At 67.5% G+C, this 51,809-nt stretch carries 48 protein-coding genes, 2 tRNA genes, 1 other RNA gene and 1 pseudogene; 37 read left to right on the plus strand and 15 right to left on the minus strand.

The window, feature by feature from the left end; genetic code table 11:
• From ABTW65_RS28455 to ABTW65_RS28495, 9 genes are all read left to right on the plus strand, one after another.
• Positions 1-4,337 (plus strand): type VII secretion EssC family protein (locus ABTW65_RS28455; RefSeq protein ID WP_350666470.1); only part of this gene is annotated, 4,337 nt, incomplete at its 5' end.
• Between the two features lie 116 nt (positions 4,338-4,453).
• Entirely contained in the window at positions 4,454-4,741 is a 288-nt protein-coding gene (locus ABTW65_RS28460) for a WXG100 family type VII secretion target (protein ID WP_008356172.1), read from the plus strand.
• A gap of 258 nt (positions 4,742-4,999) precedes the next feature.
• Entirely contained in the window at positions 5,000-5,287 is a 288-nt protein-coding gene (locus tag ABTW65_RS28465) for a WXG100 family type VII secretion target (protein WP_008356172.1), read from the plus strand.
• Positions 5,288-5,395: 108 nt separating this feature from the next.
• On the plus strand, positions 5,396-5,695 hold the full coding sequence (locus ABTW65_RS28470) for a flagellar protein FlgN (protein ID WP_350666472.1): 300 nt from the start codon (positions 5,396-5,398) through the stop codon (positions 5,693-5,695).
• A 9-nt stretch (positions 5,696-5,704) separates the two neighbouring features.
• Positions 5,705-6,844 (plus strand): hypothetical protein, encoded by a 1,140-nt coding sequence (locus tag ABTW65_RS28475; RefSeq protein ID WP_350666474.1) that lies wholly within the window; start codon positions 5,705-5,707, stop codon positions 6,842-6,844.
• A gap of 34 nt (positions 6,845-6,878) precedes the next feature.
• Positions 6,879-7,517, plus strand: coding sequence for a hypothetical protein (locus tag ABTW65_RS28480; protein ID WP_350666476.1), 639 nt, complete (start codon positions 6,879-6,881; stop codon positions 7,515-7,517).
• 40 nt (positions 7,518-7,557) lie between these two features.
• Positions 7,558-8,208, plus strand: coding sequence for an ABC transporter permease (locus ABTW65_RS28485; protein ID WP_350666478.1), 651 nt, complete (start codon positions 7,558-7,560; stop codon positions 8,206-8,208).
• Positions 8,209-8,243: 35 nt separating this feature from the next.
• The gene (locus ABTW65_RS28490; protein ID WP_350666546.1) at positions 8,244-8,837 is read left to right on the plus strand and encodes a protein TPRXL; all 594 of its coding nucleotides are present in this window, start codon (positions 8,244-8,246) and stop codon (positions 8,835-8,837) included.
• Between the two features lie 100 nt (positions 8,838-8,937).
• On the plus strand, positions 8,938-9,333 hold the full coding sequence (locus tag ABTW65_RS28495) for a DUF3592 domain-containing protein (protein ID WP_350666480.1): 396 nt from the start codon (positions 8,938-8,940) through the stop codon (positions 9,331-9,333).
• 55 nt (positions 9,334-9,388) lie between these two features.
• On the opposite strand, the gene ABTW65_RS28500 is transcribed toward ABTW65_RS28495, so the two are convergent.
• The gene (locus ABTW65_RS28500) at positions 9,389-9,829 is read right to left on the minus strand and encodes a DUF3592 domain-containing protein (protein WP_350666482.1); all 441 of its coding nucleotides are present in this window, start codon (positions 9,827-9,829) and stop codon (positions 9,389-9,391) included.
• 241 nt (positions 9,830-10,070) lie between these two features.
• On the opposite strand from ABTW65_RS28500, the gene ABTW65_RS28505 reads away from it, so the two are divergent.
• The 5 genes from ABTW65_RS28505 to ABTW65_RS28525 all read left to right on the plus strand — a co-directional run bounded on the left by ABTW65_RS28505 (position 10,071) and on the right by ABTW65_RS28525 (position 18,358).
• The gene (locus tag ABTW65_RS28505; protein WP_350666484.1) at positions 10,071-11,174 is read left to right on the plus strand and encodes a hypothetical protein; all 1,104 of its coding nucleotides are present in this window, start codon (positions 10,071-10,073) and stop codon (positions 11,172-11,174) included.
• Positions 11,175-11,310: 136 nt separating this feature from the next.
• On the plus strand, positions 11,311-11,946 hold the full coding sequence (locus tag ABTW65_RS28510) for a transcriptional regulator (RefSeq protein ID WP_350666486.1): 636 nt from the start codon (positions 11,311-11,313) through the stop codon (positions 11,944-11,946).
• A 239-nt stretch (positions 11,947-12,185) separates the two neighbouring features.
• Positions 12,186-13,769 (plus strand): ABC transporter substrate-binding protein, encoded by a 1,584-nt coding sequence (locus ABTW65_RS28515; RefSeq protein ID WP_350666488.1) that lies wholly within the window; start codon positions 12,186-12,188, stop codon positions 13,767-13,769.
• Positions 13,770-13,826: 57 nt separating this feature from the next.
• Positions 13,827-16,037 (plus strand): protein kinase domain-containing protein, encoded by a 2,211-nt coding sequence (locus tag ABTW65_RS28520; RefSeq protein WP_350666490.1) that lies wholly within the window; start codon positions 13,827-13,829, stop codon positions 16,035-16,037.
• Positions 16,034-18,358 carry a protein kinase domain-containing protein gene (locus tag ABTW65_RS28525; protein WP_350666492.1) on the plus strand — a complete coding sequence of 775 codons (2,325 nt, stop codon included), beginning with the start codon at positions 16,034-16,036 and terminating at the stop codon, positions 18,356-18,358. The genes ABTW65_RS28520 and ABTW65_RS28525 overlap by 4 nt, the downstream gene beginning before the upstream one ends.
• Positions 18,359-18,430: 72 nt before the next feature.
• On the opposite strand, the gene eccCa is transcribed toward ABTW65_RS28525, so the two are convergent.
• On the minus strand, positions 18,431-22,462 hold the full coding sequence (eccCa, locus tag ABTW65_RS28530; RefSeq protein ID WP_350666494.1) for a type VII secretion protein EccCa: 4,032 nt from the start codon (positions 22,460-22,462) through the stop codon (positions 18,431-18,433).
• 174 nt (positions 22,463-22,636) lie between these two features.
• On the opposite strand from eccCa, the gene ABTW65_RS28535 reads away from it, so the two are divergent.
• The 6 genes from ABTW65_RS28535 to ABTW65_RS28560 all read left to right on the plus strand — a co-directional run bounded on the left by ABTW65_RS28535 (position 22,637) and on the right by ABTW65_RS28560 (position 28,916).
• Positions 22,637-24,010: a ubiquitin family protein gene (locus tag ABTW65_RS28535; RefSeq protein ID WP_350666496.1), complete on the plus strand. Its 1,374-nt coding sequence runs from the start codon at positions 22,637-22,639 to the stop codon at positions 24,008-24,010.
• A 154-nt stretch (positions 24,011-24,164) separates the two neighbouring features.
• Positions 24,165-24,500, plus strand: coding sequence for a WXG100 family type VII secretion target (locus tag ABTW65_RS28540; RefSeq protein WP_091043262.1), 336 nt, complete (start codon positions 24,165-24,167; stop codon positions 24,498-24,500).
• Between the two features lie 47 nt (positions 24,501-24,547).
• Positions 24,548-24,841 carry a WXG100 family type VII secretion target gene (locus ABTW65_RS28545; protein ID WP_350666498.1) on the plus strand — a complete coding sequence of 98 codons (294 nt, stop codon included), beginning with the start codon at positions 24,548-24,550 and terminating at the stop codon, positions 24,839-24,841.
• A 183-nt stretch (positions 24,842-25,024) separates the two neighbouring features.
• On the plus strand, positions 25,025-26,389 hold the full coding sequence (gene eccD, locus ABTW65_RS28550; RefSeq protein WP_350666500.1) for a type VII secretion integral membrane protein EccD: 1,365 nt from the start codon (positions 25,025-25,027) through the stop codon (positions 26,387-26,389).
• Positions 26,389-27,792: a type VII secretion protein EccB gene (locus ABTW65_RS28555; protein ID WP_350666502.1), complete on the plus strand. Its 1,404-nt coding sequence runs from the start codon at positions 26,389-26,391 to the stop codon at positions 27,790-27,792. The genes eccD and ABTW65_RS28555 overlap by 1 nt, the downstream gene beginning before the upstream one ends.
• Positions 27,774-28,916, plus strand: a complete 1,143-nt coding sequence (locus ABTW65_RS28560; protein WP_350666504.1) for a S8/S53 family peptidase — start codon at positions 27,774-27,776, stop codon at positions 28,914-28,916. Before ABTW65_RS28555 ends, ABTW65_RS28560 begins: the two co-directional genes overlap by 19 nt.
• A 4-nt stretch (positions 28,917-28,920) precedes the next feature.
• Here the strand turns inward: ABTW65_RS28560 and ABTW65_RS28565 are convergent, their stop codons facing one another.
• Positions 28,921-29,283, minus strand: coding sequence for a winged helix-turn-helix transcriptional regulator (locus ABTW65_RS28565; protein WP_350666506.1), 363 nt, complete (start codon positions 29,281-29,283; stop codon positions 28,921-28,923).
• A gap of 77 nt (positions 29,284-29,360) precedes the next feature.
• Here ABTW65_RS28565 and ABTW65_RS28570 point away from each other — a divergent pair, with 77 nt between their 5' ends.
• Complete coding sequence (locus ABTW65_RS28570) at positions 29,361-29,771, plus strand: RidA family protein (RefSeq protein WP_350666508.1); 411 nt, start codon at positions 29,361-29,363, stop codon at positions 29,769-29,771.
• Positions 29,772-29,784: 13 nt separating this feature from the next.
• On the opposite strand, the gene ABTW65_RS28575 is transcribed toward ABTW65_RS28570, so the two are convergent.
• Positions 29,785-30,423 (minus strand): TetR/AcrR family transcriptional regulator, encoded by a 639-nt coding sequence (locus ABTW65_RS28575; RefSeq protein WP_350666510.1) that lies wholly within the window; start codon positions 30,421-30,423, stop codon positions 29,785-29,787.
• A gap of 58 nt (positions 30,424-30,481) precedes the next feature.
• On the opposite strand from ABTW65_RS28575, the gene ABTW65_RS28580 reads away from it, so the two are divergent.
• Together ABTW65_RS28580 and ABTW65_RS28585 are read left to right on the plus strand one after the other, a co-directional pair.
• Entirely contained in the window at positions 30,482-30,979 is a 498-nt protein-coding gene (locus tag ABTW65_RS28580) for a VOC family protein (protein ID WP_350666512.1), read from the plus strand.
• 6 nt (positions 30,980-30,985) lie between these two features.
• Positions 30,986-31,720, plus strand: coding sequence for a hypothetical protein (locus tag ABTW65_RS28585; RefSeq protein WP_350666514.1), 735 nt, complete (start codon positions 30,986-30,988; stop codon positions 31,718-31,720).
• Between the two features lie 49 nt (positions 31,721-31,769).
• Here ABTW65_RS28585 and ABTW65_RS28590 read toward each other — a convergent pair.
• Positions 31,770-31,857, minus strand: a tRNA-Ser gene (locus tag ABTW65_RS28590).
• Positions 31,858-31,957: 100 nt separating this feature from the next.
• Here ABTW65_RS28590 and ffs point away from each other — a divergent pair.
• Positions 31,958-32,048: signal recognition particle sRNA small type (ffs, locus tag ABTW65_RS28595), an RNA gene on the plus strand.
• An 11-nt stretch (positions 32,049-32,059) separates the two neighbouring features.
• Here the strand turns inward: ffs and ABTW65_RS28600 are convergent.
• The gene (locus ABTW65_RS28600) at positions 32,060-32,743 is read right to left on the minus strand and encodes a DUF4328 domain-containing protein (RefSeq protein WP_350666516.1); all 684 of its coding nucleotides are present in this window, start codon (positions 32,741-32,743) and stop codon (positions 32,060-32,062) included.
• A gap of 192 nt (positions 32,744-32,935) precedes the next feature.
• On the opposite strand from ABTW65_RS28600, the gene ABTW65_RS28605 reads away from it, so the two are divergent.
• The 7 genes and pseudogenes from ABTW65_RS28605 to ABTW65_RS28635 all read left to right on the plus strand — a co-directional run bounded on the left by ABTW65_RS28605 (position 32,936) and on the right by ABTW65_RS28635 (position 39,686).
• Positions 32,936-35,062 (plus strand): DNA polymerase III subunit gamma and tau, encoded by a 2,127-nt coding sequence (locus tag ABTW65_RS28605; protein WP_350666518.1) that lies wholly within the window; start codon positions 32,936-32,938, stop codon positions 35,060-35,062.
• Between the two features lie 10 nt (positions 35,063-35,072).
• The gene (locus tag ABTW65_RS28610) at positions 35,073-35,462 is read left to right on the plus strand and encodes a YbaB/EbfC family nucleoid-associated protein (RefSeq protein ID WP_350666520.1); all 390 of its coding nucleotides are present in this window, start codon (positions 35,073-35,075) and stop codon (positions 35,460-35,462) included.
• Positions 35,463-35,510: 48 nt separating this feature from the next.
• Complete coding sequence (gene recR, locus ABTW65_RS28615; RefSeq protein WP_008356228.1) at positions 35,511-36,107, plus strand: recombination mediator RecR; 597 nt, start codon at positions 35,511-35,513, stop codon at positions 36,105-36,107.
• Between the two features lie 101 nt (positions 36,108-36,208).
• Positions 36,209-36,796: a DUF5063 domain-containing protein gene (locus ABTW65_RS28620; RefSeq protein ID WP_141802328.1), complete on the plus strand. Its 588-nt coding sequence runs from the start codon at positions 36,209-36,211 to the stop codon at positions 36,794-36,796.
• Positions 36,797-36,807: 11 nt separating this feature from the next.
• Positions 36,808-38,112, plus strand: a pseudogene (locus ABTW65_RS28625) (aspartate kinase); the annotation flags it as partial.
• 39 nt (positions 38,113-38,151) lie between these two features.
• A complete protein-coding gene (locus tag ABTW65_RS28630) occupies positions 38,152-38,646 on the plus strand; it encodes an ACT domain-containing protein (RefSeq protein ID WP_350666547.1) in 495 nt (164 codons plus the stop codon).
• Entirely contained in the window at positions 38,643-39,686 is a 1,044-nt protein-coding gene (locus ABTW65_RS28635) for an aspartate-semialdehyde dehydrogenase (protein ID WP_350666522.1), read from the plus strand. Before ABTW65_RS28630 ends, ABTW65_RS28635 begins: the two co-directional genes overlap by 4 nt.
• Positions 39,687-39,785: 99 nt before the next feature.
• On the opposite strand, the gene ABTW65_RS28640 is transcribed toward ABTW65_RS28635, so the two are convergent.
• On the minus strand, positions 39,786-40,514 hold the full coding sequence (locus ABTW65_RS28640) for an MFS transporter (protein ID WP_350666524.1): 729 nt from the start codon (positions 40,512-40,514) through the stop codon (positions 39,786-39,788).
• A 201-nt stretch (positions 40,515-40,715) separates the two neighbouring features.
• The gene (locus ABTW65_RS28645) at positions 40,716-41,147 is read right to left on the minus strand and encodes a winged helix-turn-helix transcriptional regulator (RefSeq protein WP_350666526.1); all 432 of its coding nucleotides are present in this window, start codon (positions 41,145-41,147) and stop codon (positions 40,716-40,718) included.
• Positions 41,148-41,263: 116 nt separating this feature from the next.
• Between ABTW65_RS28645 and ABTW65_RS28650 the strand changes: the two genes are divergently transcribed.
• Positions 41,264-41,899 (plus strand): FMN-dependent NADH-azoreductase, encoded by a 636-nt coding sequence (locus tag ABTW65_RS28650; protein ID WP_350666528.1) that lies wholly within the window; start codon positions 41,264-41,266, stop codon positions 41,897-41,899.
• A 45-nt stretch (positions 41,900-41,944) separates the two neighbouring features.
• Here the strand turns inward: ABTW65_RS28650 and ABTW65_RS28655 are convergent, their stop codons facing one another.
• The 3 genes from ABTW65_RS28655 to ABTW65_RS28665 form a co-directional block, all read right to left on the minus strand.
• The gene (locus ABTW65_RS28655) at positions 41,945-42,403 is read right to left on the minus strand and encodes a nitroreductase/quinone reductase family protein (protein WP_350666530.1); all 459 of its coding nucleotides are present in this window, start codon (positions 42,401-42,403) and stop codon (positions 41,945-41,947) included.
• A gap of 72 nt (positions 42,404-42,475) precedes the next feature.
• Positions 42,476-42,549, minus strand: a tRNA-Pro gene (locus tag ABTW65_RS28660).
• A 73-nt stretch (positions 42,550-42,622) separates the two neighbouring features.
• The gene (locus tag ABTW65_RS28665; RefSeq protein WP_350666532.1) at positions 42,623-43,555 is read right to left on the minus strand and encodes a metallophosphoesterase; all 933 of its coding nucleotides are present in this window, start codon (positions 43,553-43,555) and stop codon (positions 42,623-42,625) included.
• 26 nt (positions 43,556-43,581) lie between these two features.
• Here ABTW65_RS28665 and ABTW65_RS28670 point away from each other — a divergent pair, with 26 nt between their 5' ends.
• Complete coding sequence (locus tag ABTW65_RS28670) at positions 43,582-44,040, plus strand: GatB/YqeY domain-containing protein (protein WP_350666534.1); 459 nt, start codon at positions 43,582-43,584, stop codon at positions 44,038-44,040.
• Between the two features lie 67 nt (positions 44,041-44,107).
• On the opposite strand, the gene ABTW65_RS28675 is transcribed toward ABTW65_RS28670, so the two are convergent.
• On the minus strand, positions 44,108-46,549 hold the full coding sequence (locus tag ABTW65_RS28675) for a transglycosylase domain-containing protein (RefSeq protein WP_350666536.1): 2,442 nt from the start codon (positions 46,547-46,549) through the stop codon (positions 44,108-44,110).
• A gap of 226 nt (positions 46,550-46,775) precedes the next feature.
• Between ABTW65_RS28675 and ABTW65_RS28680 the strand changes: the two genes are divergently transcribed.
• Positions 46,776-47,051: a WhiB family transcriptional regulator gene (locus ABTW65_RS28680; protein ID WP_045548985.1), complete on the plus strand. Its 276-nt coding sequence runs from the start codon at positions 46,776-46,778 to the stop codon at positions 47,049-47,051.
• Between the two features lie 79 nt (positions 47,052-47,130).
• On the opposite strand, the gene bagB is transcribed toward ABTW65_RS28680, so the two are convergent.
• The 3 genes from bagB to ABTW65_RS28695 all read right to left on the minus strand — a co-directional run bounded on the left by bagB (position 47,131) and on the right by ABTW65_RS28695 (position 50,269).
• A complete protein-coding gene (gene bagB, locus ABTW65_RS28685) occupies positions 47,131-48,297 on the minus strand; it encodes an ArsA family ATPase (RefSeq protein ID WP_350666538.1) in 1,167 nt (388 codons plus the stop codon).
• A gap of 112 nt (positions 48,298-48,409) precedes the next feature.
• The gene (bagA, locus tag ABTW65_RS28690; protein ID WP_350666540.1) at positions 48,410-49,426 is read right to left on the minus strand and encodes an ATPase BagA; all 1,017 of its coding nucleotides are present in this window, start codon (positions 49,424-49,426) and stop codon (positions 48,410-48,412) included.
• A 27-nt stretch (positions 49,427-49,453) separates the two neighbouring features.
• On the minus strand, positions 49,454-50,269 hold the full coding sequence (locus ABTW65_RS28695) for a maleylpyruvate isomerase family mycothiol-dependent enzyme (protein ID WP_350666542.1): 816 nt from the start codon (positions 50,267-50,269) through the stop codon (positions 49,454-49,456).
• A gap of 92 nt (positions 50,270-50,361) precedes the next feature.
• On the opposite strand from ABTW65_RS28695, the gene sp36 reads away from it, so the two are divergent.
• The 3 genes from sp36 to ABTW65_RS28710 all read left to right on the plus strand — a co-directional run.
• Positions 50,362-50,517, plus strand: coding sequence for a Sp36 family protein (gene sp36, locus ABTW65_RS28700; RefSeq protein WP_141791386.1), 156 nt, complete (start codon positions 50,362-50,364; stop codon positions 50,515-50,517).
• Positions 50,514-50,972: a RidA family protein gene (locus ABTW65_RS28705; RefSeq protein ID WP_350666544.1), complete on the plus strand. Its 459-nt coding sequence runs from the start codon at positions 50,514-50,516 to the stop codon at positions 50,970-50,972. The genes sp36 and ABTW65_RS28705 overlap by 4 nt, the downstream gene beginning before the upstream one ends.
• Before the next feature lie 50 nt (positions 50,973-51,022).
• Positions 51,023-51,809, plus strand: a 787-nt coding sequence (locus tag ABTW65_RS28710; protein ID WP_350666545.1) for an NUDIX hydrolase, incomplete at its 3' end; no start/stop codon positions are given.

The following is a 51,809-nucleotide window of genomic DNA, read 5'->3' on the forward strand; positions in this document are numbered from 1 at the left end:
CGCCGACCGCCGACCGGATGGAGCCGCTCGAACCCGACGTACCCATCGGTGACGCGCCGATCGGGTCGGGCTTCGCGGCCGCGGTCGTCAACATGGGCCCGGACAACGAGACCACCGGATCCCGGCGCAAGAGCGTCGGTGTGCTGCGAGCGATCGACGGTCCGGTGCGGGGACAGGCGTTCCCGCTGACCACCGGCCACGCGTCGATCGGCCGCGGTCCCGAGAACGAGATCGTGCTCGCCGACCCGATGGTCTCCAAGCGTCACGCGCGCATCGAGGTGGACCGCTCGGTTGAGCTGGTCGACCTCAACTCGGCGAACGGCGTCGTCGTCGACGGCACCCAGGTCTCCCGCGTACGTCTGGCTCCGGACACGCCGGTCGTCATCGGCAGCACCACGCTCGTCATGCAGCTCTCGGCCGACTTCCTCTCCGCCGTCGAGGACCCGGTGCTCGAGCGCGGTGGCGGCCTGCTCTTCAACCGCAGCCCGCGGGTCGACGTGCGCTACCCCGGCACCGAGCACCCGCCGCCGTGGATGCCCACGGAGATGCAGAAGAAGCTTTTCCCGTGGTTCGTGCTGATCGCGCCGATCATCATGGCGCTCTCGATCTACGCGATGACCGGCCGCGCCCGCGCGCTGCTGCTGGTCGTGATGACCCCGATGATGGCGGTCGGCAACTACATCAACCAGCACCGCCAGGCCGGCGCGAAGCAGGACCACGAGATCGAGCTCTTCGAGCGGCAGTTCGAGAAGCTGGAAGAGGTCTTCTACCGCAGCAAGCCCGAGGAGGAGCTGGCGCGCAACGAGGAGGTCCCGGCGGTCGCCGAGGTCTTCGAGCAGGCGATGCAGCTTGGTCCGCGACTGTGGACCCGGCGCCCCGAGCACTGGAACTTCCTGGCCGTACGTCTCGGCACCACCCGCGCGCTGTCGCGCAACTCGATCGCGGAGCGTGACACCCAGAACGGCCTGCCCGAGTTCATCGAGCGGATCGACCGCCTCAAGGAGCGCTACAAGTACGTCGACGACGTACCCCTGCTGGAGTCGCTGCCCGCGGTGGGTTCCGTGGGCGTCGCCGGCCCGGCCGGCCCGGCCGCCGACGCGATGCGTGGGCTCGCGGTGCAGCTCTTCGGCCTGCACGCGCCCAACGAGGTCGTCACCGTCGCCTTCGCCGACCCGGACTGGGTCGAGGAGTTCGAGTGGCTCAAGTGGCTGCCGCACACCACCTCGGAGACCAACCGGTTCAAGGACATGCCGCTGGCCGACTCCGCGCCGACGGCCAACGCCCTGCTCAGCGCGCTGGAGGAATACATCATGCGCGCCGGCCGGACCGCGGAGCACCGCGGCCCGTTCGCCGAGAAGTGGAACCCGATGCAGTACGGCACCGACGTCGCTCGGGCCGGCGAGGAGACCAACGCGCGGGTGCAGGTCTCGATCGTCGTCTTCGTCACCAACGACGCTCCGGTGGACCGCGCCCGGTTGGTCCAGGTGCTCGAGCGCGGCGCCGATGTCGGCGTACACGCGGTCTTCATGTCTTCCACCGTCGAGGCGTTGCCGGCGGTGTGCCGCAGCTTCCTGGACGTCAGTGACGGCCTGGAGCGTGCCACCGTGGGGCTCGTCCGTAACGGCGACCTCTACGAGGGTGTCATTGTCGAGGGTGTCTCGAACGCCTACATGGACATGTTCGCCAAGCGGCTCGCGCCGGTTGTGGACGCCAGCACCGTCGTCCACGACTCCTCCGACCTGCCCAACTCGGTCGGCTTCCTGTCGCTGGTCGGCAACGAGGTCGCCGAGGATCCGCACTCCGTGGTGGAGCGCTGGCGGCAGAACAACTCGATCATCGACCGCTCCGACCGGCCGCGGCCGCGACTGAAGAAGGCGGGCAACCTGCGCGCCATCATCGGCCAGGGCGCCTCCGACGCGATGACGCTGGACCTGCGTACGCAGGGCCCGCACGCCCTCGTCGGCGGCACCACCGGTGCCGGTAAGTCCGAGTTCCTGCAGGCGTGGGTGCTCGGCATCGCCTCGGCCCATTCGCCCGACCGGGTGACGTTCCTCTTCGTCGACTACAAGGGCGGATCGGCCTTCGCCGACTGCATCGAGCTGCCGCACTGCGTCGGTCTGGTGACCGACCTGAGCCCGCACCTCGTACGCCGCGCGCTGACCAGCCTCAAGGCCGAGCTGCACCACCGCGAGCACCTCTTCAACCGGAAGAAGGCCAAGGACCTCCTCGAGCTGGAGAAGCGGCAGGACCCGGAGTGCCCGCCCGCGCTGGTGCTGGTCATCGACGAGTTCGCGGCACTGGCCGGTGAGGTGCCGGAGTTCGTCGACGGCGTCGTCGACATCGCTCAGCGAGGTCGTTCGCTCGGCATCCACCTGATCATGGCGACCCAGCGCCCGGCCGGTGTCATCAAGGACAACCTGCGGGCCAACACCAACCTCCGCGTCGCGCTGCGTATGGCCGACGAGACCGACTCCAAGGACGTCGTCGACGACCCGATCGCCGGGACCTTCCCGCCGTCCCTGCCGGGCCGCGGCATCGCGAAGACCGGACCCGGCCGCCTGACCCCGTTCCAGTCCGCGTACGCCGGTGGCTGGACGCGTGACGACGAGGTCGTCACCGCCGATGTGAGGGTGGCCGAGCTCAAGTTCGGTTCGATCACGGAGTGGGAGCCGGAGCGTCCGCCGGAGAGCGACTCGCACGACGAGGACCTCGGCCCCAACGACCAGAAGCGGATCGTGGCCAACCTGATCAAGGCCTCCGCCACCGCTGGCCTGATGACCCCGCGGCGACCGTGGCTCGACGACCTCGCGTCCGTGGTCGACATGCGCGACCTGCCGCTGGAGGGCGACGGACAGATCCTGCTGGGTCTCGCCGACATCCCGGAGCGTCAGCAGCAGAACGCGATCTACTTCGCTCCCGACCGCGACGGCTCCCTGCTCATCTTCGGGTCTTCGGGTTCGGGCAAGTCGACCCTTTTGAAGACGATCGCGACCGCCGCCGGCGCCCGTCCTGAGCTCGGCCGGGTCCAGGTCTACGGCCTCGACTTCGCCTCCGGCGCGCTGGGTGCGATCGAGCGTCTCCCGCACGTCGGCTCGATCATCGACGGCGACGACGCCGAGCGTCTGCAGCGGTTGATGCGCACCCTCGAGCGCGAGATGGACCGCCGCTCGGAGCTGTTCTCCAAGGCCGCTGCCGCGAACCTCACCGAATACCGTGAGATCGCCGACCAGTCGATGCCGCGCATCCTGCTCCTGATCGACAACTACCCCGAGTTCAAGAAGGAGTGGGAGATCGCCGCCGGTCGCGCGCCGTTCTACCAGTCCTTCATGCGGGTCCTCGGCGAGGGCCGCCCGCTCGGCATCCACGCGGTGATCACCGCCGACCGGTCTGGGTCCGTCCCCACGGCCGTCTTCGCGAACATCCCGCGCCGAGTCGTCATGCGGCTCTCCGACCCGAGCCAGTACGTCCTGGTCGGAGCACCCAAGGACGTACTCAACGAGCAGTCGGTGCCGGGTCGCGCCGTCGTCGACAAGGCCGAGGTGCAGCTCGCTGTCCTGGGCGGCACGACCAACGTCGCCGAGCAGACCAAGGCCCTCGACGAGCTGGTCTCGCAGCTGCGTGCCCTGGGTGTTCCCGAGGTCGGCGAGATCGGTGCCCTGCCGACGAAGATCTCCAGCCGGTCGCTGCCCGCGCAGGCCAACGGTCAGCCCGTCTTCGGTATCGCCGACGACACCCTGGCGCCGCGCGGCTTCGACCCGATCGGCTCGTTCATCGTCACCGGCCCGCCGCAGTCGGGCAAGACCAACGTACTCAAGGCGCTCGTCGAGTCCATGGAACGCTTCGACCCCGAGGTGAAGCTGTTCCACCTCGGCAGCCGTCGCGCCATGCTGGGCGACTTCAGGCCCTGGGTACGCAGCGCCACCCGCCCCGACGACGAGAAGACCCTCGTCACCGAGCTCGCCGAGATCGTCGCCGACGAGTCCTTCCCCGGCCGCATCATGATCGTCGCCGAGGACATGACCCACCTGGCCGACGGTCCTGCCGACCGCCCGATGCGCGCTCTGTTGCAGGCGATCAATAACTCCGACCACCTCTTCGTCGGCGACGCCGACGTCACTCGAGCCGGCGGCGGCTCGGGCGTCATGGGTGAATGGAAGGCCGCTCGCCAGGGCATCGTGCTCAAGCCGGACACCTACGACGGCGACACGCTGTTCAAGGTTCCGTTCGGCAAACTGAAGCGCACCGACTTCCCTGCAGGCCGCGGAATCTTCGTCCAGGCCGGGCGCACGGTGACCATGCAAATGCCTCTCGCGAGCGACTCCGAGAGCGCCGTATGAATGTGTGACAACGAATCGGTTTTTACCCTTCACACGGGAGAAGAGTGTGGCCTACGGTGGCCACCGGCGCCCTGACTGGCGTCTTGTCATGAGAATCGCGGGAAAGGCAATGATCGATGAGTGACTTCGGGGCAACATACGACGAGATGACCGGCACCGCCGACAAGCTCGACCAGGGTAAGGACACGATTGAGTCCGCTCTGGACGAGTGCCAGGGTTACGTCGACGAGCTCGTTCAGGACGGGTTCAAGACGGAGAAGGCGTCCGGTAAGTTCCAGGACGGCTACACGGAGATGACCACGGGTCTGAAGGACGCCATTGCTGGTGTCGAGGACATGGCTCAGGCTCTGCGTGACATGGCGACCGCCATCCAGGACCTGGACTCGCAGCTCGCCGGCGGCTGAGCCGCAGCGTTGGTCTGCGCTGCTGCGACCTCCTAACCGGGTCTAGCAGAAATTTTACTTTCGGAGATGTTTAGAACTCGACGTAGCGGGTAGGACTACCGTGACGAAGTTGATTGCCCGGATCTCGGCTCACGCCCGGGATGAGGGTGTCGGCTCGTCGGGTTCACGCTTCACGACCATGTGACGCGTGGGTGATGGTGACGAACGGCGCCGCATTGGGGGTGTCGTGTAATGGAAATCGCGGGAAAGGCGAGATCGATGAGTGACTTCGGGGCAACATACGACGAGATGACCGGCACCGCCGACAAGCTCGACCAGGGTAAGGACACGATTGAGTCCGCTCTGGACGAGTGCCAGGGTTACGTCGACGAGCTCGTTCAGGACGGGTTCAAGACGGAGAAGGCGTCCGGTAAGTTCCAGGACGGCTACACGGAGATGACCACGGGTCTGAAGGACGCCATTGCTGGTGTCGAGGACATGGCTCAGGCTCTGCGTGACATGGCGACCGCCATCCAGGACCTGGACTCGCAGCTCGCCGGCGGCTGATCGACCTTGCGGCGGTGGGCCCAACACCAGTTGGGCCACCGCCGCTCCCAAATGTCCATTTCTCGGCCGATGGGCCGGACTTGCTAGACGTCCGAAAGGTGCGGCACCGTGCCAGATGTAGCTATTACGTTCTCCGATCTCGAGGCTGCGGCCTCAAGTTTGGGGACGATCATCGATGAGTTCGAGAACGCCACCAGTAGATCTGAGGATCTCGAGGCGGATATCGGCGACCCGTTCGACAAGAGCGAGTTGCGCGATCAAGCATGCGACTTCGAGGAGCGCTGGGACGACAAGCGCGACGAGCTCAAGGAGAGTCTCGAAGGCGTGAAGAAGCACATTGATGATGTCGTGAGCGGCTTCAAAGGCGGAGACAACGATATGGCCGTGGCATTCACGGCTAAAGGGTAGGGGTAGAACATGTTCGGTGGCATGCCGGATTCCCCGCGTGGCCGTGAGATCAAGAGTGTTGAAGGCTCTCCCTCCGGGATCATTTCGCGGGGGCAGGACATCATTCGCGTCGGCACGATGATGGAGACCGCCGCTGACACGCTGCGAGGGATCAAGGAAAACACCTTGTCCAGCGGGGCGATGAGCGGCGAGGCGGTCGCCAAGCTGCAGGAGACCATCGGTGACTCCTACAAGACGTTGGACGAAGCGGCTGAACTCTACAAGCCGGTCGGTCCGGTGATCGTGAAGTACGGCGAAGTGCTCGAGACGTACAAACCGCTGATCGACAACAGCGCCACGACCTGTTCAGACCTCTGGGAGGCGTACGAAGCGCTCCCGGGTGACAAGGACGGAAGCACCGAGCCCGAGGCCGACGGTGGCGTGCTGGGCATCGGCGGCCATGACGCCGATAGCCCCGAGGCCAAGCAAGAGGCCGAGGATAATCAGGCCAAGAAGCAGGCGTACGACGCGTGGGAGAACGCGGCCGAGCGCTTCGACACGTGGTACGACGTGTGGGAGGACGGCTACGACGAGGCGGTCTCCGGGATCACCAACGGACTGTCCGGAAAGATCGAGGACGGCTTCTGGGAGGTGCTCGATGACATCGTAGCTGTCCTGGAAATCGTTGCGATGGTCGTCTTCGTGATCGGTCTTTTCGTTGCTGGCCCGTTCGCCGCTATCGCGCTCGCACTGTCTGCCGCAATTCTCCTTGCGCGAGCCGTTCAGTTCTGCGCTGGTGAATGTACGGCCTTTGAATTGTTTACGGCAGCACTCGACGTCGTTCCCTTCGGAAAGTTCGGCAAGATGGCCGATGGAATCGCGGAGTTGGGCGAGGGCGCTTCCAAGTTGTCCAAGTTCAGCACAGGTCTCAAGTTTGCCAGCGGGCTCGATGACGCTGCACTCGGGCGTAAAGCCCTCGGCGATGTCATGACGTCGATCCACGTGGGTCTGGATGTCAGTGACTTCGCCCGGATCGGCGAGAACGCCAATCTGTGGAAGGCGGCGGGAGAAGTTCACGGGGCGATGTTGAAGCACGGCTTCTCGGTTGCTGGTCACATCAACACTGGCATAGATCTCGGTGGCGGGTCGCTCGTCGACGCCTTCAACTGAGTATCGGCCTCGTTCATCTCACTAGCAGAAGGAAATGATGGAAGCGGAGTGGCTTGCTGAAGGAGTCCTTCCCCAAAGCGGTTGGACTCGGGTCCCGGGCGAAGGCATCGGTGAACCGGAGGAGTGGTTTCAGAGCGAGATCGCACGCATCCGATCCTGGTGGGGCGAGGAAGCTTGGGGTCCTGGCGTCGAAGCGGCGGTCCGTGACGCTCTAACTGATGCCGCGGCCAAGGCCGTTCAGCCCGGAACCTTGTCCGTGATGTTGCATTGGCCGCTCGACGTCCCTGTGCCGAGTCGGGTGCGCATACTGCTGGCTGCGGGCGCTCCTCTGGACGCTTCGGGATGGCGTGAGGCCGGTTTCGATGTGGACGAATACCCAGGTGGGGGCCTCGGGCCCGGCCTCAAGTGTGTTGCACTGCGAGAAGAGACGATCGACGGAGCAGATCTCCAGCTCTTCACGGTCGTCTATTCGTTCAGCGACAAATCAGGAAGTGTCCTCGTCATCGCTGAGGCCGGCTCGCAGGAGGTCTTCCAAATGACGATGGCCGGCCTTCCAGTGTTGCTCTCCAGCTTGCAGGTCACGGAGCCGAACGGGAAACAGTTCGCGGCAGAGCCAGTTCCAACAGTTACGCGTAAGCCGACAGACGAATGGGAGAGAATCTCCAATGCCTAAACCGGCGGCTCCGAGCCCCATGGACTGGGCTGCGACACAGATGGCTGGCACCGGATTCGACATCAATGAGCTCAACAGAGTTGTCCGGGATTACGCCTACATCGAGCTGGAGTTGGCGGCCAGGGACCGACGACGCACCCCTGCCGAACGCATGATCTCGAAGTTGATGACGTGGGTGGCGATCGTCGGACTCATCGTTCTTGGATTTGCGGTTGCCGCCCTCGTCGGCGGGCGCGCCAGCGGCGGGGTGATCGCACTCGTCTACGTCGCATGCATTCTCGGTGCGTTCTCGGTCCTGTACTTCTACCTGCAGTGGCGGTCCTTGCCTTATCGGCAGGCGGACCGGACAGTGTCCGCCTTCAGCATCATGGCGACGATCTTTGCCGTGGGGTTGATCATCGCGATTCTCGCGGCCAACATGGACAACTCACTGTGGTGGCTCATGATGATTCCTGCGGTGGCTCTTCTGGCCGTCTCGATCGGAACGATCGTCGGGCATCACCGATTCCGTTCCGAGACGAAGCCACCGAAGGTCGATCTCGACCACCTCTCGCCCGAGAACGAGCAGGTCCTCCTCGAGAGTCGGCACCGAGCGCTTCTGCGGCTGCGTGCGCGTCGGGTCGTCTCGTATGCCGACTTCGAGACCTTTGACAAGGCGCCACTTCAGTCGGTTAGGAATGGTGGGGTGTGACCATGAGCGATCAAGGAGGAACCTCGTTGCGCGAGATGCTCGGAGCTGTCAAGGATCCGGACTTTGAGTTGAAGCTTCTTCCAGGCTGGGAGCGGCACACCCCAGACGTTGCGGGCAAGGAGAAGATCGACGCTGCTCTGAAGCAGCGATTCATGGCAGCCAACCGACCCGAACTGCACGCAACTCTCCGGTCGCAGTTGGACGAGGCCTATGACGTCATGAAGAAGCAGAATGTCGTCGCTTACTTCGCACAGACCGGCGACATGGGTGACAGCAAGGCGTACTACCCTGCGTCTATCCTGGCGGCGGTCCGACGTTCTCAGGACGGCAGCAACCTCGACGCCTATGTTGCACAAGCTATCCGCGACCACGGTGCGAAGCCCCTGTTCGGCGACAAGCGGTTCGTCCGGTTCGAGCGGGAGTCCACTCGTGTGCTTGAAGGCGGGAACATCGTCGTGACGTCGATCGTCTACATGACGCCGATCCCGGGGTCCAAGAGGCGCCGTGGCCTTCAACTCACGGCATCCCTTGCCCGCCCGGAGTCGATGTCCGCGACGGACGAGAAGTTCATCGGCTGGAAGAATGGGCTCGACCTGTGCGTGTCCACTCTGCGGTGGTTGCCCGCCTGACTCGTGCGGCAGGCGGATTCGTGAACCGTGAGTGCGTCGTTGGAACGTCGACGCGCTCACGGTCGGGAATCGTTCGGTGGGTGAGGATGGAGCGGACGCCATGGAGTCGCTGAATCTGGTGCTGTTCGGTGCGTGCTTGGCGCTCATCCTTCCGATGTCGCTCGTCATGACTGTGCGCACCTGGATTCGTCGGCGTACGTGGATACATGCCGATGGCACGGTCACATCGGTGAAGACGAAGCGACAGAGTTCTGGCAACACCCAGACGACCGTTCGCTACCGGTACGTGGACTCGTCGGGCCAACAGCGATCGGGCACCGATACGCCGTGGTTCCGGGAGCCGAAGCGGAACTCCCGTATCGCGATCATGTATGACCCTGATAGGCCGGAGGTCAGCGAAGGGTCCTCCATGACGTGGTTGTACGTCCTTCTGATCTTCGCGGTGGCCCTCTTTGTCATCGGGGTGGTGTTGATCGCTTCCGCCGTGGGGATCTGACCATATCCGCGGCGCCGTTGTTGCCGCGCACTCTTTGGGTGGTGCGAAGGTATGGCTAGATCGAGATCAGGTCGAGGGAAGCGAGGATCAGAAATGTCCCGATGCCGCCGAAGACGATAAAGGCGACGCTGTAATTGACGACGCGGCCGACGACGGAGCCGCCAGAGACGGTCTCATTGGTCTTTGGATCGTTGGGGTCGTACATGATCTCGATGACGTCGCCGACCTTCGGGCGTGCCAGGTGCTCCACCTCGCCGATGTGCTGGATCCCGGCGGAGTCGCGGTACTCGTAGCGCGCATTGATGGACGTCTCCGTCGAGGACGTCCCGGTGGCGGAGGACTGACGCTTCTTCTTCCAGACGTGGCGGATCGTCGCCTCCGTGCGAGTCCAGGTGGCCAGGCGTCGCTGGCGGCGTACCAGATGAATCGTCAGCCATGCCGGGAGGATCAGCATCGCGATGCCAATCAGCAAGGCGGCGACAGCGCCAAAACTCATGAGTGCTCCACTTACCCGAGGTCGAGGGCTTTCACCCTAGTCCGCGGCGACCGGATGGGTCTGGGTCAGGTCGCGGATGGGGATCGCTAACCTGAGCATCCTTCACTCATCTACTGACGGCGGGATGTGAACGGTGGCTCGGGGTTTGGCAGCGATGGCGGTGGCCACGGCAGTGCTGGTTTCTGGTTGTGCGGTTGGCCCACCTCCGAAGGACTTCGCGACCGAGGACGCGGTTCTGGCGATGCGGATCAAGGAGGGCGGCGAGGACTCCAGCTACCTCGTGCTGGTCTCCCCGAAGGGGGAGACGCGTGCGATCGAGCTCGACGACGTCGAGGGCGCCGCGATCTCATGGACGGAGGATGGGATCACCACGTCCGACCGGAACCACGACTATGTGATCGATGAGACCGGGCTGACCGCGAACGAGCGTACGAGTGGCGGGAACGAGCACGAGACGCAACACGAGTGGTACCGGGTGCAGGTGGGTGGGGGAACGTTGGTCGGTTTCAGCCCCGCGGATTCGTCCAAGGATCCGTTCGTGACCTACATCGACGGCGCCAGCGGCAAGGCGACGACTCGGGTGTCTCCGTACGGCGCGACGTCGACCGCGGCTGTCTGCGGTGAGCGCGTCCTCTCGTCGGGGAGGGGCACCGACACCAAGGCATTCGAGGACGACAGTGAGTCCATCCCGGAGAACCAGCTGGACCGCGCCGCGCTGACGTCGGCCTATCCACACGACGGTACGGACATCCTGACCACCTTGGAGCCCTCGGCCTTCCCAGGCACTACGTCGCCATGCGTCGACGGCATCGTCTACGAAGGGTGGGAGAACGACGCCGACCAGCACTTCGTGCGGGTCTGGAACACCACCAAGGGAACGCCCGCGGCGCAGGTCGCCGTCGACCACGAGATCGTCTATCCGGAGGGCGACTCGTCGCGCATCGGGGGACCGGATCGGGTGACGGTCTCGGATGGACAGCTCTTCTGGGTCGTCGACAACGCGATGTGGAGCGCGCCGTTGCCGACCGGGGCTGAGCCGATTCGTGCACGAGAGGTCGGCTACCTGGAGGGTTCCGTCGGGCTCGACGCCGAGGTGCTGGCGTACTCGTCGAGTGACGTCTACACGGTCACCAACGAGAGCGACCTCCATGAGCGCTTCACCAGGCGTCGGAGCGACCGGGTGTGGACCGAGCTGACCGAGCTGACCCTGGTACGTACGGACCTGGCCACCGGCAAGCCGTCCGTGGCTCTGGACGTAGACGTGAAGGACGTCGACTTCCCGACCAAGGACGCCAGTGTGACGGCACTGGCGATCAATCCGGAGTGGCTGGCCGAGAACGGCTAGTAGGCGAATTCCGGGCGATGTCGTGCAGATCACCGCGACACGCCGAAGTAAAGAGCGACCACCAAGGGCTCGAGTTGCCAGGGTGACGCCGTATCTCTCGATCTCGGGAACATTCACTGTTGAAAGGCACTTCTTCATGCGCACTCGCACCACCGTCCGGACCTGTCGACTGGCCGCCGCCGGCCTCAGCGTTGGCCTCGCGCTCACCCTGTCCGGGTGCGGCTCCGAGGCAACCGACTCGGACGCAGACGCAGCGACCGAGGTCGAGTCCAGTGCACCGGCCTCCGAGTCCGCGTCCGCGGCTCCTGCCGGCGCCGAGACCGAGGTGAAGATCGGGAAGATGCTCAAGGACCCCGAGATGGGCGACACGATCGAGATCATCTCCGCAGTCCGCGACTTCCAGTCGACGGAGGAGGCCGAGCTCATCGCCGAAGGCGGAGAGATCGTGCTGCTCCAGATCAAGGTCAAGCCCGGGAAGGAGTACGGGGGCCTGATCCAGGACGGGAACTTCGAGATCTCCTGGGACAACGGCGCGGACTTCTGGTCGCCCGACACCGACGAGGTGGCCACGGAGCTGACCGCCGCGAAGCGTACGCCGTTCGAGGACGTGTCGCGGCGCGATGGCGGCGAGCACACCGGATGGATCGCCTTCGAGGCGGACGAGAAGGCTGACACGTACGTCGTCGAGTACGGCCGCGACGGCGCGAAGGTGATCGGTTCGGACAAGACGATCGCCGAGTTCAAGGAGCAGGTGGAGATCCCCGCCAGCTGAGGTCTCGACAACCTCGTCGACGGAGACTGGCTACGTCGGTGGCCGGTCTCCGTCGCGGCTCGTTAGGATCTGGGCGTCCGTTGTCTCGGAGAGGGGACTTGAAGGTGCATCCTGGGGCACGTCGTCGAGCGGGACTTGTTTCCGTTGCCAGTCTGGCGCTTGTTGCAACCGCCTGCTCGGGTGATCTTCCAGCCTCGGTGGAGGAGGGGTCGGAGGTCGCCGTCGCGTGGACGGGGTCCTTGACGAGCACCAACCCGGCGAGCGCGGCGAGCGTGACCGACGGGAACCTCGACATCGCCTCGCTGACCCGCGGAGCCTTCGGCACCCTGGTCAACGACACCGTCGAGATGGACGAGACCTTCGGCAAGGTCACCATGGAGGGCGACAAGCAGGCCCGGGTGCGCTACGACCTCGCCGAGCCGACCTGGTCCGACGGGGTGCCGATCGACACCGCCGACCTCATGCTCGCCTGGGCGGCGACCTCGGGCTACTTCGCGAGCACCAAGGAAGGCAGCGATGGCAAGGTCGAGTTCGGTGGGGTGCCGACAGGTCTGACCAAGAGCGCCTACATCCCCGAGGTCGACGAGGGCGCCCGCGCCATCGAGGTCCCGCTGGTGGTGCCGGTGGTCGATTGGCGTACGGCCCTGGACGTTGCGGTCCCGGCGCACGTCGTCGGGCAGAAGGCTCTGAAGATCGAGGACCCGATCGAGGCCAAGGAGGTCGTCGAGACCGCGATCGAGGAGTCCGATACCGCGAAGCTGACCAAGATCGCGGAAGCATGGACAACCGCGTTCGCGGTCGCCGAGAACGGCAAGGCGTCCGAGGAGGCGCTGCTCTCCAGCGGGCCCTACCGGATCTCGAAGATCTCGGCCGGCGAGAGCGGCCAGGAGGTCGACCTGGAGGCCAACCCCGAATACGCCGGCGAGGCCAAGCCGACCTACGAGCAGGTACGCCTCACCCCGGCCAGCTCCGACGCGCTGGAAAGCTTGGGCGAGAAGGTCGACGTCGTCCAGGTCACCCCGACCAAGGCCAACCGGAAGCAGGTGCGCGACCTCGAGCGCCGCGACTACGGCGTCGCGAACGCCAACGACGGCACCATGTGGGCGCTGATCCTCCGCTCCGACCGTGGCCTGTTCAAGCGCAAGGACACCCGTACGTCCTATCTGCGGGCAGTGCCCCGCAGCGACATCGCCGAGGGTGGCGCGGGCGAGTGGGCCGAGGCGTACGAAGCCACCGATGTCGTGCTGTTCCCGCCGGGTGGCGAGGGCTACCAGATCGCGACCGAGGACTCCGGGTTCTCCACGAAGTTCAAGGCCTCCGAGGACGCGACGGCCCCGCGCGGCGCCAAGGTGTGCATCGTGTACGACAAGTCGAGCGCGTTCGCCGCAGGCGCCTACGACACCATCTCGAACGTCGTCGACGATGAGGGCTGGGGCACCACCGACTGTGGTGTGTCCTCGGCCGACAAGGTGCTCTCCGGCAACAAGTGGGACGCCGCGCTCGTCCGGATCCCGATCCCCCAGACGCCGGAGGAGATCTCGGCGCAGTGGGGCAGCAAGGGCAGCCAGAACGCGACCGGCGGCGGCGACCGCGATCGCGACCGCCTCATCAGCGAGCTGGCCCGCACCGCTGACCCCTATGAGGCCCGCGACGTACGCGTCCAGATCGAGAAGACGCTGGTACGCGATTCGATCGTCGTGCCGATCGTGATGAACCCGACGGTGACGGTGATCGACAAGAAGGTCGACAGCGTACGTCCCCGGTCCGGACAGGTCGCGCCGCTCGTCTCGACCATCGTCGAGTGGTCGCCGACCAAGAAGTAGGCGACTTTTAGCGCATTGGAGTGGTTGGGTTCCACGCCCTTGAAATAGGGTGCGGGCATGACGACGCTTCATCCCGGGGCAGTGTTCGGCCACTACCGCCTGGATCGCATTCTTGGTGAGGGTGGAATGGGCGTGGTCTATGACGCCTTCGACACCAAGCTCGAACGGCAAGTCGCCCTGAAAATGGTGCATGCCCACCTAGCCGACCGACAGTTCATCGACATGTTCATCCGCGAGGGCCAGACCCTCGCGCAGATCAGGTCGCCCCATATCATCGCGATCTACGACATCGGTGAGCAGCAGGGCAGCCCGTTCATCGTCACCCAGTTCATCAAGGGCGGTGATGTGACCGGACTCGTACGCAGCAACGGACCGTTGGCGCCCCACCTGGCGTGCCTGGTGAACGCGCAGGTGGCGGGGGCGCTTCACGACGCCCACCAGGCGGGGATCATCCACCAGGACGTCAAGCCGTCCAACGTGCTCGTACGCAACCCGGCGAGCCCTCTCGACCCGTTCGCCTTCCTGTGCGACTTCGGGATCGCGACCTCGTCCGCCGACTCGCCTGCCGGCGGGATCACCGGCACGTGGAACTACCTGGCGCCCGAATACATCCGCGACGAGCGTGACGCGCAGGGCCGCCCGATCTCGCCGGAGCCGTCACGAGACATCTACGCGGCCGGCTGCATGCTGTGGTTCACGCTGACCGGCAAGATCCCCTACTCGGGTGCGGCCGTGCAGGTGGCGATGGCCCACCAGAACGCGCCGATCCCGCAGTTCGTCGGCTCCGACGACTGGACCAAGGCGGCCAACCGGATCCTGCAGCTCTCGATGGCGAAGGACCGCCGGAGCCGCTACCAGAGCGCGGCGGTCTTCAAGGACGACCTGCTGAAGCTGCGCGAGATCACCGCGCCCGCTCAGCTGGTGCCCGCGCCGTCGATGACCGACCCCAACCCGGCGCCGATCCTGGTCGCGGCCGTCCGGGCGCCCTCCGAGAGCGAAGCCATCCTGATCGAGGAGGCGCAGCGGCCGTCCAAGATCACTCCGCTCCGGGTCGGTGTCGCGATGGTCGGTGTCGCCGCTCTCGGCGTCGGTGGAGCCCTGGCGATCACCCAGCCCTGGGTCGAGCACGGGCCCGAGCCCATCGTCCCGACCGTCAAGGGCGCTGCGTACGCGGATGTGAACGGGGACAAGTTCGGGGACGTGGTCACCAACGTCCAGAACCCCGACGGCGAGGGGGTGGATGTCGTCACCTGGAAGTCGGACGGCCGCACGTTGACCCCGTCGAAACCCGTCACGTACGACGACCCCGCTCTCCCCGAGGACAACGACGGGAGCGAGGTGTTTCCGCTCTGCGCCGACTTCACCGGCGATGGGAAGAACTCGCTCATCACCTTCGTACGGAGCGAGAAGGGCTTCAACTTCCACGGTGATCTGGAGGGATCGCTCAAAGCGCCGGCGGGAGTCGTCGAGCAGGGCAAGAAGATGGCCGGGTCGACGTTCTACTACGACCTGGGCATTGACGACTTCGACGGTGACGGTGTCGCCGATCTGTTCATGACCACGACGTTCGGCAACCCGGACCGTGAACTCGACAAGAAGGGTAGGACGGTCGGTACCGGCAGCGTCTGGGTGTACCGCGGCACGGCGTCGGGATTTGCGGAGCCGACGCGGTACGCGGCCTATCCGGCCGTATCCAGGGAGCAGGTCGTGGTGGGTGAATTCACTGGCGACGAGAAGGCTGACCTGTTGGTCCTGAACCGGGTCGAAGGCAGCCCAGAGAACATGACGCTCACAACCGGCACCTCGGACCTGGACCTCTACCAAGGAGATGGGTCTGTGGTTGCTGCGCCCAAGTCGTTCGCCTTCAAACACCAGGGAATCAGCTCGCTCGTCGCCGGTGACGTCAACGGCGACGGTCGCGACGAGATCGTCGCCGCTGAAGCCGGCCGTGGTGAGGGTCAGTCGATCACCGTCGGCACTTTCAGCGAGGACCTGACCCAGTTCTCGATCGCCAACCGCGGGAAGCTGCCCAAGCCCCGCAACACCCTCAAGACCACCAGCAGGTATCCCGTGACCGTTGCCGACGTCAACGGCGACGGACGGACCGACATCGTCGCCGCTACGCAGGACACCAGTGAAAGCCCCTATGCCTTCTACGTGGCGCTGGCCTCGAAGACCGGCACGTTCCCCGGTCACATGATGGCGACGTGGAAGAAGTCGCCCGACGATGTACGCCGCTACAACCTGATGGGAGGAACCCTCGGATGAGCGATTCCACCGGAAACCCTGACAACGCCCCTCGCGGGCCGCAGCCGTCCTTCGAGCGTCCTCCGGTCGACGACCCCGACAAGACCACGATCAGGCCTCGGGTCGCTCGGCCCAGCGGACCTTCGAGTACGCCGCCACCGCCTCCTGCTCCGCCACCGCCTCCGTCGACCCTGCCGCCGACGCAGGCCCCGCCGCCCCCGCCTCCCCCTGTGCAGGCACCTCTGCCGGCGACCGTGCTAGGAGCGGATGCGCCCGGCATGATCGGGCCCTACCGGCTCGACCATCAGGTGGCGTCCAACGAGATGGCGGTCGTCTACAGGGCCACCGACACCCGCCTCAACCGAGCGGTCGCCATCAAGGTGCTCCTCGGGCGCAGTGCCCGGGACCCTGAGTTCGTGTCTCGGTTCGACAAGCAGGCCACGCTGATGGCCAAGCTGGACTCGCCCCACATCATGGGCGTCTACACCAACGGCCGGACCAACGACGGCGCCCCCTACTTGGTCTCCCAGTTCGCCGACGGCGGCGACCTCGGCTCGCTGCTGAAGGCCCGTGGCCGTCTGCCCGGCCCGCTGGCCGCCGACATCTGTGCCCAGATCGCCGATGGTCTGGCAGCCATCCATTCGCCCGAGGTCGGCGTCGTTCACGGCGACGTGAAACCGTCGAACATCCTGCTGCGCGACGGCAACACTCCGCCGTACGCCTACCTTGCCGACTTCGCGGCGGCGCGCGCTGATGACTCCGCGACCGCCAGGCCCGGGATCCACTCCGGTGCGTGGAACTATCTGGCCCCCGAGCGCGCGATGGGCGCGCCGGCCACTCCGGCGAGCGACCTCTACTCGCTGGGCTGCCTGTTCTACGAGCTCGTCACCGGGACGGTCCCCTTCACCGGGGCCAACGACGTCGAGACTGCGATGGCTCATGGATCACAGCCGATCCCGACGCTGCCGGGTCGCGACGACTTCACCCTGCAGGCCAACGACCTGCTCTCCGGTGAGCGTGGCCTGCTCGCCAAGGATCCCGCCCAGCGTACGAACGAGGCGGTCCGGGTTCGGGACCGCTTCGCCGCGATGGCCGGGCGACAGATGGGCTTCGCCTCCGGAGCCACCGTCACCCTCAAACGTGCCAAGGCCACGTGGTGGATCGCCGGCGCGGCGGCACTCGCGGTGCTCGTTGCGGGCGGCACCGCGGTGGGAGTCACCCTCGCGACCACGGAGAACACTCCCGCGAAGCCCAAGCCGGCGGTGACTGGGGACATCGATGGGGACCGGCTGGGCGATCTGGTGCTCGGTGCGCCGTTCGGTGACGTCAACTACAACTGGGACGGCAACGCCGCGACCCTCTTCGCCTCCACGGGCAAGGGCTTCGAGGCCGGCACCACCAAGGGCCTCAAGTTCGGCAACCTGCTTGGCGACCTGGACGCCGACGGACGGGTCGACGTGGTCCAGGTCTCCGGCATCGGATCCTCGTTCAACGTCGACTCCAACGCGAAGAACCAACCCGACGGCGCCATCCAGGTGCCGGCGTCGGGCAAGCGCCTGGCCATGTTCTGCGCCGACTTCAACGGCGACGGACGCGACGACATCGGCATGATCTCCGTCGGCAACGGGACCAAGCTTCCCGCGGACGATGCAGAGCTCGGCAAGCTCAAGGATCTCCAACTCCACGTCACGGTCATGGCGAGCCAGGCAGACAACACCTGGGGGAAGAGCACCGACTGGTACACCGGGCCTTGGAACGGCACCACGTTCGACGCCAACTTCGACGTCGGCGACTTCGATGGCGACAAGCGAGCCGACATCATCGCGGGCGCCAGGGAGACCTCGCCGGTCGCAACCGACTTGCTGATGAGCCAGGGGTCGAAGTTCACCAAGACCGACCTCGAGGTGCCCGGACCCGACGGTGACCGGGTCGCCGGGTCGTCCAACTTCGCCGACGTCGATGGCGATGGGAAGGACGAGCTCATCACCCAGGAGATCGTGGACCAGAAATGGGCCATCCGCGTCTACTCCTACGACCCCGAGGGCAAGAAGTTCGTTCCCGAGCCGTCGTGGGACATCGACGACCCGGTCAAGAACGACGACGCGGTCAGCGGGTCTCAGATCCCCGCGGTCGCCGACGTCAACGGTGACGGTAGGGACGACCTGATCAACCCGCTGCGCGCAAGCGACGGGGACTACGAGTACCTCAACAAGGCGTCGGTCCTGATCTCCGGCAAGGACGGGTTCACTGCCGAGACGTGGGAGATGCCCGCCGCCGACGAGTACGAGACCCACCCACCGCTGCGCAAGGCCTCCAACAACAACGGCACCGGGACGCTCTGACCGGAGACGAATGGCGAACGGCCCGCGACCTGGATCAGGGCGCGGGCCGTTCATCATTCGAGAGCTCGAGGACTACACCGTCGACTCGCTCCAGGCCAGCTGGATGACCTCGATACCGCGGTCGCGGGTGACCAGGCGGCCACGACCCGGAAGCGTCGGGACCGGCTTCATGTTGCCGATGAGCGGGCCCTCGTCCGGGCTGCCGGAGAGCAGCAGGCCCGGCATCGCCAGGTCGCGCATCGACTGGATGACCGACTCGTAGAGCGAGCGTGACGCACCGCCCGAGCGGCGGGCGAGGATGACGTGCAGACCGACGTCGCCGGCCTGGGCCATCAATGGCTGCAACGGAGCCAGGGGCGAGCCCTGCTGCGTCGAGACGAGGTCGTAGTCGTCGACGAGCACGAACAGCTCGGCGCCGGACCACCACGACCGGTTGCGCAGCTCCTCGGGCGTGACGTCGGGGCCCGGGATCCGCTTGGTCAGGTACGCCGCCAGGTCGTTCAGCGTCGGGTTGGCCTGCGTCGCGGAGGTGAGGTAGCCGACCAGGTAGTCCTCGGGGATCTCGCCGAGCAGCGACCGCCGGTAGTCGACCACCGCGATCTGTGCCTCCTTGGGCGTGTGCGTCCGCATGATCTCGCGGGCGATGCTGCGCAACATCGAGGACTTGCCGGACTGGCCGTCGCCGAAGACGAGTAGGTGAGGCTCGGTGTCGGGATTGAGGCCGACCGGGGCCAGCTCCTTCTCGTTGATCCCCAGAAGCAGTCGCTTGCCGGGCTTCTCCTCGGTGACCCCGGCCTGCTCGCGGATCCGCTCGATCGTGATCCGCTCCGGCAGCAGCCGCAGCTTCGGTCCGGCAGGACCCTGCCAGGCCGCGGAGACCCGGGAGATCAGGTCGTCGACGCCATCGCCCAGCGTCGCCGCAGAGCCGTCGCCATCCATGCGGGGCAGGGCGCTGAGGAAGTGGAGCTTCTCCTTCACGATGCCACGACCCGGACGCCCGGTCGGGACCAGGGCGGCGAGCTTGCGGTCGAGCTCGGAGTCCATCGGGTCGCCCAGACGCAGCTCGAGCTTGGTGCCGAAGATGTCGCGCATCGAGGAGCGGAACTCGGCCCAGCGACCGGCCGCTGCGACGATGTGGACACCGAAGGTCAGGCCGCGCGGAGCGATCTCCTGGATGGCGTACTCGAGGTCGTCGAAGTCGGCGCGCAGCGTGCCCCAGCCGTCGATGACGAGGAAGACGTCGCCCCAGCCGTCGTCGGCCTGGCCGCGAGCACGGCGGGTGCGGTAGGTCTCGATCGAGTCGATGCCCTGCGCCCGGAAGTAGGCCTCGCGGCGGTCGATGATGCCGGAGATCTCGGCCAGGACGCGGCGTACGACGTCGGGCTCGGAGCGAGTGCCGACACCGGAGACGTGCGGGAGCTTGGCCAGCGGTGCGAACGTACCGCCACCGAAGTCGAGGACGAAGAACTGCACCTCCTGCGGCGTCATGGTCAGCGACATCGAGGTGACGATGGTGCGGAGCGTGGTCGACTTACCGGTGCGGGGCGCGCCGATGACCGCGACGTGACCGGCGGCCCCGCGCAGGTCGACCGTGAGCGTGTCACGCAGCTGCTCACGCGGCTTGTCGACGATGCCGAGCGGCACGACCAGCCCACCGAGCCGCTTCCAGGCCGGCGAGTGCAGACCGAGTTCGGGCGAGGTGGTCAGATCGGGCATCAGCGTGTCGAGCGTGTCGGGGATGTCGAGCGGCGGCAGCCAGACCTGGTGGGCTGGGACGCCGTGACCGGTCATCCGGTCGACGGCGATGTCGAGCATCGACTTCTCGACGCCGTCCGCGCCCACGACCGGGGTGGCCGGACGCTCCTCCTCCTCGGCTGGCAACGCCAGCTGCTTCACCTCGGCGATCGAGAACGGGTAGATGCCCTGCAGCTTGCCGCCCTCGTCGCGGCGGACCCGTGATCCCGCGGCCGGCGGCCCCGAGACGTACGCAGCCCGGAACCGCTGCATGTTAGTCGGGTCGGGCTTCAGATAACCGAGGCCGGGGATTGCCGGGAGCTCGTAGGCGTCCGGCACACCGAGCACGGTCCGCGACTCCTGCGCCGAGAACGTGCGCAGACCGACGCGGTAGGAGAGGTGTGAGTCGAGTCCGCGCAGGCGGCCCTCCTCGAGGCGCTGCGAGGCGAGCAGCAGGTGGATGCCGAGCGATCGGCCCAGACGACCGATCGCGACGAACAGGTCGATGAACTCGGGCTTGGCCGAGAGCATCTCGGAGAACTCGTCGACCACGATGAACAGCGACGGCAGCGGATCCATCGACGGGTCCTGCGTACGGGCCTTCTCGTAGTCCTTCAGCGAGGAGAAGTTGCCGGCCTCGCGCAGGAGCTCCTGGCGGCGGGTCATCTCACCCGAGAGCGCGTCCTGCATACGGTCGACCAGGGTGAGCTCGCCCTCGAGGTTGGTGATCACCGCGGAGACGTGTGGCATGCCCGCCATGCCGGCGAAGGTCGCACCACCCTTGAAGTCGACCAGCACCAGGTTGAGGACCTCCGGAGGGTGGGTGAGCACCAGACCGAGGACGAGGGTGCGGAGGAACTCCGACTTACCGGAACCGGTCGCGCCGATGACGAGGCCGTGCGGCCCCATGCCCTGCTGGGCCGACTCCTTGATGTCCATGTAGATCTGCTGGCCGGCCTCACCGACACCGACCGGCACGCGGAGCCGGTCGCGGTTGGCGCGAGGACGCCAAGCCACGTCCGGATCGAAGGAGCGTACGTCGCCCAGACCGAGCAACGCCATGTAGTCCTTCGGGGCCGCGATCTCGGTGTCCTGCGGGGTCTCGGCGGCCGCGTCGGAGCCCTCCGGAGCCACCGTGTAGAGCGCGGTCAGGCGCCGGGCGTAGGCCTCGGCGTCGGCCATGGTCATCTGGTCCACCCGCAGACGGACCGGGTCCATACGTACGCGCACCTGGTAGCCGGCGACCGTGTTGTTCTCGTCGGGCTCCTCGTCGTCGATCAGGAACCGCACCCGGCTGGAGTCGAACAGCTCGTCCCAGTGGGTCGGCAGGTCGATGACGGTGACGCCCTGGATGCCGTCGTCGGGGAGCACGTGGTTGCCCGGCGGCACGGAGCCGCCGTCGACGATGACCACGACCTGGGGCGAGGGGATCCGGTCGTCGGTGCCCCAGCGGGCACGCTCGCCGACCTCGGTCGGGAGAAGGGCGCCGAGGTCGTTGATGTTGGTGACCACCATGCGGCGCGGCCCGACTGCATCGACCTCGCGGCCGCTCTGCGCGTGCGGGAGCCACTTGACCCAGTCCCACTCGGCCAGGTTGCGCTCGGAGGTGAGCACGGCGACGATCAGCTGCTCCGGCGAGTGGAAGGCCGTCATCCCGCAGATCAGGGCGCGGGCGAGCGCCCGGGCCTGGTCCTCGTTGCCGCAGATCTCCATCTTGTCGAAGCCGCGCAGGTTGGTCGCGGCCGGCAGGTCGGGCTGGACCCGGTGGACCGTCAGCAGCCGGTGCAGCGCGCTCGCCGAGGCCGGGTCGACCTGGTCGATCGGGGTCTGCTGAGGCGGCACCAGGGTCAGGGCCAGGGGCTGGTGCGCGACGCCGTAGCGGACGTCGAGATAGCGCTTGTGGGTGTTCGAGCGCTCCCACAGCCGGCTGCGCTCCTCGGCGATCGCCGGCAGCGAGGACGGCGCGGGGTAGTGCCAGGTCAGCGCCTTGCGCTGCTGCTCACCGGCCTTGCGCGCCGACTGCCGAGCACCGGCCAGGTAGCGCAGGTAGTCGGTGCGCTGCCCGCCGACCTGCTTCTGCTTCTGCTTCCGCTGACGGTCGATCTGCACGAAGATGAAGCCGAGGGTCGCGAAGAGGAACATGCCGGCTGCGATGTAGCGCTGGATCGGCGGGGAACCGCCTGCGCCGGACTGCATGGTCGCGATGAGCACGATCGACCCGAGACCACCGAGCATCGGGATGGCGTTCATCAGGATGCCGCCGACACCCTCGCCCTCTTCGATAGCCGGCGGAGCATTCAGAGCCAACTCCCCCTCGGGGACCTCCGGCTCCTCGGTGCGGGTACCGCCGGCTGTCGCAGCGATGGTCACGTGTCCCCCTGAGACTGGTTCAGTGCCCCACGGTCCCGGATGCCGCAGGTGGTCAGGATCTTAGAGTGCCCGCCACCCGGCTACTACCCTTAACCGTGCCGGTCGGGTAAAACGGGCGGTGGAGCTTCCGATGTGGAACTCTGTCACAGGGTCATCACGCATCCGGGAGGTGTCATGCCCACTCAGACGGCCGATGCCGTTGAGCCGGCGCTCGCAGCAGGCGGCCTGGCGGTCACGGTCCACGGCACCGCCGGAGTGGTCGACATCGTCGTTCCGTCCGATGCGCACGCCTCGGACCTGGCTCGGGAGTACGCCACCGCAGTCGGTCTTCCCGCGGCTCCGGTGCTGCGGGACCGCCGCGGCGAGGTGATCCAGCCGGACGCATCGCTCGCCTCGCGCGGCATCACCTCAGGCGCCCTGCTCGCCGCCGACTCGCCGCCGACGCAGGCCTACGCGCGGCGTGAGGTCGTCGAGACGGCCGCGCCGGTCCGAGCGGGCAGCTTCTCTATCTACTGGGTCGGTCTGGCCACTCTTCTGGCCGTCGCCGCGGCCGGGTTCGGCGCCCAGGCCGACGGCTGGCAGCGACTGGCCATCGCCGCTCTGCTCGCGCTGGGCGCGTTGGTCGGCATCATCCCCGCAGGGCCGTACGCAGCGCGCCGGGCGATCGCTGCCCCGGCCTTCGCCGCCGGCGCTGCGTTCGTCATCACTGTCGACCCGGCGCCCGAGACGCTGCCGATGGCGGTGGGTGTGGCCGGGTTGAGTGCCGCGGTCGTCGCGACCGTCTCGCGGTCCCTCGTCGACACCGTCGATGCCGCGCTGAAGATCTGGACCGCGACCGGCGTCGTCGCCTTCGTGGTGACCGCGCTGTGCGCGCTGCTCGGCACCTCGCCGCAGGTGCCGTGGTCGATCCTGTTCGCCGCTGCTGCGCTGGCGGCGCGGATCGTCCCGTCGTACGCCGTCGACGTCCCGGACTCCTATCTTCTCGATGTCTCCAAGCTGTCGGTGACCGCCTGGTCGGCACGGGCGAAGACGACCTCCGGCAAGGCGACGGTCCCGATCGACGAGGTCACCGAGGTGGCCGAGCGCGGCGCCCGCACGCTGGCGGCGGCCTCCTGGGCGGTTCTCGCCGTGGTCGCGGTGAGCGGACCGGCGCTGGTGGCGACCGCGACGGACGACGTGGACCGGATCGGTGGCTGGCTGATCACGCTGGCTGGTGCCTTCGTCATCCTGCTCTCGGCGCGCAGCTATCGCTACTGGCTGCCTCGTGGCGTACTCCGGGTTGCCGGGGTTATTGCGCTGGCGGTCGGGGTTCGTGCCTTCGTAGGCTGGGCCGACCCGGAGCTGGTCTCCTGGTTCGGTCTGGGAGTCGTGGTGATCGGGTTCGCCGTCATCATCGCGGCGATCGCGACCGGCCGGGGCTGGCGCTCGGCGAAGTGGGCGTCTCGGGCCGACTGGGCGGAGTCGCTGTGCGGCGCCGCGGTCATCGCGTCGTTCGTGGTTTCCTCAGGGTTCTTCCGACACCTGTGGGAATCGGGTTTCAACAGCTAGGCAGCAGGGCTGAAAAAGTTCAGAGATTTGTGTTTAGAACTCCGGGGACGGGGTATGAACACATTGTCCGGACCTCGGGGGAGCCCATCGGGAGCCGGGCTCCAACAGGTATCTAACCTAGGAAAACCGGTTCCGCCGGTGGAAGGACAGCACCATGAGCAGTGAGATCAAGCAAGGCCAGGCGATCAACACCGCCGTCAACTTCATCAACGAGACCAAGGCCAAGCTGCAGAGTGTCAACAGCCGCACCGTCTCGGAGGCCCAGGCGGAGGGCGCATCGGGCTGGAAGGGTGCCGGCGGCACCTCGTTCCAGCAGCTGATGAACACCTACAACGAGAAGTCGCGCGAGATCACCAACGCGCTCGACGAGCTCACCGCGGGTCTCGAGAATGCTCGCAAGGTCGGTAGCCAGGCCGACGAGGATGTTGCCGGGCAGTCCAGCTCCGTCACCTCCAGCATGGACAGCATCTCCTACAAGATGGGTGGCTGACCACCCGGTCAGCCCGCATTTCAAGCACAGGACTGGAAGGAACTGACATGGGTGAAGAGATTGTCGTAAACCACGGGAAGATGGGCTCCATCACCGACGTCCTGCTCAAGGGCGTCGCGGACATGGACCGCGAGCTCGACGAGCTCGAGCGTCACATCATGGGCCTCCAGGAGAACTTCACCGGCCAGGCGGCTGACGCCTACAACCGTGCGCAGGCCAAGTGGAACCAGAGCATCCGCGAGCTCGGTATGGCTCTGGACCGCGGCAGCAAGTTCGTCAACGAGGCCAACGCTGACATGCACCGCGCTGACCAGCGCGGCGCCGGCGGCTTCGGCGGCTGAGTTCTTCAGCACACAGGCAACACGAGGGGATCGGTGCGGGGCACCGGTCCCCTCGGTGCTTGTTTTATGGCAAAGTCAGCGCTGATGTTCGCTGTCTGATTCAGCGGGCGCGATGTAGGTCTAACTCTCGGGACATTCGGTCGGTTCGTCTCGGGCACAGGCACGACGCGAGGAGTTCGTGAAATGACGCAGGCGCAGGTGGCGCCCACTGGGCTGGTCCGGGTCACAGTCGCCTCCGGCACCCGCCGGATGGATCTGGTGCTGCCGGGCTCGGTACCGGTGGCGGAGCTCGTGCCGGAGCTTGCGCGAAGCGTCGGGTTGCTCGACCCGCAGACGGCGTACGCCGGCTACCGCGTCGTGCTCGCCGACGGCCGCAAGCTCACCGGTGACCTCGGTCTGATCCCGCAGGGCGTCGAGGACGGTGGCGTGCTCACCGTGAGCGCCGGGATCGACGACAAGCCGCCGCGGGTCTACGACGATGTGGTCGAGGCGATGACCGACGTCGTCGAGAGCGAGATGGCCCCCTGGAAGCCGGAAGCAGGACGGCGTACGTCACTGCTGGCCGCCGCGCTGCTCCTGCTCCTCGGTGCCGGTGCGCTGTGGACGCAGGCGCCGTCGATGCTCGCCGGCGTCGCTGCCGGAGTGATCGGCCTGGTCCTCGCCGGAGGCGCGATCGTGCTCTCCCGGCTCGAGGCCGAGAACGACGCCGCGATCGCCGCGGTGTGGATCGGTGAGGTCTACGGCGCGGTCGCCGGCTTCCTGATCGGCGCTGCCTCCCTCGATGGTGGCGTCGGGATGCCGCTGGCCTTCGCCGGCGCGGGCGCGATGCTCGCCGCCGCGATCGGCTTCCTCGGCCTCGGTGAGGCCCGGATGCTGGCGATGCCGGGCGCGCTGGTCGGTGGCGTCTTCCTGGTGGCCGGCATGCTGCTGAGCGCGACCGGCTGGAAGGCCGGTGTGGTGCTCGGGATCGTGCTGGTCGTCGTGGTGCTGGCCGGCAGCTTCTTCCCGTGGCTCGCCTTGAGCACGACCAAGACCGACGTCCCCCAGCTCTACTCCGACGAGGACATCAACCTCGACCCGGACGAGATCCGGGCCGACCAGGTCAGGGTCGACGCCAAGGTCGCCCACGAGATCCTGGTCGCGATCTCCCTCTCCGTCGGCGTCCTGGTCGTGCTGACCTCGCCGTTCGTGGTGCGGCTCGGGCTCTTCGGCACGCTGCTGGCTCTCGCCGCGTGTGTCGTGCTGATGCTTCGCACCCGGCAGTACCGGACAGGGTCGGAGGTGCTGGTCGGGCTGGTCTCCGGGATCGCCGGCCTGCTCGCGATCGGCGCCGCGCTGCTGGTCTACCACGAGTCGTGGCGACCGACGACCGCCGTCGTGCTGGCGGCTGCGGGTGGCGTACTCCTGGTCCTGACGCTGGTCCCCGACGTCGGCTCGATCCGTCGTGGTCGGCTGGCCGATGTCGCCGAGACCGCCTGCCTGCTCGCGATGCTGCCGCTGATGGTGCTCGCCTCGGGCCTCTTCGGTGCCGCGGTGGCTGGTTTCTGATGGCCAGCAAGAAGGACCTCGTAGAGGCCCATGCCTTCAGCCGCCGCCGGCTCGTCTCCGCGTTCCTCTCCGGCGCCCCGGGCGGGCGCGAGGTGGAGCCGGCTCGACCCGGCCGCTCGGTCTTCGGTGGCGTCGTACTCGCGGTGCTGCTCATCGCTGGCGGCGCCGTCGCCCACTTCCTCGCTCCCCGGCCTGCGACGGGCTGGGCAGACCAGCCCGGCCTGATCGTGACCAAGGGCGGGGCGCGGTACGTCGTGATCGGCCCCGAGAACGACAGGGCGCTGTACCCAGTCGTCAACCTGGCCAGCGCCCAGCTCATCCTCGGGCTCGACCTGGAGGAGAAGTCCAAGGTCATCGATCAGGAGGAGATCGACAAGGAGTTCCCCAAGGGCACGATCGGCCTCGGCGGACCCGACGTCCCTGAGGAGCTGCCGCTGAAGTCCGACTTCATCAACACCGGCTGGACGGCATGCACCGCCAACGGTGCAGGTACGCACCTGAACATCTCTGCGAAACCCGACGTGCAGCCGGCCACGGACACCGGTTTCATGGTGCAGACCGAGGACGGCACCTACCTCATCGCCGAGCACGAGAGCGAGGGGTACGCCCAGGCTTACAGCTACAAGGTCGAGGGTGACGCGGAGACCTATGCGGACCGTATCTTCAGCGACCCTGTCTCGACGCCGACAGTGCCCCAGGCATGGGTCAACCTCTTCCCGGCCGGCGCGCCGCTGTCGGGTGATTCCTTCGGGGGCGCGTTCACCAAGGCCGGCGGTACGGTCGAGGGTGAGGACTACCCGATCGGCACCAAGGCCAACTTTCAGGCCAACAACTACCTGATGACGGAGTCCGGCTGGATCCGGATGGACGAATTCACCAGCGAGGTCTATGACGTCGTCTTCGGCAGCAAGGGCAACCAGCAGTCGCTGGACTCGCAGCCGAACATCAACGGCGAGCGTCTGGAGACCTTCTGGCCCGACGAGTCCCTCGAGGCCGGCACCGGCAGCGTATGTGCCGAGCTCGAGACCGAGGACGAGACGACCGTGCGGCTCGGCATCGATCCGGGCGAAACGGCCTGGCCGACTTCGGAGCCTCCTGCCGCCGGCGACTTCACCTCGGCCCGGGTCGATCCCGGCAAGGGAGCCTTCGTCTACGCCGCCAACGGCGAGGAGCTCGACAAGAAGAGCGCGACGCCATATCTGATCGATGCCCGCGGCACCGCCAACACGCTGGACGGGCCGGTCACGGTCGAGCGGCTCGGCCTGAAGACCGACTCGGGCCCGATCGTGCCCGGCACCTGGCTGCGGCTGCTCCCCGGCGGAGCTGCGCTCTCGACCGAGCTGGCGCTGTGCCCGCCCAACTCTGACGAGGTCCAGGAGAGCAAGTGCGTGGCGACCGAGTGAAGCTGGTGCGTAGCCGCATCGCGCTCGCTGCCGTCGTCGGTGGGTTGTCGCTGCTGGCCAGTCCGGGACCTGCGTACGCAGCGGAGGAGAGGTCCGACTGCTCGGCCTATGCGACCAACACCGGCGGTTCCCCGCAGAAGGCGGACACCAAGACGGCGCCGGTTCCCGACGGTGTCGCTCCGTTCGCGATCATGCGGATCCCTGAGGCTCAGCAGGTGAGCAAGCAGGGCCAGGGGATCCGTGTCGCGGTGGTCGACTCCGGTTACAGCCGCAGCGCGAAGGCCTACTACGGCACCGTCGCGGCCGGCCTGATCTCCCAGATCGCGCCCAAGGCGAAGCTCAGCGACCACCCAGTCCTCAAGGTCGGTCAGGAGAAGTCCACGGTCGACGCCAAGCAGATGACCGCCGAGCTCAACTCGCTTGCCAAGGGCAACGCGAAAGGGCTGATCGTTGACATCGGTCTCCCGGCGACGCAGGACGCGTCGGGGCTCGACACGGCGGTCGACACGCTCATCAAGAAGGGGGCCATCGTGGTGATGGCCTCGGACTGGTCCGGCATCACCACCGACACCGACCGGGACATCGCCCCCAAGGTCTTCCCCAATGCCAACGACTCGGTGGTGACGGTCAGTGCGTCTGGCACCTCGGCCTCGGACCCCGACTTCACCGTGCTGCCCAACTCCAACACCGACGTCGCTGCCCCGACGTACGGTGCTCCGTCGACGACGCTCTTCGGCCAGCCTTGCTGGGTCGACTCGATCTCGACCTCGTTCGCCTCCGCGGAGGTCTCGGCGGTGCTCGCTCTGATCTGGTCGACCAACTCGGGCTGGAGCGCCAGCCAGGTCATTGATCGCCTCTACAGCACCACGTCAGGCCGTGAGGGCCAGGGTGGCCGCTTCTGGGGTGCGGGTGTGGTGAATGCGTACGACGCGCTCACCCGACCGGCGGTCGAGGAAGCCGCCAAGCCGCCTGAGGTCGATCAGGCGCCGATGGCGCGCGAGAAGGCGGATCCCCTCGCGACCGTTCGCGAGAACGCGATCTGGTGGGGCATCGCGGGCGGCGGGGCGCTCGGTCTCGGGCTGGTCCTGCGGCCGCTGTTCTCGCGGCGCAAGAGCTCGATGTAGCGAGTCAGACCGAGCGGTCGAAGGCCTCGCGTGCCGCTTCGACCTCGGGCAGGGTCGTGGTCGTCCAGTGATAGAGCCGGTCGATGAGGTCCTGAAGAGTGCTGCCCAGTGGGGTGATGCGGTATTCGACCGCGACCGGGCGAGTGCTGAGCACGACGCGCTCGACCATGCCGTTGCGCTCGAGGCGGCGTAGCGCGGTGGTGAGTGACTTCTGGGTCACCGCCGGGATCGCCTGACGCAGCTCGTTGAAGCGGCGGGGCCGCTCGCAGAGCGTGTCGAGCACCTGGAGCGACCACTTGTCGAGGAGCTGGTCGAGGAGCTCACGATGCTCCTGGGTCAGGCGCAAGGGGCCCGGGGTATCCGGCATGACACCTAGTCTCGTTGAAGTGTCCTCTGGATACCAAGTACACATGAGAAACCTTAACCCTCGAAAGGAATCTCATCGTGTCCGTCGATCTGCTCACCCTCGAAGGCATGTTCCAGCCCGTGCCCTACCACCACGTCTCCGTTGCCACCGGCACCCGCCACATCCATGTCGCCGGACAGATCGCCCGGGACGAGCTCGGTCGTGGCGTCGCCCCGGGCGACCTCGCCGGCCAGCTCGCCCATGCCCTCCGCAACACCGCCCGCGGCCTGGCCGGCGCCGGCGCGACATTCGCCGACGTCGTACGCCTCCGGTTCTTCGTCACCGGGTGGACCCCGGACAAGTACGACGCGTTCGTCGCCGGGCTCGAGAGTGTCATCGACGAGCTCGGCATCCCGCAACCGCTGCCGCCGCTGTCCGCGATCGGCGTGGACTACCTGTTCGAGCCCGACGTGCTCGTCGAGGTCGAGGCGTACGCCGTGCTGGACTGAGGCGCCTCGCAGCTCACGTCGCCGGGGCCATGGCGAGGTGGCGCCAGGTGCGGTGCCGCCACGCCTGGTACTCGGGGGGCGTCCAGCGCAGTGTGCGCGTCATGTGGACGTACGTCTCCGCGTTGGCCAGCAGGGCGCTGGTGGCGATCACCCACTCGAGGTCGGCATCGGGGCTCATCAGCCCGTCGCGGTGCAGCTTCTCCCAGAAGGCGCGCACCTGCTCGAGCGTCGACTCGCGGGCCGCCTGGGCTGCCGCTGCGATCAACGGCTCGTCCGCCTCGGCCTGCATGGCGACGGCGAGAACGGGCGCGATGCGATCCAGCATCAGCGCGGTGCCTTCCGCGTCCGCAGCCAGTCGCTCCTCGAGCGTCGGGGCGTTCATCACCGCGTGGATCCAGTCGCGATCGGCCAGGGCGATCGGCAGGGCGTCACCGACGAGGGCCACGTCGACCACCCGCTTGAGCAGGTGTGCCTTGGTGGCGAAGCGGACGTAGATGGTTCGGTCAGAGACTCCCGCGGCTTTGGCGACGTCTGTCAGCGCGGTGCCGCGATAGCCGCGCTGGGCGAAGAGTTCGTGGGCCGCGGCGACGATCGCCTGCTCGGTCCGCTCGGCACGAGATCCCCTAGCGGGGGGATTGACTTCTGAAGGCACGAGTTGCAGTCTAACTGTAATTAGGAAATTGCAGTCACACTGCAAGTCAGGAGTGGGCATGAGCGATCACGAAGCACCGGCTCTCGCCGGCGTCCACCACCTCAAGCTGCCGGTCGCCAACCTTCGGCGATCCCAGCGGTGGTACGAATCAAGACTCGGGTACAAGCTCGTCGTGGAGTTTCAGACGGACGGCGAGCTCGACGGCATCTGCCTGGTGCACCCCAACGGTGGCCCGGACCTGGGCCTGCGGCTCGACCCCGAACGCGCCCGTGCCGCCGCCGGTTTCGACTACTTCTCGATCGGAGTGGCCGACGAGAGCACCCTCCGGGCGCTCGCGGACAGGTTGACCGAGCTCGGCGAGCGGCACGCCGGCGTGCAGCCTGCCACACTCGGTTGGATCCTGCCGCTGCTGCACGATCCGGACGGTCACGAGGTGCGGTTCTACACGGTGCAGCACCACACCGAACCGGACCCGGAGGACGTTCTCGTCGTCGACAACCCGGTGCAGGCGGCCAAGCTCAAGGCCGCGGCCCGGGCCGAGCAGACGGTGGGCTGAGAGGCGATGAACGTCAAGAGGACCGCCCGCGGCGACCAGCCCGTACGCCGCGTCGACCGCGAGCGGCCGCCGCAGTGGGCGGCCTCGACAGGCCGGGCGTACGTCGGCGCGGTCTCGGTGCTGGCGGGGTATGTCGTGGTTGCCGTCACCATCGGGGCCGGCTTCGAGCAGGATCTCGTGGCGGCGGCCGAACGCGAAGGCGTGGCGGTCAACGCGTTGGCCAGCTCCACGCAGGCCCAGATCACCCAGGACCATCCGGTCTACGCGCTGGTCACGGGGCTGCTTCTCTTCGTGTCCCCGGTGTTCCTGGTTTGCGCCGTCGGCCAGATCCGCACCGGAGCGCCCGTACGGCTCGCCCAGCTCAGCTGGTGGTCGGCGCTGGCCACGCTGGTCGTGTGGTGGACGTACGTGGCTCTGGGGTTGGGCCTGTTCGCCGACCCGGAGAACCTGCCGCCCCTCGTGCGGGACTTCGACGTGCTGACGGTCCCGCTCGTCTCCGCCTTGTCGCTGCTCGCGCTCGGGTCGATGGTCTTCGCTGCGGAGGCGTTGCGCGGGAGCGGTGTCGTCCGCCGGGCGGCGCTGGCGACCACGATCGTCAGCATCCTGCTCGGCGTGGTCAGCGTCGTGGCTCTGGTCGGTGCCGGATTCGAGGACCCGGTGGCGCCGATCGTGATCGTGCCCGGAGGGCTGATCCTCGGAATCGCGCTGCTTCGCGCGCAGCGGCCGGCGCACACTGGATAAATGAACGGCGCCTGACCAGCTCGAAAGCAGGTCAGGCGCCGGTTTGTGCTGGCGGATCTGGGGGGATTCGAACCCCCGAGGGCGTTAACCCAACACGGATTCCAGCCGTGCGCCATAGGCCACTAGGCGACAGATCCGTGAGGGATCCTACGCGGCTCCGCGAGCATCGGGGAAATCGGCGGACGGCCAACGGGTGTGCTTTGGGATCGGCGAGCGGACTCGTCTAGACTCTTCCGCAACCCCCCATGTGGCGACATCTTGTCGAACCTCCCCAGGGCCGGAAGGCAGCAAGGATAAGCGAGCTCTGTTGGGTACGTGGGGGGCCTTTTCATGCCTGGATCAGCCCCGAGCCATCTCCTGGTCTCGAGTGATGCCCCGGATGATCGAGATCCAGTTGACGCAGGCGATCACGAGCGCGACGGCGGACAGCGCATCGATCATCGCGACGATGATGATCGCGTCACGGGACAGGACGTCGTCGCTGTTGAAGATCCTCCCCGACAGGTTTGTCGCAAAGATGGCAACCAGCCAGGCTGTCCACCAGATGGCGAGGGAGGAACGGGCCTGGTTCTTGGCGGTGGCGCGGCGTACGTCATCAACGACTTGGAGCGGGAACCAGAGCGACACGATCGGCACCCACCAGCCAAGCCATACCCATGCCCGGCTGCGCCTCATGTGGAACGTGGGATTGATGACCTTCGCGAAGTCATAGCTTCGCAGCAGCCACAGGCACCCCACGATGTAGAGCGAGAGCAGGACCGCGATCAGCGCGAATCCCAGTGCGATGGACGTGCTGATCCAGATCCATGTCGAGGTCGACGGGGTCGCGCTCATCATCGTGTCGTTGACTGCCATGGACACGGGATACGAGACCCCGGCCGTGATGACCACGACGGCAGTGAGGGCTATGGCCAGCCAGATCGAGGCGGTGGCCAGACCACGAGGACCGGTCGGGACCTGCTGGTACGGGGCGGGTACGGGTTGATTCGGGAAGGGTGGTGGAGTGCCGTACGGATTGCTCATCGAGCGTCCTTTCTGAACATGGCTCGGTGACCTCAGGGTGCGCCCTGGGCGTCGTGGCGACCGCCGATGCCGTCACGAACGCGTCACGATCGGAGCCGAGGGGACGGCGAGATGACCACATTGCTCAGTTCGCCGGGCTCGCCGGCGCCCGGCGGCTACCGACTGTCGGTGGGGATCGTTAGGGTTCATGGGGTGGACGCACCGCTAGCTCTCTACCGCCGCTACCGGCCGGAGACGTTTGCCGAGGTCATCGGCCAAGATCACGTCACCGGCCCGCTGCGCAATGCGCTTGCGGGCAACCGGGTCAACCATGCGTACCTCTTCTCCGGGCCACGTGGTTGCGGCAAGACGACCTCGGCGCGGATCCTGGCGCGTGCGCTGAACTGCGAGAAGGCGCCGATCGCGGATCCGTGCGGGGAGTGCGAGTCGTGCCGGGACCTGGCCCGCGGCGGGCCCGGCAGCATCGACGTGATCGAGATCGACGCGGCGTCGCACGGTGGTGTGGATGATGCCCGTGACCTGCGGGAGAAGGCGTTCTTCGCGCCGGTGAAGAGCCGCTACAAGGTCTACATCATCGACGAGGCCCACATGGTCTCGACACAGGGCTTCAACGCGCTGCTCAAGCTCGTCGAGGAGCCGCCGGAGCATCTGCGGTTCATCTTCGCGACGACCGAGCCGGAGAAGGTCATTCCGACGATCCGGTCGCGCACCCATCACTATCCGTTCCGCCTCTTCCCGCCGAAGCTGGTCTCCGACTACATCTCGACGCTGTGCGAGAAGGAGGGGATCAACGTCGAGCCGGCCGCGCTGCCGCTCGTCGCACGCGCGGGCGCCGGGTCGATGCGCGACAGCCTCTCGGTCATGGACCAGCTGCTCGGTGGTTCGGGGCCTGAGGGCGTGACGTACGAACTGGCCGCCGGTCTGCTCGGCTACACCCCGGACGCGCTGCTGGACGAGGTCGTCGACGCCTTCGCCGCCCATGACGGCGCCGCGGTCTTCGGCGTGATCGACAAGATCATCGAGACCGGCCAGGACCCGCGGCGGTTCACCGAGGACCTGCTGCGGCGGCTGCGTGACCTGGTCATCGTCAAGGCGGTCCCGGACGCGCCCGCGACCGGGCTCATCGACGTCTCCGAGGACGGCGGCGAGCGGCTGGTCGCTCAGGCAGGACGCTTCGGGCCACACGATCTGTCGCGGGCCGCCGATGCGGTCGCGACCGGCCTGACCGAGATGCGCGGCGCCACCGCACCCCGACTTCTGCTCGAGCTGATCTGTGCCCGGGTGCTGCTGCCCGCGGCCGACGGTGCCGACGGCCTCGCGGCCCGGCTGGACCGTCTGGAGAGGCGGATCGAGATCAGCGGTACGCCGACGGTGACCGCTGCTCCGGCGGCGGCCGCCCCCGCCCAGGACCGGCCGGTGCTCAAGCCGTCCGTCGGTGCGCCGGGGCACGAGACGGTCGCTCCGGCGACGCCGCAGCCCGATCCCGTCCAGGCGTACGCCCCGGCCCCCGAGCGAGCCCCTGAGCCGTCTCGCGAGCCCGCCCCGGCCGTGGAAATGCCTCCCCAGCAGGCGCCGGCCGCTCCCGAGCCGCCGAGCCAGCCACAGACGCCGCCACAGACCCAGCCTCAGTCGCAGTCGCCGGGTGGGATGGGCAACGTGGACGTCCGTCGCCTGTGGGACGACGTGATCGCCCAGACCAAGGGCCTGCGCCGGGCGACCTGGTCGCTGGTGGGCCAGAACGCCCAGGTGGTCGACTTCCGCGACGGTGTGCTCACCCTCGGGTTCGCGTCGCCGGGCCTCCGTGACCGGTTCGCGACCGGCGGGCACGAGCCGATCCTCGGACAGGCACTGGTCAACGTGATCGGCATCCAGCCGAAGATCGAGGCGATCGTCGCGGGCGGCGGCCAGGGGTCCCCGCAGCGACAGGCGCCGCCGACGCCGCAGCCGAGCCAGCCTCAGGAGCCGCCCCAGCCGCAACAGCCGCCGGAGGCATCCTGGAACGAGCAGGCGCCGCCACCCGACTGGGCCGCCGAGCCGCCGCCACCCGACCAGCCGCCGGCTCCGCCGGAGCCGCCCGCGACGTCATCGACACAGCCGGCCGACCCGGGAGCGATCGCGCTGGCTCGTGAGGCCATCCGGCCGACGCGTGCGGCCGACTACGAGCCCCCTGTCGACGACACGGTGGCCCGCCTGGCGGAGGCGGATGCCGCGGTGAACCCCGACGACCAGGCTTACGACGGGCCTGCTGCGATGGGCGCCGAGGCGCTGCTCGCTCAGGAGTTGGGTGCAACGATGATCGAAGAGATTCCTCACAACTAGGACGGCACAGATGACGAACCCACTCGAAGGCCTCGGCGGCGAGGGCGGCTTCGACCTCAACGCGATCATGCAGCAGGCCCAGGCGCTGCAGAGCCAGATCGTCGATGCCCAGGAGAAGCTCGCCGACACGATCGTCGACGGCACCGTCGCCGGCGGTGCGGTGACCGTCAAGCTCACCGGCACCGGCGAGCTGGTCGGCGTCGAGATCAAGCAGGGCGAGTTCGACGGAAGCAACCCCGACGACCTCGAGGACCTCGGCGCCGTGATCGTCGCCGCCTACCGCGAGGCCAAGGGCAAGGCCGACGAGCTCGCCGGTGAGGCGATGGGCCCGCTCGCGGGCGGCCTCGGCGGCCCCGGTGCCCCCGGCGGCGGCGAGCCGCCGTTCAAGCTCGGCTTCTGAAACAGACACAGTTGAAACCAGCACAGCTAGAGACAGGCGATAACCAAGTTGTACGAGGGTGTGGTCCAAGACCTCATCGACGAGCTGGGACGGCTGCCGGGCGTAGGCCCGAAGAGCGCTCAGCGGATCGCGTTCCATCTGCTCCAGGCTGATCCCGCCGACGTACATCGGCTGGCCTCGATCCTCAACGAGGTCAAGGCGAAGGTGAAGTTCTGCTCGGTCTGCTTCAACGTCTCCGAGGAGGAGACCTGCCGGATCTGCCGCGACCCGCGTCGCGAGCAGTCGGTGCTGTGCGTGGTCGAGGAGTACAAGGACGTCGTCGCGATCGAGCGGACCCGCGAGTTCCGCGGGCGCTATCACGTGCTCGGCGGTGCGATCAGCCCGATCGACGGGATCGGTCCCGACCAGCTGCGCATCCGTGAGCTCGTCCAGCGGCTCAACGACCCCGGGATCACCGAGGTGATCCTCGCCACGGATCCCAACCTCGAGGGCGAGGCGACGGCGACGTATCTGACCCGTCAGCTGAGCCCGCTCGGGCTGAAGGTCACCCGTCTGGCCAGCGGTCTCCCGGTCGGTGGCGATCTGGAGTACGCCGACGAGGTCACCCTCGGTCGCGCGTTCGCGGGACGCCGCGCGGCTGAGTAGCCGTTACCTGTGCGATCCCTAAGAGCCGACTCTTTACCCTCGTCAGGCCGCGACTTCGGCGGTAGCCTGACGATTCAAGGGACCTCGGGAAGGGGGCCGTCATGACGAATGACTTGACCGGCAAGGACTTCGCCACCAGCATCGCCGACTCGGTGGAGAGCTTCCTGCTCTCGGTGCGTGCGATCGCTGCAGACGGCGATGGTGGCAGCGCTGTGCCGATGCTGCTGCTGGAGGTGAGCCAGATCCTGCTGGCGGGAGCGCGACTGGGCGCTCAGCAGGACTTCGAGCCTCGTGAGGAGTTCCAGCCCGACGTGGGTATGGAAGCCGACGTCGACGAGCTCCGGATGGGGCTGGCCGAGATGTTCGGCGACATCGACACCTACAGCTTCGTGTTCGATCCGTACAGCCCGGACGTGGTCGACAGCCAGATCTCCGACGACGTCGCCAGCCTGGTGACCGACCTGGAGTACGGCCTGCGGCACTACCGCCTCGGCGACGTCGACGAGGCGCTGTGGTGGTGGCAGTTCAGCTACGTCAACAACTGGGGCAACCTGGCCGGTGCCGTGCTCAACGCGCTGCTCACCGTGGTCGCTCACGACCGCCTCGACTCCGAGCCGTTCACCGGCGAGGACGAGGACCTGGCCGCCGCTGATGAGATGCTGGAGAAGACGCCCGCACCGGCAACGTAGACTTTCCCGCCGTGGGAATCGTCGTTCAGAAGTACGGTGGCAGCTCGGTCGCAGACGCTGCAGGCATCAAGCGCGTTGCTCAGCGAGTGGTCGCGACCAAAGAGCAGGGCCACGACGTCGTCGTGGCCGTCTCTGCCATGGGCGACACCACCGATGAGCTGATCGACCTGGCCAACAAGGTCTCGCCCGACGCGACCGCGCACGCGCGTGAGTTCGACATGCTGCTCACCTCTGGTGAGCGGCAGTCGATGGCGCTGCTCGCGATGGCGATCAACGACGTCGCGAACGAGCGCGGGCTGGCGTACGAGGCTCGGTCGTTCACCGGGTCGCAGGCCGGCCTGATCACCGACGCTCAGCACGGGCGCGCCAAGATCCTCAGCATCACCCCGGAGCGGATCCAGGCAGCGCTCGGCGACGGCGCGATCGCGATCGTGGCCGGCTTCCAGGGAGTCTCCCGGGACACCAAGGACATCACCACGCTGGGCCGTGGCGGCACCGACACCACCGCGGTCGCGCTGGCGGTGGCGCTGAACGCCGACGTCTGCGAGATCTACACCGACGTCGACGGCGTCTTCACCGCCGACCCGCGGATCGTCCCGACCGCTCGCAAGCTGAGCTCGGTCGCCTTCGAGGAGATGCTCGAGCTGGCGGCCTCCGGGGCGAAGGTGCTCCACCTGCGCTCGGTGGAGTTCGCCCGTCGCCACAGCCTCCCGATCCACGTACGCTCCTCCTTCTCCACCCTCAACGGCACCGTGGTCAAGGGCAGCATCGACGCGGTCTCGCCGCACGCCGACCACCAGCTCGGCGGCGACGCCGGGATGGAGGCGCCGATCGTCGCCGCCATCGCCCACGACCGCAGCCAGGCCAAGATCACCGTCGTCAACGCCCCCGATCAGGTGGGCGCCGCCGCGAAGGTCTTCGAGATCGTCGCCGGTGTGGGCATCAACGTCGACATGGTGGTCCAGGACTCGTCGGCGGCCGGCTCCGGCCGCACCGACATCACGTTCACGCTGCCCCGCGACGACGCCGAGCGCGCCGGCAAGGTGCTGGAGCAGGCGCGTGCTGAGCTCGGCTTCGAGCGGGTGAACACCGAGCCCCGGATGGGCAAGGTCTCCCTGATCGGTGCCGGGCTGCGCACCCAGCCGAAGAAGATCGCCGACTTCTTCTCGGCGATCGCGCAGGCCGGCGTCAACATCCAGATGATCTCCACCTCGGAGGTCCGGGTCTCGGTCGTGGTCGGCGACGACGAGGTCGACCGCGCGGTGCAGGCCGCCGCGGAGAGGTTCAGCGACGTGGAGGTCGAGAAGGTCTCCTACGGCGCCGAGGCCGATGGCGACACCCCGGAGATCGTCGGCGTGGCCCACGACCGCGGTGAAGCCAAGATCACCGTCGCCGGGGTCACCGACGAGCCCGGCGAGGCCGCCCGCATCTTCGACACCCTTGCCGACAACGGCATCAACATCGACATGATCGTCCAGAACGTGTCGGCGGAGAAGACGCGGCGCACGGACATCTCGTTCACGCTGCCCCGCACCGACGTCAAGAGGGCCCGCGCGGCCCTCGCCGACATCCAGGGTGAGGTCGGTTTCGCCGACCCGGTCGCCGACGAGCAGATCGGCAAGCTCTCGATCGTCGGTGCTGGGATGCGTACGCATCCGGGGATCACGGCGAAGTTCTTCGCCGCGCTCGCCGCCGAGGGAGTCCTCATCCGGATGGTGTCGACCTCGGAGATCCGCGTCTCGGTGCTCGTCAGCGCCGACGACCTCGACCGCGCTGTGCGCGCCACACACAAAGCATTCGGCCTCGACAGCGACGTAGAGGCCATCGTCTATGGAGGGACCGGCCGATGAGCATCAACCTGGGAATTGTGGGAGCGACCGGACAGGTGGGCGTCGCCGTACGCCAGATCCTGCTCGAGCGCGGCTTCCCGCTCGGCGAGGTTCGTTTCTTCGCCTCGGCGCGTTCGGCCGGCAAGACCATCGAGTTCGGTGGTCGCTCGGTCGTCGTCGAGGACGCCGCCACCGCTGACCCGTCGGGTCTCGACATCGCGATCTTCTCCGCCGGTGGCGCCACCTCGAAGGCGCTGGCGCCGAAGTTCGCCGAGGCCGGCGTGATCGTCATCGACAACTCCTCGGCCTGGCGCAAGGACCCGTCGATCCCGCTGGTCGTCTCCGAGGTCAACCCCTCGGCGATGGACGGGGTCATCGAGGCCCGCCAGGGCATCATCGCCAACCCCAACTGCACCACGATGGCGGCGATGCCGGCCCTCAAGGCGCTCCACGACGAAGCCGGTCTCGAGCGTCTGATCGTCTCGACCTACCAGGCGGTCTCGGGCTCCGGCGTCGCCGGCGTCGAGGAGCTGGTCAGCGAGGTCGCGGCTGCCGGCGACAAGGCCCGCGAGCTCGCCTACGACGGGTCCGCCATCACGTTCCCGGAGCCGGACAAGTACGTCGAGACGATCGCCTACAACGTCCTTCCCTACGCCGGGTCGCTGGTCGAGGACGGCCTCAACGAGACCGATGAGGAGCAGAAGCTCCGCAACGAGTCCCGCAAGATCCTCTCCCTGCCCGACCTGCGGGTCTCCGGCATCTGCGTACGCGTCCCGGTCGTCACCGGCCATTCGCTCGCGGTCAACGCCGAGTTCTCCTCGCCCCTGACCCCCGAGCGCGCCACCGCGATCCTCGCGAACGCCCCGGGCGTCGAGCTCCGCGACGTACCCACGCCTCTGTACGCCGCCGGCAAGGACCCCTCCTACGTCGGCCGCATCCGCCAGGACGAGGGTGTCCCCGACAACCGCGGGCTCGCCCTGTTCATCTCCAACGACAACCTCCGCAAGGGCGCCGCGCTCAACACCGTCCAGCTCGCCGAGCTGGTCGCCGCCGCCCTCTGACGAGACGTCAGGCGCGCTGGCCGAGTTGGCACGACTGTGCCAACTCGGCCGACCGGAGTGACGCCTCGGCCGACGTGGGCGACGCCTCGGCCGGGTCTGTCAGTCGATGTAGTTGGTCGTGACCCAGTAGGAGAGCGCGTACGCGGCAGCGGCGAGGATCACGACGATGATCACTCCCCAGGGGTGGGCGAAGACGTCGGTGAGGAAGAGCATCGAGAGTACGGCGACGAGCGCTGAGCCGAGGAAGCTGATCGTGAAGGGGGAGCGGGCGCCGGCCAGGCGGAGCAGGTAGCCGCCGACGATGATCGCGAGGGCGAAGACGGCGATGAGGATGATCGCGCCCTTGTCGCCCAGCGACGAGGTGCCTCGCGTCCACTGGCTCACGGTGCCGCTGAACCAGACGGCCAGGGCCATGAACGCACCGACGATGGCCCCGATCATGACCGCCGCGGATAGGCCCGACGGGGTGCCGAGGTTGATCCGCCGCTGAATCGGTTCCTTGGGCGTCTTGGGAGCCCTCGGCTCCTTTGCCGGCTTGGGCGGCTTCTGAGCCTTCTGCTTCTTGGCGGCCTTCTCAGCGGGCGGCTCGGGCGCTACGACGGGTGGTGCCGTCTTCTCCAGCACCTGGGTCTTCTCCATTGAGGCCGTCTCGACCGTAGCGGTCTCGACTGGCGCCTTCTCGACCCGAGCCGTCGGGGGCTGGGTCTTGGGCTGGGACTTCTGGGGCTGGGTCTTCTCGGGCTTGGCGTTCGCCGGTTTCGTGCCCCCACGCTTCTTCTTGAAACCGAACGACGGCGCAGCGAGCTTGTCGGCGGGGTCGTTGCTCATGACGGGCAGTTTCGCATGTGGCGGGCCCCACAATGAACTCTGGCTCGGAGATCTTTGCGATCTCTGAGCATGACTCCGAATGTGCGCTGCGCACTTGAAAGTGCCTTTTGTACGCCTCTTTCGACGCACCTACGATGTTGTTACGTACTAATAGTGAGGTGGAAAGATGCTAGGCATGGCCGATGGTGATTGAGACCGTACTCAGCGCGCACGGGAATCCTCGGCGGAGGCGGTGCGGGCCTTCTCTCGGCCGACCCCGGTCTGCTCGTGAGTGCTACGGCTGGCGGCTATGTCCTGGTGATGGGCTGCCGCCCACGTTGCGAGCGCCATCACGGAGTCCAGCAGTGAGCGTCCCAGAGCGGTGAGCTCGTACTCCACCCGCGGGGGAATCTCGGGGTAGGCGGTGCGCAGGAGCAGGCCGTCGCGCTCGAGGGCTTTGAGCGTCACAGTCAGCATCCGCTGCGAAATGCCCGGGATGCTCGCTTGGAGGTCGGAGTAGCGCAGCCGTGCATCGGCGAGGGTGCTGATCACCAGCACCGTCCACTTGTCGCCGATCCGGTCGAGAACCTCCCGGATGAACTTGCTTTCCTCCGGCCAAGCCTGGCACGGCCCGCTGATCGTTCTCTCCGCCATTTGCAACACCTCTCCCAACCCGAATCTACCGCACCAGCGGTATGTAACGCACCTTCGTGAACCGGCTGCGGCCGCGCGTCGCGAAGGCGCATCCACCACCTTGAAAGGAACCAGCTATGTCATATCTGCTGCACATCGACTCCTCGTCGCTCGGCGAGGCGTCGGTTTCGCGTCAGGTCGCCCAGTCCTTCCGCCAGGCGTGGTCGGGCGAAGTCGTCCACCGCGACCTCGCCGCGGCCCCAGTGCCTCACTTGAGTGGCGCGGGCATCACTGCCCGGGCTATCGAACGGGCCCGACACACTCCCGAGCAGGCCGAAGCGGCCAAGGTGCAGGACGAGCTCATCGAGGAGTTCCTCGGTGCCGGCGCCTACCTGTTCAGCGTGCCGATGTACAACCTGACGATGCCGTCGGTGTTCAAGGCGTGGCTCGACCAGATCGTCGTCGATGGCCGCACCTTCAGTCACTCCGGACAGTCGCCGGCCGCGGGGCGCCCGGCAGTGCTGATCTCTGCCCGCGGCGGCGGGTACGGTCCCGGTGCCCCCAGGGAGGGCTATGACTACGTCGTTCCCGTGCTGGAGGCGATCCTCGGCCATGACGACCTGCTCGGCCTGGACGTGACCACAGTGATCCCTGAGCTGACCATGGTCCCGCACGCCCCGGCACTCAAGTCGTTGTTGCCGATGCACGAGGCGTCGATGGCGCGCGCCCACGAGCGCGCACAGGAGCTCGCCGTTGACATCGCCGCAGCGTGACCTCAGTCTCTCCCTTCTTCGGGATGCCGCGCATCACCATGGAACTCAGGCGCGGGTGAGACGGATGACCGGGATCTCGCGGTCGGTCTTCTCCTCGTAGCTCCCGAAGTTGGCAGACGACTCGACGATCGCGGCCCACGCGCGGGCGCGCTCCTCGCCGTGCAGCTGGTCAGCGACGACCGGGATGGTCTCGCCGCCGAGCTCGATGGTGACCCGGTCGGGGTTGGCGGCGAGGTTGTAGTACCACGCCGGGTTCTTCGGTCCGCCGGCCGCCGATGCGGCGATCAGCCAGGTACCGTCGTCGCCCGGGAACCAGGCGAGCGGCGTCGAGCGGGGCTCGCCGCTCTTCTTGCCGATCGTGGTGAGCACGAGCAGCCGCATCCCGGCCATCTTGGCGTTGCTCTTGCGGGCCCGGCTCATCATCAGCTTGTTGCCCAGCTTCAGGAGGAGGTTGGCCGAGGGCTGCTTGGCGCCGCGGGTGCCGTTGCGCGTGTCGAAGCTCATGGCGTCGACACTACTGCGCCGGAAAACGGGTTCAGGCTCGGAGATCTGCGATCTCCGAGCCTGAACTCGATGTCGGGTTGACAGGATTTGAACCTGCGGCCCCCTCGTCCCGAACGAGGTGCGCTACCAAGCTGCGCTACAACCCGAATGCTGCACCGAACAAACGGTCCAACGAGGAATGAGCATAGCCCAGAGACTCCCCTGAGCCGTAATCGGCCCCTACCGGCGAGACGCCCCGCGAGACGCCCCGCGCGGGGTGAGCGTCAGGAGGGTCGCCTCGGGGCGGCAGGCGATGCGGATCCGGGTGTAGGGCGAGGTGCCGAGGCCGGCCGATACGTGCAGCCACGCCTGCCGTCCACCGTGGGTGTGAGTGTGCAGGCCGCGTACCCGGGCAGGGTCGAGATCGCAATTGGTGGCCAGCGCTCGTCCGCCGGGCAGACAGATCTGACCACCGTGGGTGTGGCCGGCCAGGATCGCGTCGTAACCGTCGGCGGTGAACTGATCCAGGACCCGCAGATAGGGAGCGTGCGCGACCCCGAGGCGTACGTCCGCAGCCGGGTCCGCGGGGCCGGCGACCGAGGAGAGGTCGTCGAGGCGGAGGTGGGGGTCGTCGACGCCGGCGAAGGCGAACTCGATGCCTTTGACGGTCAGCGACGAGCGCGTGTTGGTGAGATCCAGCCAGCCGGACTTGGTGAAGGACGCGGACAGGTCACGCCAGGGGAGCTCGGGCACGTTCGTCTGCCGTTTGCCGTTGTCGGGCAGCAGGTAGCCGATCGGGTTGCGCATCCGTGGCTCGTAGTAGTCGTTGGAGCCGTGCACGAAGACACCTGGTACGTCGAGGAGCCCGCCGAGGGCGTTGACGATCGACGGCACCGCCCGCTGGTGGGCCAGGTTGTCGCCGGTGTCGATGACCAGATCCGGCTTCAGCGTGGCCAGCGACGCGATCCAGTCGAGCTTCTTGTGCTGCGACGGGACCACGTGCATGTCGGAGAGATGCAGCACCCGCAGCGGGTCCGCGCCCTCGGGGAGCACCGGCAGTCCGACGTGACGCAGCGTGTATTGACGGGCCTCCCACAGGGCGTACGCCGTCATGGCCGCGCCGGTGGCGAGACCGGTGCCGAGGGTTGCGCCGATTACTGAGGCGAGCCGCATGGCTCAACCCTGCCACAATGGGTTCCATGAGCACTCTGAAGGATCAGCTGAGGACCGACCTGACCTCCGCGATGAAGGCCCGTGACAAGGAGCGCGCCGGAACGCTGCGCATGGTCATGGCCTCGATCACCGAGGCCGAGGTCGCCGGCAAGGAGGCCAAGGAGCTCACCGACGACGAGATCATCACGATCCTCACCCGCGAGGCCAAGAAGCGCCGCGAGGCGGCCACTGCCTTCGCTGACGGCGGTCGCGCTGAGCAGGCCGAGAAGGAGACCGCGGAGGCCGCGGTGATCACCGAGTACCTCCCCGCTCAGCTGAGCGCCGAGGAGATCTCCGACCTGGTCAGCAAGGCCATCGCCCAGACAGGTGCCGCCGACGACGGGATGCGCGCCATGGGCAAGGTCATGGGCATCCTGACCCCGCAGACCAAGGGCCGTGCCGACGGCGGCGCCGTGGCCGCGGAGGTGCGCAAGCAGCTCGCCTGACGGCAGCCCGAGAACGACTGTGGCCCCACCGGATCGGTGGGGCCACGCGTCGTTGCTGGGCCGGGCGTCAGCCGGTCGGCCACTCCCAGCCGAAGTCGGGTTCTTCCTCGACCGTGGCAGGTCTCTCTTCATCGCCGCGGCCGGGCTTCTTCTCGGGCTGCTTCTTCTTGTCGGGCTTGGGGTCGGGCTTCGGCTCCGGGCCCAGCGAGGTGTAGATCGTGATCGGCGATCCCTCGGCAGCATCGCCGGACGGGGTCGTGAAGGCAACCAGACCACGGTCGTATTCCGAGTACGCCTCCGGGCCGAGCTGGACCTGGAAGCCGGCGCTCCTCAGCACCTTCGTCGCCTTCTCGACGGTCATGCCGCCGACCCAGGGGACATCGACCGTGTTTCCTGCGATCACGCTCGGGTCGGGCTCCTGGAAGTCCACCGACTTGAGGTACTTGTCGATCACCTGCATCGCGCCACCCCACATCGGACCGGCAGTCGTCGAGCCCGCCGCCTCGTAGACGTAGTTGCCGCCGACGACCTGGCCGTTGAGACTGAGCGGTGTGCCCGCCGAGTTGGCGCCGGCGATCATCGACGCGGTCGCGAGCCGCGGCGTGTAGCCCATCAGCCATACGGCCTTGTTTTCCTGCGTGGTGCCGGTCTTGCCAGCGCTCGGCACCGACAGGGCCAGGTTCTGGCCGAAGCCACCGGGCTCCATGACGCCGCGAAGGATGTCGTTGACCGCGTCGGCGGTGCCCTTGGCCATCGCCTGCTGGCAGGTCGGCTCGTACCTCTTGACCAACTTGTCGTTGGCGTCGAGGATCTCGTTGACCGGAACCGAGTCACAGTGCTTGCCGCGGGCGCCGAACGTCGCGTACGCCTCGGCCATCTCGAGCGGGCTGACGTCGACGACGCCGAGGGTGAAGGTGGGCACGCGCTCGGCGCCATCGCACTGCGCGACCTCGCCGGCCTTGCAGACGTGGCCGTCCTCGCGCGCGATGCCGAACGGGGCGGTGAGCTTGACGCCCATCTTCTGCGCCATCTTGTAGGGCGTGCACATCCCGGTGAGCTGGAAGAGCTGGGCGTAGAAGGTGTTCACGGACTCCCGGGTGCCGGTGTAGGCGTCCTTGCTGCCCGAGGTCGTGGAGTTGTGGAATGTGTGGCTGCCGACCCGGTTGCCGTCGCCCGGGCAGCCGGCGAAGGTCGACTCGTTGAGGGTGAGCTCCTCGGGCGAGTTGACCTTCTGCTTGAGCGGGAAGCCCTGCTCGATGGCCGCGGCCAGGGTGAACGCCTTGAAGGTCGACCCGGCCTGGAAGCCGTTGGAGTCGCCCGACTTCTCCTTCGGGACCAGGTAGTTGAGGTAGGACTGGCCCTTCTTCTTGTTGTCACCCATCGGACGGGACTGGGCGAGCGCCCGGACCCGACCGGTGCCGGGCTCGACCATGGCCAGGGCGCCGATGGCCTGGTCGGTGGCGTAGACGTGATCCTCGACCGACTCCTGAGCGGCGTCCTGGAAGCGCTGGTCGAGTGTGGTCTTGATGGTCAGACCGCCGGACTTGATCAGCGCGAGCCGGTCGGTCTCGGTCTCGCCGAAGGCCGGGTCCTTGAGCAGCCACTTGAGCACGTAGTCGCAGAAGAACTCCGCGGACGAGCCGAGGCAGCCGTTGCGCTGCTTCTGGACGTTCAGGCCGAGGCTGGCGTCCTTCAGCTTCTCCGCCTCGGGGCGGGAGACGACCTTGAGGGCGGCCATCCGGTCGACGACGACGTTGCGGCGGGCGATGGTGGCGTCGGGGTAGTTGGTCGGGTCGTAGCCGGTGGGGTTCTTCACCATCCCGGCCAGCATCGCCGACTGCTGCCAGTTGAGCTCGGAGGCGTTGACGTTGAAGTAGTGCTTGGCGGCAGCCTGGACGCCGTAGGCGCCGTCGCCGAAGTAGGCCGCGTTGAGGTAGCGCTCGAGGATCCAGTCCTTGGAGTGCTTCTCCTCCAGCGCGATCGCGTAGCGCAGCTCGCGGATCTTGCGGGCGGTCGACTTCTCGATGGCCGCCTTGCGCTCGGCCTCGGTCTTCGCGGAGTAGACCAGCGTCGTCTTCACCAACTGCTGGGTGATGGAGGAACCACCCTGCACCGAGTCGCTGGCCTGGTTGGTGATCAGCGCGCGCAGCGTGCCCTTGAGGTCCATCGCGCCGTGCTGGTAGAAGCGGTAGTCCTCGATCGCCAGGAGTGCCTTCGTCATGTTGGACGAGATCTGGTCGAGAGGACGGTAGACGCGGTTCTGGTCGTAGAGCGTCGTGATCAGGTTGCCCTTGCGGTCGACGATCTTGGTCGTCTGGGACATGTCGTCGACCTCGAAGGCCTTCGGCAGCGAATCCATCTTCTCGGCCGTCTCCTTGGCCGCGATCCCGGCCACGCCGGCGAAGGGGATGGCGAGACCCGCGGCGACGACGCCGAGGACGGCTGCGACCCCGCACATGACGGCGAGATGCTTGAGCACGGTCTGCGGGCGCAGCGACGGCGAAGACATGCTGGTCATCGTAGGTGATCGCGGCTAATAGCACATGATTCGCAATCGGAGCCGGACAGGGAGGCAAAAACGGGTCCCAGGACCCCTCCTAGTCATTTCGAACTACGTACTTTGGGCCAGAAGGGTGTGTCACTCGACCGGGTCGAGTCCTTAACCTTTAGTCCGCACGGGCGCCACGTCATCAATATGGGGAGGGCGAAGCGCTCCGATGAAGGGATGGCACACCATGTGGGTTGATGAATGGTCGCTACAGGCCGCCTGTCGTGAGAACGAGCCCGACGAGCTCTTCGTACGTGGGGCCGAGCAGAACAAGGCCAAGATGGTCTGCTCAGGCTGCGTCGTCCGCACCGAGTGCCTCGCCGAGGCGCTCGACAACCAGATCGAGTGGGGTGTCTGGGGCGGCATGACCGAGCGCGAGCGTCGTGCGCTGCTCCGCCGCAGCCCGAACGCCTCCTGGCGCGCCGTGCTCGAGGCCGCGCGCACCCGTGCCTCCGTGGAGTGATCACTCGTCCCCTACTCGAGTGAGTCGCTGAAGATCTTGGTCTGAGCCAGGACGTACGTCACGTACGTCCTGGCTCGACTCATTCCTGGGCCAGCAGTCGGCCGATCTCGCGGAGCCCGTCGAGATCGTGTACGTCACCGGGCAGCGCCGGCACGACCGCTGTCGGCACCTGGGGATGCGCGACCGCGAAGCGCTCGCGCAGCTGGTGCTGGCGCTCGACCAGCAGCGCGCGGTCGGCGTGGAGCCGCAGCAGCCCGGCGGTGAGAGGCGCGTCGGGGAGACGCTCGGAGGCGGCCCCGGCCGCGGCCGCGGTGAGCGAGGCGTCGTCGGGCAGGGTGGCTCGGTTGACGACCAGGCCCTGGAGCGGCATCCGGTCACCGGAGAGGCGCTCGACGAAGTAGGCAGCCTCCCGGAGCGCATCGGGCTCGGGGGCAGCGATGACGAGGAAGGCGGTCTCGTCGGCCTGAAGCAGCGCGTACGTCTCCTGCGCCCGTTGCCGAAACCCGCCGAAGACGGTGTCGAGCGCGGTCACGAAGGTCTGCAGGTCGGTGAGCATCTGCCCGCCGAGGACCTTCTTGAGCGCGTTGGTGACGATGTTGATCCCGGCCGACATGAGCCTGACCGGACCCTTGGCCGGGGCCAGCATCAGGCGTATGAAGCGCCCGTCGAGGAAGCTGGAGAGGCGCTCGGGGGCGTCGAGGAAGTCGAGGGCGCTTCGGCTCGGGGGCGTGTCGACGACGATCAGGTCGTAGTCGCCGTTTCCGCCGTTGTGGGCGAAGGCGTCGCGGTAGAGCTGGCCGAGCTTCTCCATCGCCATGTATTCCTGCGTGCCCGCGAAGCTGGAGCTCAACGCGATGTAGAACTGGTTGTTGAGGATCTGCTGCGCCTTCTCCGGGCTGGCCTGGGACTCGACCACCTCGTCGAAGGTGCGCTTCATGTCGAGCATCATCGCGTCGAGTCGGCCAGGGCCGATCCCGGTCACTTGGCGAGGCGTGTTGTCGAGCCGCTCGATGCCCATCGACTGGGCGAGCCGTCGCGCCGGATCGATCGTCAGCACCACCACCTTGCGTCCGCGCTCGGCTGCTCTGAGTGCGAGCGCCGCCGACGTCGTCGTCTTGCCCACGCCCCCGCTGCCGCAGCAGACGATGATGTGGGTGTCACGGTCGTCGAGCAGCCGGTCGACCTCGAGGGCCCGGGTGCGGTCGGCGTGGGCCGCCAGCGGGCCGACGCGTGGGTGAGCGCTCATCGGGCCGTCCCTCTCGTCACTTCCGTCACGCCGCTCAGGCAATTCCTGCACTTCTCAGGTGTTGCAATGCCCGAGAAGTGCAGGGATACCCGGTTAACCGGGGATTCCATCCTCATGCGAGCCCCTGGTCCTTGAGCTCGGCCGCGAGCTCGTAGAGCCCGCCCATGTCGATCCCGCCGGCGATCCGGTTGAGCTCGTAGGTCGGGACCCCGAGGCCGGCGACGAGGTCACGCTGGGCGTCCTCGAGGGCTCGACGCTCGGCGTACTCCTTCGCCTCGTCGGCTAGGGCGGAGATCAGGGCGGGGTCGGGTTCGACGCCGGCGCGCTTGAGGTCCTCGGCGATCAGCTCTTCGTCGAGGGAGCCGGCGAGCGCGGGGGCGAGGGAGGTGTCGGGGAGGTCGCGGGGGCGTACCTGGTTGACGATGACGCCGCCGACCGGGAGTCCGGCGGAGCGCAGCTCGCTGATGCCGTCGGCGGTCTCCTGGACCGGCATCTCCTCGAGCAGCGTGACCAGGTGGACCGCGGTGCGCCGGGAGCGGAACAGGGTCATCATCGTGTCGGCCTGGTTCTTGATCGGGCCGACCTTGGCCAGGCCGGCCACCGACTCGGACACGTTGAGAAAACTCGTGATCCGGCCGGTCGGGGGAGCGTCGAGCACGACGGCGTCGTAGGTCCGCGCGCCCTTGTTGCGGCTGTTGCGCTGGACGGCCTCGAAGAGCTTGCCGGTGAGGAGTACGTCCCGGACCCCGGGCGCGATCGTGGTCGCGAACTCGATCACGCCGAACCGGTCGAGGGCGCGGCCGGCGGGACCGAGCTTGTAGTACATCTTCAGGTACTCGAGGAGGGCTTCCTCGGGAGCGATGTGCAGGGCGTAGACGTTGCCCGGCTCGGCGTCGGCACCGGATCGCGCCCGCAGCCGCAGCCCGGTCGCGATGCGGGTCTCGGCGTAGGGCAGCGGGTCGACGTCGAACATCCGCGCCACCCCTTGGCGGCCCTCGACCTCGCACAGCAGGACGTTCTTCCCGTGGGAGGCCAGCCCGAGAGCCAGAGCCGCAGCCACCGTCGACTTGCCCGTGCCGCCCTTGCCGGTCACCACATGCAGCTGCACGTGGGGCCAGTCGGAACTCATGGGAGTGACTTTAACGGGGTCGCGCCATCAGGGGGTGATGTTGAGGTTCTCGACGATCTTGGTGCCGATGGCGGTGTCGCCGCTGATCTCGACCTTGGCGGGGTCGCCGGAGGCGCGGCCGCCGGTGAGGAGGACGTACGTCTCCCGGTCCGTGGAGAGGGTGACGGTGGGCGCGGCGACCGGGTCGGCCACCGGGACGCCCTTGCCCTCCTTCGTGACGGTGAACGCGTAGGGCGCGTGGCCCTCGACCTCGACGACGACGGAGGTGCCGGGGGCGCAGGCGGCCTTCTTGGCGAGCACGAAGCCGACGCCTTCGAGGAGGTAGTCGGCGGTGTGGAGGGCGCCGGGGCTGTCGAGGTTGCCCGGGCGGCCGGTGGCGCGGCGGATGTCCTGCTCGTGCAGCCAGAGGTCGAGCGGCCGGTTGCGGAGCAGCTTGCCGGTCGTCCACCCGAGCGCACCGAAGATGCCGGAAGCCGGCGTCGCGGGGTCCTCGGGCGGGGAGGCGAGCAGCTCGTCGTGACGTACGGCGGTGTAGCGGCGGATCTCGTCGATGATGCTCGCCGTGGGGACGTCGCGGCGGGTGAGCACGCCGATCTCGGTGAACTGGCCCATCGGCGACTTGATGTGGGCGGACTCGGGCACGGGGGCGTCCTCGCGGGGCGCGCCGGCGGTGAGGCCCTCGAGGTGAGCGACGTGGGAGGCGATCGCGCGTACGTCCCAGCCGGGGAGATCAGTGGGCTGGTCCCAGTCGGCGTCGGAGAGCTCCTCGAGGAGCGTGAGGAGGTCCTGGACGGAAGACCACCAGGTGTCGACGTACGTCTTCAGCTGCTCTGCGGGAGTCACGGACCTGACGATAGTGGGCCGGGTCCTCGGTTGGAAGGTCAAACCATGTCGCCGGAAAACCGGTCCGCGGGTCCGCGAAGTAGGGTGCCGATATGACCAAGTGGGAGTACCAGGTAGCGCCGATCCTCAACCACGCTGCGGCGCAGATTCTCAACAACTTCGGTGCCGACGGGTGGGAGCTCGTCTCCATCCTCGACAATGGCACCGGCAACTACGTCGGCTTCTTCAAGCGGGCGGTCTCGGAGTGAGCGGCCCCGAGGAGGTCCTCGCCGAGCTCGGGCTGAGCGTGCCGGACGTCGTGCCGCCGGTGGCGGCCTACATTCCGGCGGTGCGCTCGGGCAACCACGTCTTCACCTCGGGTCAGCTCCCGATGAAGGACGGCGCCCTGCTCTCCGTCGGCAAGGTCGGCGGGGACGTGTCGGCCGAGGACGGCTACGCGGCGGCGCAGCAGTGCGCGCTCAACGCCCTGGCCGCGGTCAAGGCCGAGCTCGGTGACCTCTCGCAGGTCAAGCGCGTCGTGAAGGTGCTGTGCTTCGTCGCCTCCACCCCCGACTTCACCGGCCAGCCGGGTGTTGCCAACGGTGCCTCGGAGCTGCTCGGGAAGGTCTTCGGCGACGCCGGCCGGCACGCGCGCTCCGCCGTCGGTGTGCCCGTCCTGCCGCTCGACGCTCCCGTCGAGGTGGAGATCGTCGTCGAGATCTGAGCCTCGGACGGGGGTAGGGGCCGGGTGTGAGCGTCGCTACAGTGACGAACGTGCGTATCCCGATCCCTCCAGTCCGGCTTGGTGACGACATCGTGGCGTTGGCCGGGGAGTACGCCCAGGGCGTACGCACCCCGGTCGAGCCGCGCGATGCGGCGACGGTGCTGCTGCTGCGGCCGGGCTCCGACGGGTCCTCTTCTGCCCCAGAGGTCTACCTGCTCCGTCGGCAGCTGACGATGGGTTTCGCCGCCGGGATGGCTGTCTTTCCCGGCGGAGGTGTGGACGTACGCGACGCCGAGCTGCCCGACTCCTGCTGGGCCGGGCCGTCGGCCGGTGAGTGGGCGCGCCGGCTCGGGGTCGACGAGTCCCGCGCACGGGCGCTGGTCGCCGCGGCGGTACGGGAGACGTTCGAGGAGTCCGGGGTGCTGCTCGCCGGGGCTTCCGGCGACTCCGTCGTCGACGACGTCTCGGGCGACGACTGGGAGGCCGACCGGGCCGCCCTGGAGTCACGCTCGTTGTCGTTGACCGAGATGCTGACCCGGCGCGGGCTGGTGCTGCGTACGGACCTGCTGGCGCCATGGGCCGCCTGGACGACGCCCATCTTCGAGCCGAAGCGCTTCGCGACCTGGTTCTTCGTCGCGCGCCTCCCCGAAGGGCAGGTGACGCGCGACGTGTCCAGCGAGTCGTCCTCGGTGCTCTGGCTGAGTACCGCCGAGGCGGTCGCCCAGGTCGAGGCCGGCGAGCTGGCAATGATGCCGCCGACCTACCTCAACTGTCTCGAGGTGACCTCGCTCGGGTCGGAGGACGAGGTCCTCGCTGCCGCTGCGGAGCGCGTGCTGA

The organism is Nocardioides sp. NPDC127503, assembly GCF_040302165.1.
Taxonomy (GTDB): domain Bacteria; phylum Actinomycetota; class Actinomycetes; order Propionibacteriales; family Nocardioidaceae; genus Nocardioides.

Bases quoted from the DNA above. Each gene is read 5' to 3' on its own strand.
- ABTW65_RS28460 (WP_008356172.1), top strand. From the start codon at position 4,454: ATGAGTGACTTCGGGGCAACATACGACGAGATGACCGGCACCGCCGAC.
- ABTW65_RS28465 (WP_008356172.1), top strand. From the start codon at position 5,000: ATGAGTGACTTCGGGGCAACATACGACGAGATGACCGGCACCGCCGAC.
- ABTW65_RS28475 (WP_350666474.1), top strand. From the start codon at position 5,705: ATGTTCGGTGGCATGCCGGATTCCCCGCGTGGCCGTGAGATCAAGAGT.
- ABTW65_RS28480 (WP_350666476.1), top strand. From the start codon at position 6,879: ATGATGGAAGCGGAGTGGCTTGCTGAAGGAGTCCTTCCCCAAAGCGGT.
- ABTW65_RS28485 (WP_350666478.1), top strand. From the start codon at position 7,558: ATGGCTGGCACCGGATTCGACATCAATGAGCTCAACAGAGTTGTCCGG.
- ABTW65_RS28490 (WP_350666546.1), top strand. From the start codon at position 8,244: ATGCTCGGAGCTGTCAAGGATCCGGACTTTGAGTTGAAGCTTCTTCCA.
- ABTW65_RS28495 (WP_350666480.1), top strand. From the start codon at position 8,938: ATGGAGTCGCTGAATCTGGTGCTGTTCGGTGCGTGCTTGGCGCTCATC.
- ABTW65_RS28500 (WP_350666482.1), bottom strand. From the start codon at position 9,829: ATGAGTTTTGGCGCTGTCGCCGCCTTGCTGATTGGCATCGCGATGCTG.
- ABTW65_RS28505 (WP_350666484.1), top strand. From the start codon at position 10,071: ATGCGGATCAAGGAGGGCGGCGAGGACTCCAGCTACCTCGTGCTGGTC.
- ABTW65_RS28510 (WP_350666486.1), top strand. From the start codon at position 11,311: ATGCGCACTCGCACCACCGTCCGGACCTGTCGACTGGCCGCCGCCGGC.
- ABTW65_RS28520 (WP_350666490.1), top strand. From the start codon at position 13,827: ATGACGACGCTTCATCCCGGGGCAGTGTTCGGCCACTACCGCCTGGAT.
- ABTW65_RS28525 (WP_350666492.1), top strand. From the start codon at position 16,034: ATGAGCGATTCCACCGGAAACCCTGACAACGCCCCTCGCGGGCCGCAG.
- ABTW65_RS28535 (WP_350666496.1), top strand. From the start codon at position 22,637: ATGCCCACTCAGACGGCCGATGCCGTTGAGCCGGCGCTCGCAGCAGGC.
- ABTW65_RS28540 (WP_091043262.1), top strand. From the start codon at position 24,165: ATGAGCAGTGAGATCAAGCAAGGCCAGGCGATCAACACCGCCGTCAAC.
- ABTW65_RS28545 (WP_350666498.1), top strand. From the start codon at position 24,548: ATGGGTGAAGAGATTGTCGTAAACCACGGGAAGATGGGCTCCATCACC.
- eccD (WP_350666500.1), top strand. From the start codon at position 25,025: ATGACGCAGGCGCAGGTGGCGCCCACTGGGCTGGTCCGGGTCACAGTC.
- ABTW65_RS28555 (WP_350666502.1), top strand. From the start codon at position 26,389: ATGGCCAGCAAGAAGGACCTCGTAGAGGCCCATGCCTTCAGCCGCCGC.
- ABTW65_RS28565 (WP_350666506.1), bottom strand. From the start codon at position 29,283: ATGCCGGATACCCCGGGCCCCTTGCGCCTGACCCAGGAGCATCGTGAG.
- ABTW65_RS28580 (WP_350666512.1), top strand. From the start codon at position 30,482: ATGAGCGATCACGAAGCACCGGCTCTCGCCGGCGTCCACCACCTCAAG.
- ABTW65_RS28585 (WP_350666514.1), top strand. From the start codon at position 30,986: ATGAACGTCAAGAGGACCGCCCGCGGCGACCAGCCCGTACGCCGCGTC.
- ABTW65_RS28600 (WP_350666516.1), bottom strand. From the start codon at position 32,743: ATGAGCAATCCGTACGGCACTCCACCACCCTTCCCGAATCAACCCGTA.
- ABTW65_RS28610 (WP_350666520.1), top strand. From the start codon at position 35,073: ATGACGAACCCACTCGAAGGCCTCGGCGGCGAGGGCGGCTTCGACCTC.
- ABTW65_RS28620 (WP_141802328.1), top strand. From the start codon at position 36,209: ATGACGAATGACTTGACCGGCAAGGACTTCGCCACCAGCATCGCCGAC.
- ABTW65_RS28635 (WP_350666522.1), top strand. From the start codon at position 38,643: ATGAGCATCAACCTGGGAATTGTGGGAGCGACCGGACAGGTGGGCGTC.
- ABTW65_RS28640 (WP_350666524.1), bottom strand. From the start codon at position 40,514: ATGAGCAACGACCCCGCCGACAAGCTCGCTGCGCCGTCGTTCGGTTTC.
- ABTW65_RS28645 (WP_350666526.1), bottom strand. From the start codon at position 41,147: ATGGCGGAGAGAACGATCAGCGGGCCGTGCCAGGCTTGGCCGGAGGAA.
- ABTW65_RS28650 (WP_350666528.1), top strand. From the start codon at position 41,264: ATGTCATATCTGCTGCACATCGACTCCTCGTCGCTCGGCGAGGCGTCG.
- ABTW65_RS28655 (WP_350666530.1), bottom strand. From the start codon at position 42,403: ATGAGCTTCGACACGCGCAACGGCACCCGCGGCGCCAAGCAGCCCTCG.
- ABTW65_RS28665 (WP_350666532.1), bottom strand. From the start codon at position 43,555: ATGCGGCTCGCCTCAGTAATCGGCGCAACCCTCGGCACCGGTCTCGCC.
- ABTW65_RS28670 (WP_350666534.1), top strand. From the start codon at position 43,582: ATGAGCACTCTGAAGGATCAGCTGAGGACCGACCTGACCTCCGCGATG.
- ABTW65_RS28675 (WP_350666536.1), bottom strand. From the start codon at position 46,549: ATGTCTTCGCCGTCGCTGCGCCCGCAGACCGTGCTCAAGCATCTCGCC.
- ABTW65_RS28680 (WP_045548985.1), top strand. From the start codon at position 46,776: ATGTGGGTTGATGAATGGTCGCTACAGGCCGCCTGTCGTGAGAACGAG.
- bagB (WP_350666538.1), bottom strand. From the start codon at position 48,297: ATGAGCGCTCACCCACGCGTCGGCCCGCTGGCGGCCCACGCCGACCGC.
- bagA (WP_350666540.1), bottom strand. From the start codon at position 49,426: ATGAGTTCCGACTGGCCCCACGTGCAGCTGCATGTGGTGACCGGCAAG.
- sp36 (WP_141791386.1), top strand. From the start codon at position 50,362: ATGACCAAGTGGGAGTACCAGGTAGCGCCGATCCTCAACCACGCTGCG.